This window comes from Roseovarius sp. MBR-79 (genome assembly GCF_053628555.1).
Genome location: NZ_JBRJGP010000009.1, coordinates 1 through 54,958, shown reverse-complemented (window position 1 = coordinate 54,958; position 54,958 = coordinate 1). Strand labels below are relative to the sequence as shown.

Here is a 54,958-nt window from a genome sequence, read left to right as displayed (position 1 = left end):
GGTGAGGGCATCGGGCATGAAGCGACGGGTTTTTCTTGGGCTTGCGGCGGCGGGCGTGCTGGCGGGATGCGGCGCAGGCCGGGAGCGTCCGCGCCGTCGCGGCCTCTTTTCTGGCCGGCGCGCGCGCCGCACCGCCGAGGCAGAGGCCGAGAATACCAACCCCCTGATTCCCGAGCGCGACGAAGAAGAAGGCATCTTCGCCTCGATGCAGCGCCGCCGACGTGACCCGCCCTATGAGGGCACCCCCGTCGCGGCGATCACCAATGCCGAACTCAAGCCCGCCTCGGGCGGTGTGCTGCTGCGGGTCGAGGGGCTGACATTGCGCCAGGGCGCGTTCGACGTGCGCCTCATCCCCGACCATCCCGAGGGCGAGGCCATCGACGGCGTGATCGGCTACGAGCTTCGCGCCGAACAGCCCGAGGATACCCCACAGGGACCCGAGCGCGCGCGCAGGATTCTGGCAGCGGTGTTCATCTCGCGCAAGAAACTCGAGGGCGCGCGCGAAATCCGCGTGCGCGGCGGGCAGAACGAGCAGGTGATCCGCCTCTGACGCGCCCATGCATGTTGCTCAAAAGTGGGAACCGGTTTTGAGCTTCTCGAACATGCGAAATCAATAAGTTAGAGCGGCACGGCCTCGACCGTGTCGCCGCGCACCACCAGCCCCACCTCGCCCGCGCAAAGCCGGAGCGCGTCGGCACCGAACACATCGCGCCGCCAACCCGAAAGTGCCGCCACATCGCGCCCGCCTGCGGCCAGATGGTCCAGATCGGCGGCGCTGGCAATCAGCTTGGACGCCACGCCGGACGCCTCGCTGCGCGCCTTCAGAAGCACGCGCAGCATGTCGGCAATCGCCGGATTGGCCGGGGCCCGCGCCTCGTCCTCGACGCGCGGCAGGGCCTCGGGCGGGCAGGCCAGCGCCGCCTTCACGGCGGCAAGGATCCCCTCGGCGATCTCGCCCTTGCGCGCCTCGCGCAGCAGAAGCCGCGAGCGGCCCAGATCGTCGAGCGTCTGCGGCTTGGTCGCGGCCAGTTCCAGAAGCGCGTCATCCTTGCAGACGCGGCTCCTCGGCACGTCGCGCGCCTGCGCATAGGTTTCGCGGAACCGCGCCAACTCGCGCAGGATGGCAAGGAATTTCGGCGCAGTGTTGCGGGTCTTGACGCGGCGCCACGCCTCATCGGGATCGGTGCGATAGGTCTCGGGGTTGGTCAGCACGGCCATTTCCTCGGCCACCCATTTCGTGCGCCCCGTGCTCTCGATCTTGCGGGCAAGGAATTCGTAGATCTGGCGCAGATGCGTCACATCGGCCAGGGCATAGACCATCTGCGCCTCGGTGAGCGGGCGGCGCGACCAGTCCGTGAACCGGGAGCTTTTGTCCACCGTGCCCTTGGCGATGCGCTTGACCAGCGTCTCGTAGCCTGCCTGCTCGCCGAAGCCGCAGACCATCGCGGCCACCTGCGTATCAAAAAGCGGCGCCGGGATCACGCCCGCATCCACCTGGAATATCTCAAGATCCTGCCGCGCGGCATGGAACACCTTGACCACGTTCGGATCGCGGAAAAGCTCGTAGAGCGGCTCAAGCGACAGCGCCGCACCGCCCGCAATCGGATCGACCAGCACCGCACCCTCATCGCCCTTGCCGGGCATGGCCAGTTGCACGAGGCACAGCTTGGAATAATAGGTCCGCTCGCGCAGGAACTCGGTATCGACGGTGACATAATCGTGCCCGCGCGCCGCCGCGCAGAACGCGGCAAGTGCCTCGGTGGTGGTGATGGTCTGCATACCTGCCCTTTGCTTTCAATTTCCCGCCCGACGCCGGTATAGACGAGTCCCCGCGCGATGCAAATGGCCACACTTTCGGCTTGAAGCCTGCGGGCCCGTGGTGGTATCTGCAAGGAGAATGCGGGTGTAGCTCAATGGTAGAGCAGCAGCTTCCCAAGCTGAATACGAGGGTTCGATTCCCTTCACCCGCTCCAGCCGCCCGACAGGATGGGTGGCCCTGCCCTCATCCGCCCTGCAATCGCTTCAAAAGCACCACCTCGCTCTCGGGGGTGATCGGCGTGAACCAGCTATCGTTGTAGATGCGCCCGTCGATGGAGACCGAGATGCCGCGCGACAACTCAGACCGCAATCCGGGGTGATCGCGCGCCAGACCGTCGAGCAGCGCGCGCAGGGTGTCGGCCTCCACCTCCACCTCGCGCGCGCCGCCTGCCAGATCGGCAAGCGACCCCCAGAGCAGCACCTTGACCATCAGCCCCCCGCTTGGATCGCCGCCAGCACGCGTGGCGGTGACATCGGCAATTGCGCCATCCGCACCCCTGCCGCCGCCGACACCGCATTGGCCACCGCCGCCAAGGGCGGCACGATGGAGGTTTCGCCCACGCCGCGCACGCCGTAGGGGTGGCCGGGATTGGGGATTTCCAGAATCACCGTGTCGATCATCGGCAGGTCAGAGGCCACGGGAATCCGGTAATCGAGGAAGCCCGCGTTTTGCAGGATGCCATCCTCGCCGTAGATGTATTCCTCGTTGAGCGCCCAGCCGATTCCCTGCACCGCACCGCCCTGAAACTGCCCTTCGACATAGGACGGATGCACCGCCTTGCCTGCGTCCTGAAACACCGTGTAGCGCAGGATTTTCGTGGCCCCCGTCTCGCGGTCCACCTCGACATCGACCATATGGGTGGCGAAACTCACGCCCGCGCCTTCGGCGGTCACCTCGTGGTGGCCCGCAATCGGCCCGCCGGTATTGCTGGCCACGGCGGCGATGTCCTTGATGGTCATGGGCGGGAACTTGCCGGCATTGGGACCGGCAGGGCGCGCCGCGCCGTCCTCCCATTCCACGGCCTCCGCGTCGATGCCCCAGACCATTGCGGCGCGGCGGCACATCTCTTTTTTCGCGGCCTCGGCGGCCTTGATCGTAGCCAGCCCCACGGCAAAGGTCACGCGAGAGCCGTCCGTCACCTCGTTCTGCCCGAGCGACCCGGTATCGGCGATGATCGTGCGCACCTGATCATAGGGGATGCCCAGCTCCTCGGCGGCCATCATCGTCATCGACGCACGCGATCCGCCGATATCGGGGTTGCCTTCCGAGACCGTCACCGTGCCATCGGGCGTCACGTTGAGCGAGACACAGGTATCGCCGCCGAAATTGAACCAGAAGCCGCAGGCAACCCCCCGACCCTGATTTTTCCCCAAAGGTGCTGTCCAATGCGGATGCTTATGCGCCGCCTCCAGCGTCGCCTTGAGGCCGATGGCGGGATAGGTCGGCCCGTAAGAGGATTTCGTGCCCTCATCCGCGCCGTTCATCAGCCGCACCGCCAGCGGGTCGAGGCCAAAACCCTTGGCCAATTCGTCAATCGCGCTTTCAATCGCAAAGGCCGCCATCGGCGCGCCGGGGGCGCGGTAGGCCGCGGCCTTGGGGCGGTTGGTGACCACGTCCCAGCCCACGGTCTTGACGTTTTCCAGATCATAGGGCGCAAAGCCCGACATTGCCCCCATATTGACCGGCGAGCCGGGCCAGGCCCCGCCCTGATAGCGCAATTCGGCATAGGCGGCGGTGATCTTGCCGTCTTTCCTCATGCCGATTTTCACGTCGATGGAGGTGGACGAGGTCGGCCCCGTCGCGCGCAGCACCTCGGATCGGCTCATCACCATCTTGACCGGACGCCCGGATTTCTTCGCCAGCATCAGCGCCACCGGCTCGAGGAAAACGGTGGTCTTGCCACCAAAGCCTCCGCCGATTTCGCTGGCCGTCACGCGCAACTGTCCCTGTTCCAGCCCCAGAATGGCAGCGCAGGTGTTGCGCACCATGTAATGCCCTTGCGTGCAGACCCAGAGATCGCCCTGCCCATCCGCGCTCATCGTCGCCAGACAGGCATGCGGCTCGATATAGCCCTGATGGGTGGCCGCCGTGCGATAGGTCCGCTCCAGCACGCGGTCGGCCTGTTTCAGCCCTGCCTCGATATCGCCATGGCCGAATTCAGAACGCGCGATCACGTTCTGGGACATGCCCGGCGGCACGGTTTCTTGCTGCCGCCCCTCGTGGAGCACCGGTGCGTCGGGCTTCATGGCTTCGTCCACGTCGGTCACATGCGGCAGAACATCATACTCCACCTCGATCAGCCGCAGCGCCTGCCGCGCCACGGCGGGCGAAATGGCGGCCACGGCGGCAATGGCGTGACCATCGTAAAGCGCCTTCTCGCCCGCCATGCAGTTCTCCATGATATCGGCGACATGATCCGGCACGTCGCCGAAATCCGCGCGCGTCACCACCGCCTTGACGCCGGGCAGCGCCTCGGCCTTCGACGCATCAATCCGCAGGATCCGCGCATGGGCATGAGGCGAGCGCAGGATGCGCCCCGTCAGCATCCCCGGCGCCACCATGTCCGCGCCGAACCGCGCGCGCCCCGTCACCTTGTCGATGCCGTCGGGCCGGTCGGGGCGCGTGCCCACCACCTTGAAAACGCGGGTTTTATTGCTGTCATCAAGCGCCATCACGATGCCCTCCGCATGTCCGCCGCCGTTTCCATCACGGCGCGGATGATCTTGTCATACCCGGTGCAGCGGCAGAGGTTCCCCGCCAGCCAATAGCGCACCTCTTCCTCGCTTGGGTCGGGGTTGCGCTCCAAGAGCGACTTTGCCGCCACGAGGATACCCGGCGTGCAGATGCCGCATTGCAGCGCCGCCATCTCGATGAATTTCTTCTGGAGCGGATGCAGCCGCTCGCCCGTGGCCATGCCCTCGATGGTGGTGATCTCGCGGCCCTCGGCCTCGGCCCCCAGCATCAGGCAGGAACACACAAGCCGCCCGTCGACGGTGACCGAGCACGCCCCGCAATCGCCGGTGCCGCAGCCCTCCTTGGTGCCCGTCAGGCCCAGTTCGTCGCGCAGCACATCGAGCAGCGTCGCCTCGGCCTCGCACAAAAATTCCGTCGCGTCGCCGTTGATCGTGGTTGTCACATGTATCCGGCTCATGCCTTGTCTCCTTTCGCGCGCGCCGCGGCGATCACCGCCGCGCGGCGGGCCAGAACGCCCGCCACGTGGCGGCGGAAATCGACCGTGCCGCGCTTGTCATCTATCGGTGTCGCGGCCTTCGAGCAGGCCGCCGCCAGATCCGCCAGCGCCGCCTCGTCCAGAACCCGGCGCTTGATGGCCTCGGCTGCCGCCTCGACCAGAATGACCTTGGGCCCGACCGCGCCAAGCGCCACCCGCGCCGCCGTCACCCGGTCCGCCTCGTCAAGGCTCAGCGAAATGCCGCAGCCCACCACCGCGATATCCATCTCGGTGCGCGGGATGAAGCGCAGATAGGCATCGCCCGAGCGCGGCGCCTTCGCGGGCAGGAAGATCGAGACGATGAACTCGCCCCGCGCCAGCGCGGTCTTGCCCGGCCCTTTTGGGACGTCGATCACCGCCAGATCGCGCGTGCCCTCGGGCCCCACGATCCGCGCCACGGCACCGGCGGCGACCATCGCGGGCACCGAATCGGCGGCAGGCGAAGCGTTGCAGAGGTTCCCCGCCAGAGTGGCGCGCCCCTGCACCTGCGTCGAGCCGATAAGCCCCGCCGCCTCGACCACGCCGGGCCAATCCGCGACAAGCCCCGCGTGCTCGCCCATCTCGGCACCCGACACCGCGGCCCCGATGCGCCAGCCGCCCTTTTCAGCCGCAATCTCGCGCACTCCCTTGATGCGCTTGATATCCACGATCAGTTCCGGCTCGATCATCTCCGACCGCAGCTTGACCAACAGATCGGTGCCGCCCGCCAGAACATGCGCCCCCGTCTGACCGGCCAGGGCCGTCACCGCCTCTTCCACGCTGCGTGGCGCTTCAAATCGCATGGCTTGCTCCTTGGTTCAGTTGCGCGCTGGCCTGAGGGACTCAGCGCCCTTGGCCCGACTATCCCGCAAGTCTGGCCAAGACGCAAACAGGCTGACGCAAGGGGGGCGTTTCCGGACCGATGCGGACGTTCGACATAGAGTGCTCAGCCGCGCGGGGGAATACGTCACGGGCAGCACCAGGCCAGTCCCGACGCGCAAACCGCTTTGGCCTTTCATAAAATCGCCCGCTACCCCCGCCGATACCGCTCCGCCAGCCGCACAGGGTCCGCGCCGCACAGATAGCGCAAGAGCAGCCAGAGGTTCCGTGCCCCGCGCCGCAGCCAGCCCTCGCGCTCGAACCGCGCCGCCGAGGTGCGCACCGCCAGCGGCAAAAGCGTGATGCGACCCCCGAGTGCGCGCGCCAGCGCCACATCCTCCATCAGCGGAATATCGGCATGGCCGCCCGCGCGGTCATAGTCGGCGCGCGCGATGAGCAACCCCTGATCGCCATAGGGCAGGCCGAAGAGACCCGAGCGCAGGTTGGCCCACCCCGCCACAAGACGCGGGGCGAGCCCGCCCGCGTCGAACGTCAGACTAAAGGCCGCAGCCCCGCCCCGCGCCATATGCGCGCGCGCGCCCTCGGCCCACCCCTCGGGCAGCACCGTGTCGGCGTGCAGGAAAAGCAGCCACTCACCCCGCGCCACCCCGGCCCCGCGCCGCAATTGCCCCCCGCGCGACGGCGCGCCGGTCACGATCACCGCCCCCGCCGCCTCGGCCATGAGACGGGTCTCGTCGGTCGAGCCGCCATCGCTGACCACCACCTCTCGGATCAGCCCGTCCCGCACCCCCTCGAACAGCGCCGCGAAACATTCGGGCAGGCCCCGCCCCGCGTTGAGCGTCGGAATCACCACCGAAAGCGCGGCGCGCATCGCCTGTCCCCCCTGTTGCCCGCGTCCGCTTTGCCTATATTGGACGCGACGGCACAAGGGAACGGGCATGGCGCGGACAATCCTCGAAATCACCGGCAGCGATGCCGAAACCTTTCTGCAAGGACTGATCACCAACGATGTCAGACGGCTTGATCACGGTCTTGTCTATGCCGCGCTGCTCACGCCTCAGGGCAAGTATCTGGCCGATTTCTTCCTTCTGCGCCGGGGCGGGGCGATCTGGCTCGACGTGGCCGAGGGTCTTGCACCGTCGCTGATGCAGCGCCTCTCGCTCTATAAACTGCGCGCGGACGTGGGCATTGCCGAGACGGACCGCAAGGTCCGGCGTGGCACCGGCCCCGCGCCCGAGGGCGCCCTGCCCGATCCGCGCCACGCCGATCTGGGCTGGCGGCTTTATGGCGATGCGGATGGCACCGACGGCACCGATTTCGACCGCATCCGCGTGGCCCACCTCATCCCGGAAACGGGCGTGGAACTGACGCCCGAGACCTATATCCTCGAAGCCGGGTTCGAGCGGTTGGGCGGCGTCGATTTCCGCAAGGGCTGTTATGTCGGTCAGGAGGTCACGGCGCGCATGAAGCACAAGACCGAGCTCAAAAAGGGTCTGGCGCTGGTGGCTGTCCATGGCGCGGCCCCCGTGGGCAGCGAGATCACCACCGCGGATGGCAAGAGCGCGGGCGTTCTCTATACCCAGGCGGGCGGGCGCGGCATCGCGTATCTGCGCCATGACCGCGCCACCCCCGGCATGAGCGCGGGCGCGGCGCGGGTCGATCCGCTGGGGTGCTGAGCGCGCTCAGGCGCGCTCGGAATATTCCATGGTCTCGGTGTTGACGACGATCGCCTCGTCGGGCCCCACGAAGGGCGGCACCATGACCTTCACGCCATTATCAAGGATCGCAGGCTTGAAGCTGTTGGCCGCGGTCTGGCCCTTGACCACCGGCTCGGTCTCGACAATGCGGCACACCACCTTTTGCGGCAGGCTGGCATGGAGCGCCTCGCTCTCGTGGAATTCCACGGTGATGGTCATGCCGTCCTGAAGAAAGGGGCGCCGCTCGCCCAGCAGATCGGCGGGCAGTTCGATCTGCTCATAGGTCTCGGTATCCATGAACACCAGCTTGCCGTTCTCCTCGTAGAGAAACTGCTGGTCCTTCTGCTCGAGGCGCACGCGCTCCACCTTGTCGGCGCTGCGGAACCGCTCGTTGAGCTTGGTGCCGTTGCGCAGGTTCTTCATCTCGACCTGGGCAAAGGCACCGCCCTTGCCGGGCTTGACGTGATCGACCTTTACCGCGGCCCAGAGATGGCCGTTATGCTCCAGCACGTTACCGGGGCGAATCTCGTTTCCGTTGATCTTGGGCATTGGGCCAAACCGTGACAAAAGGTTGATATGATGTTGCCCGTTCCTATATCTCGCGGGATGCAGGGTGGCAAGACAACCATATTTCGTTTTCGGATCGCCAGAGCCATGCGCATTTTGCATAGATGTTATGCATTTGCGGCCTATCCGAATCGAATAAAACCGGTCATAACCGCCCGGATGCCTGAAACGCAAGAGCAATAAGAACAGGACGAACAATGAAGGATTTCGTTGACGGCGCGGCGTTCAATGCCGAACAGGGCAACCGTGCGCGCAAACTTTTCGCGGCCGTGGTGCTGGCCGCACTGGATGATGCCATTTCCGACGACAAGAAATATGGCAACGGTCCGGAACAGATCGCCCGTTGGGCGCGCTCGCGTGACGGGCGCGAAGTGCTGAGCTGTGCCGGGATCGACCCGAACGAGCGCGTCGTCAAGGGGCTGATGGAATTCGTCGCCAAGGGCGTGCGCACCTCCGTCGCGCTCTCGCGCGAGGAAAGCGAGCGTCGCCACGCCGCAGCACAGGCCGAGGCCGAGGCCGCCTGAGCGCGAGACCGCTGACCGAGATGTCCGGCCCCGTCGCCTGCGGCGGGGCCTTCGCTTTGGCGGGGGGGCGATGACGCGCGCGATCATGATCCAGGGCACCGGCTCCAACGTGGGAAAGTCGTTGCTGGTTGCGGGGCTGGCGCGCGCTTTCTCGCTCCGGGGTCTTTCGGTCGCTCCGTTCAAGCCGCAGAACATGTCCAACAATGCCGCCGTCACGATGGATGGCGGCGAGATCGGGCGCGCGCAGGCGCTTCAGGCACGCGCCGCAGGCCGCGCCCCGCACACCGACATGAATCCCGTCCTGCTCAAGCCCGAGGGCGCGCGCGGCGCGCAGGTCATCGTGCAGGGGCATCCCGTGGGCAGCCTTGGCGCCCGGGATTACACGCATGAAAAGCCCCGCCTTCTGGGCGCGGTGCTGGACAGCTTCCATCGCCTCAGCCGCACCGCCGATCTGGTGCTTGTCGAGGGCGCGGGCAGTCCCGCCGAGATCAACCTGCGGGCGGGCGACATCGCCAATATGGGATTTGCGCGCGCGGCAGGCGTGCCGGTTGTGCTCGTGGGCGATATCGACCGGGGCGGCGTGATCGCGCAGATCGTGGGCACGAAAACCGTGATCGCCCCCGAGGACGCCGCGATGATCCGGGGCTTTGCGGTCAACAAGTTCCGTGGCGAGATCGCGCTTTTCCGCGATGGCGAGCGGGCGATTGCCGATCTGACCGGCTGGCCCTCGCTTGGGGTGGTGCCGTGGTTCGATCACGCCTGGCGCCTGCCGCCCGAGGATGTGCAGGACCTGACCAGCATCACGCGCCACGGGGCGCGGCATATCGCGGTGCCGCATCTGGGCATGATCTCCAATTTCGACGATCTTACGCCACTGGGGAACGAGCCCAATCTGACGGTGGAGATCGTGCCCGCAGGCAGGCCACTGCCCGCCACGGCCGATCTGATCCTGCTCTTGGGCAGCAAGTCCACCATCGCCGATCTGGCGACGTTTCGCGCCAATGGCTGGGATATCGACCTGGCCGCCCATATCCGGCGCAAGGGCCGGGTGTTGGGGGTCTGTGGCGGCTATCAGATGCTGGGCCGGTCCATCTCTGACCCGAACGGGATCGAGGGGCCACCCGGGACAGTCACGGGGCTTGGTCATCTCGACGTGACTACGGTCTTGCGCCCGCGCAAGCGGCTTGGGTTTACCGAGGCGCGGCACATGGCCTCGGGCACTGCGGTGCGTGGCTATGAGATCCATCTGGGCGAGACGACCGGCCCCGATTGCGCGCGCGGCTGGCTCAACGTCAGCGACCGGAGCGAGGGCGCGCAATCCCCCGACGGGCGCATTCAGGGCACCTATCTGCACGGGCTCTTTGCCGAGGACGCCTTTCGCGCGGCCTATCTCGCCGATCTCGATGCGGTCTCGGATCTGCTCTACGAGACGACCGTGGAGAGCACGCTCGACGCGCTCGCCCGCCATCTGGAGCACTGGATGGACCTCGACCGGCTGCTATCGCTGGCCGCGCCGCCGGTTCAGTCGAAATCCTGAGAGGTCAGCGCGCGGTGAATCTCGCGGCGCACCAGCTTGCGCACGTTGCGGGTGATGCGTTCGCCAAGCGTGCCCATCAGCTCCTGCCGGACGATCTCGGCCACCAGATCGCGCAGCGCCTCCTCGTCGATCACCGCCTCGTCAAGCTCGAACGGTGCGGCGACGGCCTCGTCTTCGGCATCCCAACTGCGGGCGAAGCTTTCAGAGGCCAGATCATCCGCCGCCATCTCGTCAGGATCAAAGGAGACCGCCTCGGGCGCAAACTCCGGATCGGCATCGCGCCATTCAAGCCTCGGGGCCTCGGACGCATCGGAAAACGCGTCCTCGTCATCGCCGTCCGGTTCCCACATGTCTGCAGACTGGGCCGTCCGGTCCGGGGACGCCGCAGCTTCAGTCGTGGCCGCCTCGTCGCTTGCCGTCTCTGCCTCTGCCTCGGCCGCGCTCCCGGCTTCCGTCTCGAACCCGGTCCCGGCCTCGCTCTCTGTCTCTGTCTCTGTCTCGGGCAGATCGTCGGGCAGATCGTCGGGCTTGTGCAGGTCGTCATTCGTCACGACCGGGTCCGCCGCGAAAACGTCCTTCTGCGGCGCGTCCCCTTCGTCGATGCGCAGCGCGGGGGTCAGCACCAGCCGCTCGGCAGCCTCGTTGCGCGAGGGTGCAGCGCGCTCCTGCTCTGATCCGCCGGACACAAGCCGCCGGATGGATGCCAGAACATCCTCGATATCGACATTCGTCACGGGGTCCGACATGCCTGCCCTCTTGTCTGCTCACGGAAAAGTTTACCCGCGAGACGCGGCCCGCACAACCGTTTCAGAAAGTTTTCACTGTTTTCCGAGCGCGCGCAGCACCCGGTCGAGTTGCTGGCCCTGAGGGCTGATCGGCACCGGCGCGGTCTTGACCAGATCGTAATAGGCCGCCGGATCATAGGTCTGCACGCCAAGGTTCAGATCCGTCACCGTCAACTCTCCGATCGCCGCCAGCACCGAATAGGCCGCAATCACCACATCGGCATTGGCCGAAATGAGATTGGCCTGCGCATCAAGCAGGTTCTGCTCTGAATCAAGCACGTCCAGCGTCGTGCGCGCGCCCAGCATCGCCTCCTCCCGCGTGCCCTCGAAGGCGACCCGTGCGGCCCGTACCGCCTCGATATTGGCCGTGCGCGAGGCGCGTGCGGCGCGCAGGTTGGCAAAGCCGTTGCCCACATCCTGCTTCACCTGAAGCCCGGCCAGGTGAAGCCGCGCAAGCTGTGCATCGCGCTGCGCGCGCGCCTGCCGCTCCAGCGAACTGATCCGTCCGCCCTGATAGATCGGCCCTCGCAATTCCACCCCGACACTGCCCGAGCGCGAAAAGCCCGAGCCGGTCAATTCGTTCGTTGCCCCAAGCCGCCCGATCAGGTTGACCTGCGGCAACCTGGCCGCCGCCGCCGCGTTGATATTGAGTTCGGCCACAGTCACGTTGCGCTGCGCCCCGAGAACATCGGGGTGGCGACGCACCGCAGCGGCCTTGGCCCCGTCCACATCGCTTCCCAGTGACGGCAGATCGCCCGGCGCGCGCAAGTCGCCCGGCGCGCGCCCCACCGCCTCGCGGAATTCCTCGATCGCACGGGTAAGATCGCCCTCCGCCACGGCCAGACCGCTCTGCGCCAGAGCCACCGCCGCCTCGGCCTGCGAGACATCGGTGCGCGTCACCTCGCCCACTTCGAACCGGTCGTTGGCCGCGCGCAATTCCTCCTGCAAAAGCCGCAGGTTGTTGCGGCGCAGATCGACGAATTCGCGGTTGCGGATCACGTTCATATAGGCCTGCACGGCGATCAGCAGCACCTGCTGTTCGACACTGCGCAGCGTCTCGCGGGTGGCAAGAACCGTCTCCTTTGTCGCCTCGGTCAGGAAATCGCTGCGCCCGAAATCATAGAGCAGGAGCGAGCCGGTGAGGCCGATATTGGCGGTGGTCTCGGCGGTGCCGTTCGCCCCCGGGTTGAAGGTGTTGGACGAGCCCGAGCGCACGCGGCTGAAATTGCGCGTGATATCGGTGCTCCAGTCGATGATCGGGCGCAGCGCCGCAACGGCCTGCGCCACATCCTCGTCGGCGGCGCGCAACAGGGCGCGGTTCTGATCCAGAAGACCGCTGTTGAGATAGGCATCCTTGAGCGCATCGGCCAGTGTCTCGGCGCGAAGCACCGTTGCCGGGGCCAGCAGAACCAACCCTGCCAGCGCAAGCGCACCCATCCGCCTCGTCATCCCGGTCAGCCCCGCCATCACCGCGCCTCCTGCACCCCTGCCGCTCACAGCGTGAACGCTGCCCGTTTCTCGAAACCCGGCAAAACCGGCGCACCGGCATTGAACCCGTGCCGCCATGTCATCTGACCGTCGATCTTGTAACCGATCCGCACCACGCCAAGCACACCCTCCGAGAAGAGACAGGCTATGCGTCCGCCCTCCTTGAGCTGATCGGTGATTGCCTCGGGCAGATGTTCCACAGCACCTTCCAACACGATAACGTCATAGGGTCCGTGATCCGGCGCGCCCTCGGCCAGCGTTCCCGCGACCATCACCACATTGTCGGCACCTGTCTCGACCAGCAGGCGCTGTGCCTCCTCGACGAGGGCGGCGTCCTCTTCCAACCCGACGACCGCCTCGGCCATGCGCGCGATCACCGCCGCCGAATAGCCCTGCATCGGGCCGATATCGAGCACCAGATCGTCGCCCTCGACCGCGAGCGCGTCAAGCATCTTGGCCAGAGTGCGCGGCTCCAGCATCACGCGGCCCTCGCCCAGATCGAGGTTTTCGCCCAGATAGGCCGCCTCGCGCAGGCGCGCGGGCACGAACGCCTCGCGCGGGACGCGCAGCATGGCGTCGATGATCGGGAACTTTGTCACATCAGAAGGGCGGATCTGTGTATCCACCATCATGGTGCGCCGCGCGGCATAATCGGTCATCGGCCGACCTCATGTCTTGTTGTCACCTTGAGGACGCTTCTGACACATCGGCGCGGCCTCGGCAATCGCCGGAACGCGCGCGCGGCAGGGCTATCGGTCGCGCCGCGCCTGACCAAGCTCGAGGCGCATCACAACCGTATCGTCCTCTGCCACGAAGTGCCGCCGCCCGAAAAGGGCACGCGCCCGCGCATCCTCGCGCGCCACCGCCACATCAAGCGATTTCAGCCCCGCCCCCGCCAGCGCGCGCGGCAGGCTGACCAGCACCTCGGCACCGATGCCGCGCCCGCGCACGGCGCGGCGCACATGCAGCGTCTCGATCCGGCCCACCAGTCCGCCTGCGGCCACCGACCAGCCAAAGGACAGGAGCACATAGCCGATGGGCGCGCGCGGCGGCCCGATGAGATAGGCCGCGCCATGCGGGCTGCCCTCCAGCAGCGGCATGAGCGCTGCGGAGAGCGCGCCCTCTCCGGTCGTCCCTCCCCGCTCGCCCTCGCGCGCCAGCACCATCGGCAAGAGCCGGTCGAGATCGTCGGGCCGTGCCAGCGTCAGGGCCGTCATAGCCGCGCCAGACCTGCGGTCAGGAGATCAAAGAATCCGTTCGCGTCGATGTCATGCAGCACGCGCGCATTGGCCGGCCGGCCCGTCACCCCCCACCAGTCCATCACCGTCATGCCCATGGTCAGCTCCGATCCGGTCTCGACCATGACATTGACCTCGCGTGCGGCAAAGAGGTCCGGTGCCAGCAACCAGCCGATCGTGCAGGGATCATGCAGCGGCGCGCCCTGCCCGCCATGGCGCGCGCTCTCGCGTCCCGTGGGCCTGCTCAGCGCCGCCGCCACCTGCCCCACCCGCGTGCGGAGCGCGGCAAAGGCGGCGTTGCGCGCGGGCGTGACCAGCGCCTTGTGGGTCACGTCGAGCGGCACGATGGTAACGGGCGCACCCGCGCAGAGCACGATATCGGCGGCCTGCGGGTCCACATGGATGTTGAATTCCGCCACCGGGGTGACATTGCCAAGCGCGCGATGCGCGCCCCCCATGAGCACGATGTCGGCCACCCGCGCCACGATGTCGGGCGCGCGCCGAAACGCCGTGGCGAGATTGGTGAGCGGGGCAAGTGCCACCAGCGTCACCGTGCCCGGTGCGGCCTCCCGCAGGGTCTCGATCAGGAAATCGACCGCGTGGCGCGAATCAAGCGGCATGGTCGGCGCGGGCAGGTCCACGCCCCGCAACCCGTCCTCTCCATGCACATGCTCTGCGGTGACCAGATCGCGCCCCATGGGCCGGTCGCAGCCCGCCATCACCGGCACATCCCGCCGCCCGGCCAGTTCGCAGATCCGCCGCGCGTTGCGGGTGGTCAGGCCGAGCGGCACGTTGCCCGCCACACAGGTCAGGCCCAGCACCTCGAGCGCCTCGCCCGAGGCCAGCGCCAGAAGGATCGCCAGGGCATCATCCTGCCCCGGATCGGTGTCGATGATGATCTTTCGCGCCACGCGCCGCCCCTCTGCCCGACCGGATACAGCATGATGCGCCATCGCCCGAATGTCCATCGGCGCGCAGCGAATCGGCCCGCTCGGCCCCCGGTTGCATCCCACGCCGCCGGTCGCGGATGCGCCTTGATCGCGTTTGCCGCCGCGCTTGCCGGAAATTTTCCGCCTTTCCCGCGCTTTGCCCCCAGCTTTCCATTTGGGTTTCGCGCCATTCTGGCTATAGTCGCGCAGAATAAAGCTGTCTGCCAAGCCACGCCGAGGGGGAGCCGCCGAATGATCCGGTCGGAACTTATACAGAAAATCGCCGATGATAACCCGCATCTCTATCAGCGCGATGTCGAGAAGATCGTGAACACCATCTTCACCGAGATCACCGACGCGCTCGCCCGGGGAGACCGGGTCGAACTGCGCGGCTTCGGGGCCTTTTCGGTCAAGAAGCGCGATGCGCGCACCGGCCGCAATCCCCGCACCGGCGAGAGCGTCGAGGTCGAGGAAAAGCACGTCCCCTTCTTCAAGACCGGCAAGCTTCTGCGCGACCGGCTCAACGGGCACTGATCCATGCGCTATATCCGCTACGCCTCGATCGCCATCTTCGGCCTTGCCCTCGTGCTGATCGCGCTGGCCAATCGCAACATGGTCACGCTGCGGGTGCTGCCCGACGAGCTTGCGGGCTTTGCCGCGCTCAACCCGACCTATGACCTGCCGCTTTTCGTGGTGATCTTCGGCGGCATCGCCTTCGGTCTCATCGTGGGCTTCATCTGGGAATGGATCCGCGAGGCAGGCGAACGCGCCGCTGCCGCCCGTCAGGCCCGCGAACTGGCCAGCCTGCGCGCCGAGGTCACGCGCCTGCGCGGCGAACGCGAGCGGGACAGCGACGAGGTGCTCGCCCTGCTCGACAAGGCAAGCTGACGCGCCCATGCCCGCAATCCGTGTCAAGGTCTGCGGCCTCACCGAGGCCGCGCATGTCGCGACCGCCGTGGCGGGGGGCGCGGCCTATGTCGGTTTCGTGTTCTTTCCGCCCTCACCCCGCAGCCTGTCGCTGCCCGCCGCGCGCGCGCTTGCGCTCGACGTGCCGCCCGGCGTGGCCAAGGTGGCGCTGACGGTGGATGCGGACGATGCGGCACTCGATGCGCTCTGCGCCGAGGTGCCGGTGGATTTCCTGCAACTTCACGGCAGCGAGTCCCCAGACCGCGTGCGCGAGGTGCGCGCGCGCCATGGCCTGCCGGTGATCAAGGCCATCGGCATCGCGGGGGCCGGGGATCTGGCGCTGATCGAAACCTACGGCGCGGTGGCCGATCAGCTTCTGGTCGACGCCAAGCCCCCCAAGGGCGCGACCCGCCCCGGCGGCAACGCCGCCGCCTTCGACTGGTCGCTCATCTCGGATGTGGACTGGCCCTGCCCCTGGCTGCTTGCGGGCGGCCTTACCCCCGAAAACGTGGCCCATGCCATCGCCCGCACCGGCGCACGGCAGGTCGATGTGTCCTCGGGCGTCGAATCCGCACCGGGCGTCAAGGATACCGCACGGATCACGGCATTTCTCGCGGCGGCGCAGCGGGACGAATGACGCCAGAGGGCCGTTTCGCGCAACAAATGAAAAGAATTTGGCAATCGCGCGACATTTTATCCACAAACCCTGCTTGACGCCCCCTGCCCCCCCTCCTAATGTCGCCGCCACGCAGCAAGGGAGTCGGCGGTCCATGTCGGGGATTGTCCTTATCGTAGGCAAATGGCGCGTGGGCCGGTAACGGAAACACCATATCGGCACCCCATGCGCCCCCGCCACAGGACCGGGGGCTTTTTAATGCGTATCACGATTACGCCATATACGGAGCAAGAACGATGACACGTCAGATGAGCGGCGCGAAAATGGTGGTTCAGGCCCTCAGGGATCAGGGCGTGGAGGTCGTGTTCGGCTATCCCGGCGGTGCCGTGCTTCCTATCTATGACGAGATTTTCCAGCAAAACGACATCCGCCACATCCTCGTGCGCCACGAACAGGCCGCCGTGCACGCCGCCGAAGGCTATGCCCGCTCCACCGGCAAGCCCGGCGTCGTGTTGGTGACCTCGGGCCCCGGTGCCACCAATGCCGTCACCGGCCTCACGGATGCGTTGATGGACAGCATCCCGCTTGTCGTTCTCACGGGACAGGTGCCCACCTTCATGATCGGCACAGACGCCTTTCAGGAGGCAGACACCGTCGGCATCACGCGGCCCTGCACCAAGCATAACTGGCTGGTCTCGGATACGAAAAACCTGTCGGACACGCTGCATCAGGCGTTTCACGTCGCCACCTCGGGCCGCCCGGGTCCGGTGCTGATCGACATCCCCAAGGATGTGCAATTCGCCAGTGCCGACTACACGCCGCCTCAGAAGGCCCGCACGCATCACTATCAGCCGCAGGTCAAGGGCGATATCGAGGGCATCACCGATCTTGTCGCGGCCATCGAGAAGGCCAAGCGCCCGATCTTCTATACCGGCGGCGGCGTGATCAACTCGGGCCCCGCCGCAAGCCGGCTTCTGCGCGAACTGGTCGAGGCGACGGGGATTCCGATCACCTCCACGCTGATGGGCCTCGGGGCCTATCCGGCGAGCGGAAGGCACTGGCTCGGGATGCTGGGGATGCACGGCCTTTACGAGGCCAACATGGCGATGCATGGCTGTGATCTCATGATCAATATCGGCGCGCGTTTCGACGACCGGATCACCGGGCGTCTGGATGCGTTCAGCCCCGACAGCATCAAGGCCCATATCGACATCGACCCCTCCTCGATCAACAAGGTGATCAAGACCGACATTCCCATCGTCGGCGACATCGCGCATGTGCTTGAGGACCTGCTCGCGGTCTGGAAGGCGCGCGGACGCAAGGTGAATGCCGAGGGCATCGCCAAATGGTGGGAGCGGATCAACGAGTGGCGCAAGGTGGATTGCCTCGAGTTCAAGCAATCCGGCCCGGTGATCCGCCCACAATATGCGCTGGCACGGCTGGAGGCGCTGACCAAGGGGCATGACCGCTATATCTGCACCGAGGTCGGCCAGCACCAGATGTGGGCAGCGCAATATCTGGGCTTCGAGGACCCCAATCGCTGGATGACCTCCGGCGGCCTCGGCACCATGGGTTACGGCTTTCCGGCCTCCATCGGCGTGCAGATCGCGCACCCGGAGGCGCTTGTGATCAATGTCGCGGGTGAGGCGTCGTGGCTGATGAACATGCAGGAAATGGGCACGGCGATCCAATACCGCCTGCCGGTCAAGCAGTTCATCCTCAACAACGAGCGGCTTGGCATGGTGCGGCAATGGCAGGAACTCCTGCATGGCGAGCGCTATTCGTCGTCGTGGTCCGAGGCACTGCCCGATTTCGTGAAACTGGCCGAGGCGTTCGGGGCGAAGGGCATCCTCTGCAAGGACCCCGCCGATCTCGATGACGCGATCATGGAGATGCTGGCCCATGACGGGCCGGTGATCTTCGATTGTCTGGTGGAAAAGCACGAGAACTGCTTTCCGATGATCCCCTCGGGCGAGCCGCATAACAAGATGCTGCTTGGCGAAGCCTCGACCAAGGACGCCATCAAGGCAGGCGGGGCGGTGCTGGTGTGACCCCGTTTTCTTGAAAAGAAAACGTTCCGGAATTTTTTGAAAATTCCGGAACAACACTGCCTCCAACAAGGATTGAAAGAATGTCCCCGCTGAAAATCAAAAAAGGCTCGTCCAAGCATTCCGCCTATAACCTGCGGCCCAATTTCTCGGATGTGCAGGAGACCCATACCCTTGCCGTGATCGTCGATAACGAGCCGGGCGTGCTCGCCCGCGTGATCGGCCTCTTCTCGGGGCGGGGCTACAATATCGACAGCCTGACCGTGGCCGAGGTGAACCATACCGGCCACACGTCCCGCATCACCATCGTCACCACCGGCACCCCGCAGGTGATCGAGCAGATCAAGGCGCAGCTAGGCCGAATCGTGCCGGTCCACGAGGTCCATGACCTGACCGTCGAAGGGGCGAGCGTCGAGCGCGAACTGGCGCTGCTGAAGGTGGCCAGCGAGGGTGACAAGCGCGTCGAGGCGCTGCGGCTGGCGGATATCTTCCGTGCCAAGGTGGTGGACAGCACGCTCACCAGCTTTGTCTTCGAGATTACCGGCGGGCCGGAAAAGATCGACGCTTTCGCCGATCTCATGCGCCCGCTCGGCCTTCACGAGATGGCGCGCACCGGGGTCGCGGCCATGTCGCGCGGGATCTGACCGGCGCAAAATCCGCGCGCATGTCGCGGGAGGGCCACGCCCGTGTCGCTTGCGGGCGCGCGGCGCGGGGCCTGCGGGGCAAACCTCACGGCAGAGCCCGAAGCCGAGAGGTGCGACATGACCCCGCCAACCGATCTGAGCCGCGTGCGCGCCCCCGTGGCCGAGGCCAGGGCGCTTCACGCGCGGCTCAAGGCGGCGGGTCGCGAGGCGTGACGCGCGGCTTGCACCCCGGCCACGAAGGTCTACCTTCAGGACATATCTACAGGAGGTCCCGCGTGCCACTCGCCATCCCGTTCGACAACAGCTATGCCCGCCTGCCCGCAGCGTTCCATACGCGGCAAGCGGCCGCAGCGGTGCACGCGCCCCGCCTCATCCGTTTCAACGCGCCGCTTGCCGAAGAGTTGGGCATCACCATCGGCGACGCGGACACGCTGGCGCGGGTCTTTTCCGGCAACGAGGCCCCCGAGGGCGCGGCCCCGCTGGCGCAGGTCTATGCCGGGCACCAGTTCGGCGGCTTCTCGCCGCAGCTTGGCGACGGGCGCGCGCTGCTTCTGGGCGAGGTGGTGGACAGCAAAGGCCAGCGCCGCGACATCCATCTCAAGGGCTCGGGCCCCACGCCCTATAGCCGGATGGGGGACGGGCGCGCATGGCTGGGTCCCGTGCTGCGCGAATACGTGGTGTCCGAGGCGATGCACGCGCTTGGCATCCCGACCACCCGCGCGCTCGCGGCCGTCGCCACCGGCGAGCCGGTCTGGCGCGAGGCGGGCGCGCTGCCGGGAGCTGTGCTCACGCGGGTCGCGGCCAGCCATATCCGCGTCGGCACCTTCCAGTATTTCGCCGCGCGGCGCGATCTGGCCAGCCTGCGCGCGCTCTATGACTACACCGTCGCGCGGCATTATCCCCACGTCGAGGATCCCGCGCATCTTCTGTCCGAGGTGATCGGGCGGCAGGCGCGGCTGGTGGCGCGCTGGCTCTCGGTGGGGTTCATCCACGGGGTGATGAATACCGACAATACCGCCATTTCGGGCGAGACGATCGACTACGGCCCCTGCGCCTTCATGGACAGCTACCACCCGCAGACGGTCTATAGCTCGATCGACGCGCATGGCCGCTATGCCTATGACAATCAGGCCCATGTGATCGTGTGGAACATGGCGCAATTCGCCACAGCGCTTGTGCCGCTCATGCCCGACGCGGATGCGGCGGTGGAGGAGTTCACCGCCCTTGTCCACGCCATGCCCGACCGGATCGAGGCCGAATGGCAACGCGCCTTCGGGCGAAAGATCGGCATTGCCGAGCCGGGGCCGGAGGCGGCCGCGCTTGTGGGCGATCTTCTGGCGCGCATGGCCGAGGGGCGGGCGGATTTCACCAACACCTTCCGCGCGCTGGCGACGGGCGGCGCGCGCGATCAGTTCCTCGACCCGATGGCCTTTGACACATGGGAAACCGGCTGGCGCGCGCGGCTGGCGCGCGAGGCGGACCCGACGGCGGTGATGCGCGCCGCAAACCCCGCTTTCATTCCGCGAAACCACCGCATCGAAGAAATGATCGAAGCCGGTATGTCTGGCGATTTCAAACCCTTGGAGCGTCTTATTCATGTTCTCTCAAAGCCGTTCGAGGATCAGCCCGACGCGGCGGAGCTAAGACGCCCACCGATGCCGTCGGAAGTGGTTCAGCACACCTTTTGCGGCACGTGAGGACGCAGTTTCAAACGCTGAAATGACGGGCAAACGACTCTGGCAAATCGAACTCGGCCAGCGCGCGGGCGCGCGCATCCGCCGACATCTTGCGCGCGGTCTTTTCGACGATGCGGTCGAGCTTGGCCGCGTCCTGCGTCGGCGCGAAGGGCGCGAAATACCAACGCAGGAAGGTGAAGCAGATCACATCCTCCAGCATCTGCACCTCGGCGTCGCGCTTGATCCCCTCCTTGCGCAGCATGGCCGCGGCGCGCGCGCAGTCCGCGCGTCCATAGCCCGCATCCGCCATGATCTGCGCCACACGCGCGGCGTGATGCCGGGCGAGATCGGTGCGCCATGCCAGATAGCCCGCGCGCCCCTCAGGATAGCCCGCGCGCGGCGAGGTCCAGCGTTCGATATGCTGCCCGCGCGCGGCGATCTGCAACGGCTCTGACGCATCAGGACAGAGCCGCGCCAGTTCCTCGCTCATGCGTTGACCATAAAGCAGGGCTGCGGGCGCGCCCTCGGCGCGGTCCGGGTCCTGCGCATTGGCGGCGTCGATGGCGCTCAGCGCCTGTGTCAGCCGGTCGTTCACGGGATGATGCGGGTGTATTTCATACCCTCGAGCGAGACGCCCGCCATCAGCCCCGCCTGCCCGAAGATCACCGCCACGACCGGCGCGGTCGATGTCGTCGTCTCGGCACGCAGGTTCTCGCCCCGGTCGTTGAAGGCATATTGGATATCGGCCCCCGCCGCCCATCCCGAAGACCGGCGGAACCCCTGAAGCGCCTGTTCGGTCATGAAGAACAGAACGTGGGCGAATTGCTGAGCCCCGATCTGAAGACCGACACTGCCCTTGGTGGCCGAGTAGTAATCCACCGTCACGTTGTTGATCCGCAGCGCCCCGCGCCCGAACCCGCCGCCGACCATGAACCCGGCCTGCGTCACCACCGGCATGACCAGCATCCCGGTGGATTTGTCGGCCAGCGCGCGTGTGCCGGGATAGGTTGCAAACATGTGGTCCAGCGTGGCGTTCACGCGCGCGTCGATGCGCGCGGCCCCCGGACTGCCGACACCGTTGTTGCAGGCCGCCAGAACCGGCGCGCTCGCCAGTATCCCAAGGGTGAATCCGCGTCGTGTGAGAGTGCTCATATCGGTGCCCGTTCCTTGCCTCTGATGCGCCAGCCTGTTCCTGCCGGTCCTCTACTCAGTATAGGCGCGAAGTCACTGTCTGTCACTACGGATTGAGATTGTGCGCGGGTTCCCGCGCGCACTCAGCGCGCGCTCAGAAGGCGCGCGGCGGCGGGCGCGAAATAGCTCAGCACCCCGTCGCAGCCCGCCCGCTTGAAGCACATGAGGCTTTCCATCATCGCGCGCTCGCCGTCGATCCAGCCGTTCTGCGCGGCCGCCATGATCATCGCATATTCGCCGGAGACCTGGTAGGCGAAGGTCGGCGCGCCGAATTTCTCCTTTGCCCGCCGACAGATATCGAGATATGGCATCCCAGGCTTGACCATCACCATATCCGCGCCCTCGCTCAGGTCGCGCGCGATGAGGCGCAGCGCCTCGTCCGAGTTGGCGGCATCCATCTGATAGGTCTTCTTGTCGCCCTTGAGCGCATCGCCCGCCCCCACGGCCTCTCGGAACGGTCCGTAAAAGGCCGAGGCGTATTTGGCCGAATAGGCCATGATCGCCACATTGTGATGACCCGCCCCCTCGAGTGCGGCGCGAATGGCCCCCACGCGCCCGTCCATCATGTCCGACGGCCCGATGATATCCACGCCCGCCTCGGCCTGGCTGAGCGCCTGTTTCACCAGCGCCTCGACGGTGGCATCGTTGACGATCTCGCCCGCCACCACATAGCCGTCATGGCCGGTATCCGAATAGGGATCAAGCGCCACATCGGTCATCACCGCCAGCCCCGGCACGGCCGCCTTGATGGCGCGGGTGGCGCGATTGCTCAGGTTCTCGGGGTTCCACGCCTCGGCGCAATCGGCGGTGCGGTTGGCGACCGAGGTGAAGGGAAAAAGACAGACCGCGGGAATGCCCAGATCCGCGGCCTCGCGCGCGGCCTCCACCACCTTGTCGATGGAGCGGCGATAGACGCCCGGCATGGACGGCACCGGCTCCTCTACCCCGTCGCCGTCGCGCACGAAGAGGGGCCAAATGAAATCGGCGGGCGAGAGCGCATTTTCCGCCACCATGGCGCGCAAGGCCCCGCTCATGCGGGTGCGGCGGGTGCGGGTGGCGGGAAAGGCGGCCTGAAATGGGGTCATGGGCTGGCTCGTCGCGGGCTGTGGCGTCATCACTTCCTCACTGTCATGGAAATTCGCCCATCTCAAGGGTAGGAATTGCCGCGCGCGGGCGCTAAGAGGGCGGGCGATACACTCCATTGAGGCGCGGCCTTGACCTTTCTCGACAATGTTTTCGAACTCATCGACCTGCGTTCGTTCAGCAACCTGTGGTTCTGGATCGCGCTTGCGGTGACCTGGTCGAGCGCAAGCCACTGGGTGCTTGGCGTGCCCTGGGACATGGCCATGCGCGCCCGCCGCAGCGCGGGCAGCGAGGCAATGGCCGATTTCGAGGACATGGTGCGGATCAACACCAACCGGCTTTTGTTCGTGGCCCATGAATCGGGGCTGATCCTTGCCGGGGTCGTGGCCTTCGTGCTGACGTCTCTGGCGCTTCTGGGCTTTGTCTATGACAACGAATTCTCGCAGGCGCTGGTCATGCTGGGCTTTCCGCTGACGCTGGTCGGGCTCGTCTCGGTGCGGACGGCGCGCGCGATCCGCGATCAGGGGCTTGCGGGCGAAGCGCTCATCACGCGGCTCGGGCAACACCGGCTTGTGGTGCAGATCATCGGCATGATCTCGATTTTCGTCACCGCCATGTGGGGCATGTATCAGAACATGAACATCGGCGTTCTGGGCTGAGCGGGGACAGGGCATGACAGACAAGCGCCATATCGTCATGGGCGGCGCGCCCGAAGGCTTTGACGCGCGGCTCGTGCTGGCCGAAACCCAAAAGGCCGACGGCCCGGTCATTCATATCGCGCGCGACGACAAGCGGATGGCCGCGATGGCCGAGGCGCTGCGCTTTTTCGCGCCCGACATGCCGGTGATCCGCTTTCCCGGCTGGGATTGCCTGCCCTATGACCGCATCTCGCCCAATGCCGAGATTTCGTCCACCCGCATGGCGACGCTGGCGGGGCTGGCCCACGCGATGCCGGCGCAATTCGTGCTGCTGACCACGCTCAACGCGGCCACGCAACGCCTGCCCGCCCGAGAGGTGCTGCGCGGCGCGGCCTTCGCCGCCACCGTGGGCGAGCGGATCGACGAAAAAGCCTTGCGCGATTTCCTTGTCCGCATGGGATTTGCGCAGGCCCCCACGGTGACCGAGCCGGGCGATTACGCGCTGCGCGGCGGGATCATCGACATCTATCCGCCGGGCGAGGAAGGGCCGCTGCGGCTCGATCTTTTCGGCGATGTGCTCGACGGGGTGCGCCGGTTCGATGCGGCCACGCAGCGCACCACGCAAAAGCTTGACCGGGTCGAGCTTGCGCCCGTTTCCGAAGTGATCCTCGACGAGGCCGCGATCCGCCGCTTTCGTCAGAATTACCGCATCGAGTTCGGCGCGGGCGGGGCCGAGGACCCGCTATACGAGGCCGTGAGCGCGGGGCGCAAGCAGGCAGGCGTCGAGCACTGGCTGCCCTTCTTTCACGAGCGGCTCGAGACGCTGTTCGACTACCTTCCCGAGGTGCCCGTCACGCTTGACGATCAGGCCGAGGCCGCCCGCGCCGCGCGGTGGGAGCAGGTCAGCGACCAATACGGGGCGCGCCGCCATGCGCTCGGGCAGAAAGCGCGCGGCGACACGGTCTATCAGCCGATCGCGCCTGATCTGCTCTATCTCGACGAGGGCGGGTGGCGCACAGCACTCGGCGCGCGCCGGGTGGTGCAGTTCGCGGCGCTGCCGCGCCCCATCGGGCCGGGGGTGGTGGATGCAGGCGGGCGTATCGGGCGTAATTTCGCGCCTGAGCGCCAACAGGAAAACACAAACCTTTTCAGTGTTCTGAAAGACCATGTTGAGGCAAAATTGGCCAAGGGGCCGGTTTTGATCGCGTCCTATTCCCAGGGCGCGCGCGAACGTATCGAGGGGCTTTTGTCCGATGAGGGCCTTGTCGGGCCGGTCTCGGTCTCGAGCATAAGGGGTGTGGGCAAGCACGGGCTGCATCTGGCGATCTGGCCGCTGGAACAGGGGTTCGAATCCCCCGCCCTCACGGTCATCAGTGAACAGGACGTGCTGGGCGACCGGCTCATTCGCGGGGCCAAGCGCAAGCGGCGGGCCGAGAATTTCCTGACCGAGGCGCAGGCGCTCGGTCAGGGCGATCTGGTGGTGCATGTCGATCACGGGATCGGGCGCTATCTGGGCCTCGAAGTGGTCACGGCGGCGGGGGCCGCGCATGAATGTCTCGTGCTGGAATATGCCGAAAGCTCCAAGCTTTACCTGCCGGTCGAGAATATCGAACTGCTCTCGCGCTACGGCCATGAGGAGGGGCTGCTGGACCGCTTGGGCGGCGGCGCCTGGCAGGCCAAGAAGGCGAAGCTCAAGGCGCGCATCCGCGAGATGGCCGACCGCCTGATCCGCGTCGCCGCCGAGCGCGAATTGCGCCGCGCGCCCGTCATCGCCCCCGAACATCACGCGTGGGAGGCGTTCGCCGCCCGCTTCCCCTATACCGAGACCGACGATCAGCTGCGCGCCATCGAGGACGTGCTCTCGGATCTGGAACGCGGCCGCCCGATGGATCGGCTCATCTGTGGCGATGTCGGTTTCGGCAAGACCGAGGTGGCGATGCGCGCGGCCTTTGCGGCGGCCATGGCCGGGCACCAGGTGGCGGTGATCGCGCCCACCACGCTGCTTGCGCGCCAGCATTACAGGGAATTTTCCGAGCGATTCCGCGGCTTTCCCCTCTCGGTCCACGCGCTGTCGCGCTTCGTGTCGACGCGTGATGCCAACCTCACCCGCGAGGCGATGTCAAAGGGCAGCGCCGATATCGTGGTGGGCACACATGCGCTTCTGGCCAAGGGGGTGCGCTTCAACAATCTCGGCCTGCTCATCATCGACGAGGAACAGCGCTTCGGCGTCGCCCACAAGGAGCGGCTGAAGGAAATGCGCAGCGACATCCATGTCCTGACGCTGACGGCCACGCCCATCCCGCGCACGCTGCAACTCTCGCTCTCGGGCGTGCGGGATCTCTCGATCATCGGCACGCCGCCCGTCGATCGCCTGTCGATCCGCACCTATGTGTCGGAGTTCGACACCGTCACCGTGCGCGAGGCGCTTCTGCGCGAGCATTACCGGGGCGGGCAGTCCTTTTTCGTGGTGCCGCGTATCAAGGACCTGCCCGAGATCGAGGATTTCCTGAAAAATCAGGTGCCCGAGGTGAGCTACGTGGTCGCCCATGGCCAGATGGCGGCGGGCGAGCTTGACCAGCGGATGAACAATTTCTACGACGGCAAATATGACGTGCTTCTCGCCACGACCATCGTCGAATCGGGCCTCGACATCCCCACCGCCAACACCATGATCATCCACCGCGCCGACATGTTCGGGCTGGCGCAGCTTTACCAGATCCGGGGCCGCGTGGGCCGCTCCAAGGCGCGCGCCTATGCGTATCTCACGACCAAGCCGCGCGTGCCGCTGACGCCGGGGGCAGAAAAGCGCCTGCGCGTGCTGGGCAGTCTCGACACGCTCGGCGCGGGCTTCACGCTGGCGTCTCAGGATCTCGACATTCGCGGCGCGGGCAATCTTCTGGGCGAGGAGCAATCCGGCCAGATGCGCGATGTGGGGTTCGAACTTTACCAATCCATGCTGGAGGAGACCATCGCGCGCATCCGTTCGGGCGAGATTGCCACCGTAACCGAGATGGACGAGCAATGGGCGCCGCAGATCAACCTTGGCGTGCCGGTGCTCATCCCCGAGGCCTATGTGCCCGATCTCGACGTGCGGCTTGGCCTCTATCGCCGCCTCAGCGGGCTGGAAAGCAAGGTCGAGCTTGAGGGGCTTGCCGCCGAGATGATCGACCGCTTCGGCCCCCTGCCCCGCGAGGTCAACATGCTGATGCTGGTCATGCGCATCAAGGCGATGTGCAAGCGCGCAGGGATTGCCAAGCTCGACGGCGGTCCCAAGGGTGCCACGATCCAGTTTCACAATGACAAGTTCGCCTCGCCGCAGGGGCTGGCCGAGTTCCTTCAGGATCAGCGCGGGCTGGCCAAGGTCCGCGACAACAAGATCGTCGTGCGCCGCGACTGGAAGGGCGAGGCCGACCGCGTCAAGGGCGCCTTCGCCATCGCCCGCGATCTGGCGGAAAAGGTCCGGGACGAGAAGAAAAAGGCCACCGGCACACGCGGTTGAGGTGGGCGGCAGGCCCCAAGCCCGTGTCCGCAATCCAAAGATTGGCAAGGGAACGTCCCATGATTGCCATAAACGCCTGACATGAGTGATCGGATCAACACTTGTCAGGAATTTGCGTATGGGATTGATCGGTTTCTTCACCCTTATCGTGGCGCTGGTTTTTCTCGCACGCAGCGTGCGCAGTTCCATTCAATCCCTGCGCGACAGCGTGGATCATCTTGTTGGCGATGGAACGCTCACCTCCCGGCTTTTACCCAACCTGTCGTTCACGCTGCTGTTCTTCCTGCTGTTATTCCAGAGCATGCAAACCAAGATGCCGGCACCGCTCTCCGATTTCCTCGGCATGAATGTGGTCCATGACCTCCACGACGTTCGGAGCAGTGGTAGCCTTCGCTCTCTGACAGTCGGGAAGGAGACTGAGTAATGTTTTTTCAACGTTATTTGCAAGCGGCCCCTGCCCGGCAACGTCCTCCCATGAACCCGCGCACACAATCGGCCGTGTCCTCGATGTTTCTCGCGGTTTGCCCGCTTGCCTTTGCGTTTTTTGGCACGGAAATGCGTGATATCCTGGTCAACGCGGCGCTTCTGGCCGGGTTTGGCGGGGCGCTTGCGATGATATCGCTCGGCCTCCACCTCAAGAAGGCCTATACGGAAAAGACCGTTGCCAGGCGTCCGAAGGTGCCTTTTTTGCTGGGCGGATCGGTCTTGCTGGGTGTGACCTTCACCGCGATGCTCCTCAATAACGAGGCTCATGTGATCACCGCGCTCGTGCAGGGCTGTGTGGCATCGGGCCTTGCCATGCTTGCCTTCGGCATCGACCCCTTGCGCAACAAGGGGCTGGAGACCGCCGCCGACATCCGACAGCACGAGGCGCATAAACTGATCCGCGTCGCGTCGGATCATCTCGATCAGCTTGGGCAGAGCATCGGCGAGCTGAACGATCCGCAACTCGCAGAGCAGATCGACGGGTTCCGCAAGACCGTCGCCCTGATGATCCGCGCGCTGGAAGATGACCCCGACCGTCACCGCGAACTGCGCAAGCACCTGAGCCATATTCTGGGCGAGATCGTCGCCTTGACCCGCCGATATGCCACGCAGTTCCGCACCACGCAGGATCGCGCGCTGCGAGACGCCTACCTGACCTCCATGGCAGAGTTCGAGGACAGTTTCTCGTTTGAGGCGCGCAAATTTGTCAACGGTGGCCGGGACTCGGTCGAGGTGCAACTGAGCGCGCTCAAGTCGCGTATGCAACGCAAGCCGCTCTGACCGACGCACGTCGCCCGAAATATGCAGCACCTTCCGAGCTCCGCTGCGACAACAGCCGTCATGTTCCCCCTAGCGCCGCCCGCGCCCTTCCCCTAAGTTTCAGACAGGATTTGGCCGGGGCGGCAGGGACATGAGCGACACGGGGCTACAGAAACTGGCGTTTTTCCTCCTGGTGGCGCTCATCGCCTTCGTGGCGGCAACGGGGGGCGTGTGATGGCCGAGCGTTTCGGCGGCAAGTTCAGCCCCGGTGGTCCGAATGGTAGCCCCACGGGCGGCCCCAAGGGCCAAGAGCCGCCGCGCGGCGGCTATCGCGGCGCGCGGCGCACGCGGGCGGGTGGCCGGGTCAACATGCTCTTCATCGCGCCGCTGCCGCTGGCGGTGCGTGCTTTTGGGGGCGGTGCCACGGGCCTCGCGCTCAACCTCTCGGCGCTCGGATTGCTGCTGCTCGCGGCCTGGCTCACGCGCGAGGGGATTCTGGCGCAAGAGGCCTATGAGGCGCGCCGCATCGCCAAGCGCCCCGCCATCCCGCGCAAGATCTTCGCCTCCGCGCTCACCGGCGCGGGGCTTTTCGTCGCGGCCTTCGCCGCGCAGGGCAGGATCGTCGAACCCGCAATCTATGCCATCGCGGGCGCGGTGCTGCACAGTTTCGCCTTCGGCCTCGACCCCTTGCGCGACAAGGGGGCCGAGGGCATCGACAGCTTTCAGAGCGACCGCGTGGCGCGGGTGGTCGATCAGGCCGAGGACTATCTGAAATCCATGTCGGGCGCGCTGCGGCGTGCGGGCGACCGGCAGCTTGAACGCCGCCTTGACGGGTTTCAGGTGACGGTGCGCGACATGTTGCGCACGGTCGAGGAGGACCCGCGCGACCTGACCGCCGCGCGCAAGTTCCTTGGCGTCTACCTCATGGGGGCGCGCGACGCGACGGTGAAATATGCCGACCTTGCCGCCCGCGCCCCGAATCCGCAAGCGCGCGAGAAATACCTTGCCCTGCTCGACGACCTGGAACGGAATTTCACCGCCAAGACCCGCGCGCTCATGGCCGACAGCAGCACCGATCTCGATATCGAGATCGAGGTGCTGCGCGACCGGCTGGAGCGTGAGGGCGTTCACCTTGAAGCCCGCGATTTAGCGTAAGAGGATAAAGCCATGTCAGAGACCACCCGCCAAAAGGCCGAAGCCGTTCTCAAGGATGTCGAGGCCGTGAGCCGCGCCATCCTGCCCGTGCCCTCGGAGGCCAATGCCATCGTGCCGCTTGAAAAGGCCGATGCGCCGCAAAGCGCCGAGATCACCCGTCGCATGGCGGAGATCGACATGGGCGACACGCAATCCATCGTCTCTTTCGGCTCGGCGGCACAGGCCGAATTGCAGGTCATTTCGCAATCCATGCTGCAAGGCGTGCGCAACAAGGATGTCGGCCCGGCGGGTGACAGCCTTCGCGGGATCGTCACCACGATCCGCGGCTTTTCGGTCAGCGAGTTGGACGTGCGCCGCGAGCGGTCCTGGTGGGAAAAACTCTTGGGCCGCGCCGCCCCCTTCGCCAAGTTCACCGCCAAGTTCGAGCAGGTGCAGGGCCAGATCGACAAGATCACCGATGACCTTCTCAGCCATGAGCACACGCTTCTGAAGGATATAAAGTCGCTGGACCTGCTCTATGAAAAGACGCTGGCCTTCTATGACGAGTTGGCGCTCTACATCGCGGCGGGCGAGGCCAAGCTGAAGGATCTCGACGACAAGGACATTCCCGCCAAGGAGGCCGCCGTTCAGGCCGCGCCCGAGAATGATCAGGTGATGAAGGCGCAGGAATTGCGCGATCTGAGGGCGGCGCGCGACGATCTGGAGCGCCGGGTGCATGATCTGAAACTCACCCGTCAGGTGACCATGCAATCGCTGCCCTCGATCCGGCTGGTGCAGGAGAACGACAAATCGCTGGTGACGAAAATCAATTCCACCCTCGTCAACACCGTCCCGCTCTGGGAAACCCAACTGGCGCAGGCGGTGACGATCCAGCGCTCGGCAGAGGCGGCGGCGGCGGTGCGCGACGCCAATGACCTCACCAACGAGCTGTTGACCGCCAACGCCAAGAACCTGCGCGAAAGCAACAAGATGATCCGTCAGGAGATGGAGCGCGGCGTGTTCGACATCGAGGCGGTGAAAAAGGCCAATGCCGACCTGATCGGCACCATCGAGGAAAGCCTTGCCATTGCCGACGAAGGCAAGGCCAAGCGCGCCCGCGCCGAGGAGGAGTTGAAGAAGATGGAGGCCGAGTTGCGCGACACGCTCGCCTCGGCCAAGGCGCGCAAGACCGGTGTCGGCGAAAATGCCGGCAGCGCCGTGCCAAAGGGCTGAATGCGGATGCGGGCACGGCACGGGCTGGCGCTCTGGGGCGCGGCGGTTCTGGCGCTGGCGGGCTGCGAGATGGCGGCCCCGCCAGCGGCACCCGCCCCCGCGCCGCCCCCCGCCACGCGCCCGGCGGCCCCTGCCCCCTCCGAGACAAGCGCGGCGCTTGCCGCGCATTATGCACGCATCGAGCGCGACCTTCTCGGCCGCGGCCTTTTGCGCAGCGATGGCGGCGGGCCGGACACGCCCTGGACCGACACCGATCTCATGCGCAATTTCGAAACCATCGTGTTCTTTGACGAATACCGTGCCGGGGCCGGGTTCCGCCCCTCGGGTGGCCAGTCCGGGGCCTTGCGCAAATGGACCGCGCCGGTGCGCCTGGGGGTCGAGTTCGGCCCCTCCGTGCCGCCCGATCAGCGCGCCGCCGACCGCGCCGCCGTGAGCGGGTATGCCGCCCGCATTGCGCGCGTGACGCGCCACCCGATCACGTCAGAGGCGCGCGGCGCGAATTTTCACGTCCTCTTCATGAGCGAGGATGACCGCGCCTACGGGCTGGCCCGCGTGCGCGCGTTGGCCCCCCAGATCGACGCCGCCACGCTTGGCGTTTTTCGGGATATGCCCCGCTCCATTCACTGTCTGGTCGTGGCGTTTTCGCAAAAGGGCAATCCCCATTCCTATGACCTCGCCATCGCCTGGGTGCGCGCGGAACATCCGCCGCTCTCACGCGCCTCGTGCATCCACGAGGAACTGGCACAGGGTCTGGGGCTGGCGAATGACAGCCCCCGCGCGCGGCCCTCGATCTTCAACGATGACGAGGAATTCGCCCTGCTCACCCGCCACGACGAGGAGTTGTTATGGCTTCTCTATCACCCCGACCTCAAACCCGGCATGACCCCCGACGAGGCCCGCCCCATCCTGCGCCGTCTGCTCGACGAACGCGCGGGCGGGCCGGTCTGACGCCCAACCAAGGAGTTTCCCATGCCCATCTTCGATTTCCTCTCCGGCCAGTTCATCGACGTGATCCACTGGACCGACGACAGCCGCGACACGATGGTGTGGCGATTCGAGCGCGAGGGCCACGAGATCAAGTATGGTGCCAAGCTCACCGTGCGCGAGGGGCAGGCGGCGGTGTTCGTCCACGAGGGGCAACTGGCCGATGTCTTTACCCCCGGTCTCTACATGCTCGAAACCAACAACATGCCGATCATGACCAGCCTGCAACACTGGGATCACGGCTTTCGCTCGCCCTTCAAGTCGGAGATCTATTTCGTTTCCACCACGCGGTTTACCAATCTGAAATGGGGCACGAAAAACCCGATCATGCTGCGCGATCCGGAATTCGGCCCCACCCGCATCCGCGCCTTCGGCACCTACACCGCGCGCGTTTCGGACCCCGCCCGGTTCATGGCCGAGATCGTCGGCACCGACGGTGAATTCACCATGGACGAGATCAGCTTTCAGATCCGCAACATCATCGTGCAGGCGTTTTCGCGCATCATCGCAGGCTCGGGCATCCCGGTGCTCGACATGGCCGCCAACACCGCCGATCTGGGCAAGCTTGTGGCGGGCGAAATCACCGCCGTGGTCGCGGAATACGGGCTTGAGATCCCGGAATTCTACATCGAGAACATATCCCTGCCCCCCGCCGTCGAGGAGGCGCTCGACAAGCGCACCTCGATGGGCATCGCGGGCGACCTGAACCGGTTCACGCAATATTCCACCGCCGAGGCGATGACGGCTGCGGCCAAGAACCCGTCGGGCGGCGGCGGCATCGGCGCAGGCCTTGGCATGGGGATGGGCATGGCCATGGCGCAGCAGATGGCCGAACAGAACCGGGCGCAGGGGCCATGGGGCGCGCGTCCCGAGGCCGCCCCCCCGCCCCCGCCCCCGCCGGTCGAGCATGTCTGGCACATCGCCGAAGCCGGCCAGACCCATGGACCCTATTCCAAGGCGGGTCTCGGGCGCATGGTGACCGAGGGCACGCTCACCCGCCAGACCCATGTCTGGACCGCCGGTCAGGACGGCTGGAAGCGCGCCGAGGACGTGGCCGAACTGGCGCAGCTTTTCACCGTCCTGCCGCCGCCGCCGCCGGGGGCGTGATCCCATGCGCCGCCGCGCGACCATCACGCTGCACTGGCTGACCGCGACGCTTTTGCTCTTCGTGCTGGGCGACGCGGGGGCGACGGCGTGGCTGGCGTGGCTCTATGCGCTCTCGGGGCTGGCGATGTGCGCGCTGGCGCTCGGGTTCGGGCTGATGAACGGGCCGGGGCCCAGACTTGCGGGGGCGTTTCGCATGGGCCACCCGTGGCTCCATCGCGGGCTTTACGGGCTCATCGGCTGGGGGGCGGTGGCGCTTGTGGCCGAGGGCATGGCGCGCCCCCTGCCCGGCCCGCCCGCGCGGGTGCTGCTGTTGACACTTCTGGCCGCGGCGCTCATTCACGGCATCTTCAACCTGTGGCGGCACACCGCGCTTGGCGATGGGGCCCTGCGGCGGATGACCCCGCGTTTCCTGCACCACATCCTGTGAAGGCGGCCCGATGACAGACACACCGCCCCCCGCCCCCATCGAGCACCGCTTTCCCTGTCAAAGCTGCGGGTCGGATTACCGCTATGATCCGGGGCAGAACCGGCTGATTTGCGATCATTGCGGCGACGTGGCCGAGATCGGCACCGGCGGGCCGTGGCAGGGCGGCATCCGCGAGCTTGATTTTACCGCAGCCCTCCGCGACCAGCTTCCCGCGCAGGAGATCGAGGAAACCCGCACCACCACCTGCACTAGCTGCGGCGCGCAGGTCGAACTGGGCGCGGACACCCACGCCACCGAATGCCCGTTCTGCGCCTCTCCCGTGGTCACGGATACCGGCGCGCACCGCCATATAAAGCCGCGCGCCCTTCTGCCCTTCGCGCTGGATGAGGCCACGGCCCGCCGCGCCATGACCGACTGGCTAGGGCGGCTCTGGTTCGCGCCGGGCGGATTGCAGGAGTATGCGCGCAAGGGGCGGAAAATGCAGGGCATCTATGTGCCTTACTGGACCTTCGACGCCCAGACCGACAGCCGCTATCGCGGCGAGCGCGGCACGGTCTACTATGAGACGCAGACCGTCACCCAGAACGGCAAGCGCCGACAGGTGCAGGTGGCCAAGGTCCGCTGGAGCCCCGCCTCGGGCCGGGTTTCGCGGTTCTTCGACGATGTGCTGGTGCTGGCCTCGACCTCCCTGCCCAAACGCTTTACCGACGCGCTGGAGCCGTGGGATCTTTCGGCGCTGGAACCTTACACGCCGGAATACCTCGCGGGGTTTCGCGCCGAGGGCTACAGTGTCGAACTGGAAACGGGCTTTGGCGAGGCGCGCGCCCATATGGATGCGGTGATCGCCCGCGACGTGCGGTTCGACATCGGCGGAGACCGGCAGCGCATCCATGCCATCGACACGGAGGTAAGCGGCGTCACCTTCAAGCATGTCCTGCTGCCCGTCTGGCTTGCCGCCTACAAATACCGGGGCGAGACCTATCGCTTCGTGGTCAATGCCCGCACCGGCCGGGTGCAGGGCGAACGGCCGTGGTCGGCCTGGAAAATCGCCGTGGCGGTGGTCCTCGGCGCGCTGGTGGCGGGGGCCATCGGCTATGTCGTGGCGATGGAAGGAGGGTTCTGATGACAGCCGAAATCGAGGGATTGGAGCACCTGCTTGCCGCCCGCCATTCCTGCCGCGCCTTTCGCCCCGACCCGGTGCCGCAAGCGACCATCGCGCGCATCGTGACGGCGGCGGGGCGCGCGCCGTCGTGGTGCAACGCGCAGCCCTGGCAGGTTCTGGTGACGCAAGGCGATGAGACCGCCCGCTTCCGCAAGGCGCTTTTGCACGAGGTGGCCCATGGCACGCCCCGTCCCGACCTGCCCTGGCCCGAAAGCTATCCGGGCGTGCATGGCGCGCGCCGCCGCGAATGCGGCCTGCAACTCTACGAGGCCGTGGGCATCGCCCGCGAGGATCGCACCGCCCGCGCCGAGCAAAGCATGGAAAACTACCGCCTGTTCGGCGCGCCGCATGTGGCCATTGTCCATACCGAGGCGGCCCTTGGGCCCTACGGCGCGATGGACACGGGCGGCTTTGTCACGGCCTTCATGCTGGCGGCCACGGCGCTTGGCGTGGGCAGTATCGCGCAAGCCTCGGTCGCGGCCTATGCGCCCTTCATCCGCGCGCATTTCGAGTTGCCGGAGCGGCGGCTCATCCTGTGCGCGATCTCCTTTGGCTGGCCCGATGCCGCGCATCCCGTCAACCGCTTCCGCACCACGCGCGCGGGGCTTGACGACATTCTGGACCTGCGCGGCTGATCCGGCGTCAGGCACCCTGCTTGCCCATCACCTTGCTGGCGATGACCGTGGCAAGGGCGCGGGGCGTCACGCGCGGGCTGAAGGCGAAGACCTTGTTGAGCAGCCCCGGCACGACCACCCGGCGGCCTTCCGCCATTGCCGCCCAGCCTGCGCGCGCCACGGCATCCGCCCGCGCGGGCCGTGTGAGGCGCAAGAGGCCGATACCGTGCATGTCCGCCGCGTCGAAGAACGCCGTTGCCGTCGGTCCGGGGCAAAGCACCGTCAGGCTCACCGGGCCGCCGCGCAATTCCTCGGCCACCGCCTCGGACAGCGAGAGCACATAGGCCTTTGTGGCGTGATAGACCGAGAGCGTCGGCCCCGGCATGAACCCCGCCACCGACGCCACGTTGAGGATGCGCCCGCCGCCATGCGCCTGCATGTGCGGGATCGCCGCCTTCATCAGGCAGGTGAGCGCGGTCACGTTGACATTGATCGTGCTCAGATCGCGCGCCCATCCCTCGCCGGTGCCGAAATGCCCGTGACGGCCAAGGCCTGCATTGTTCACCAGCCGGTCGATCTGCCGCCCCTCGCTCGCCGCCTGCCAGATGCGTTCGACCTGCGCCAGATCGCCGAGGTCGGCGGGCAGGACGATGACCGCGCCCGCGCGCCCCCGCAGTTCCTCAGCCAGCGCATTGAGCTTGTCCTCCGAGCGCGCGGTCAGGATGAGGTTGCGCCCCTCGGCGGCGGCAAGGCGGGCAAATTCCGCACCAAGCCCTTCAGAGGCGCCAGTGATCAGGGTGAATGTTTCCATGCCCCACGCTGCGCCGGTTTCGGCCTCTGCGTCAAGCGCCGTGAAGCGCCGCGACACCGGGCAATTCCTTGCCCTCCATCCATTCGAGGAACGCGCCACCGGCGGTCGAGATGTAGGTGAACCCCTCCGCCGCTCCGGCGCGGTTGAGCGCGGCCACCGTATCGCCGCCGCCCGCGACCGACGTAAGCCGCCCCTCGCCCGTGAGCCTTGCCGCGTGGCGGGCGGCGGCGTTGGTGGCGGCGTCGAAGGGTGCGATCTCGAAGGCCCCCAGCGGCCCGTTCCAGATCAGCGTTTTCGCGCCATCGAGCGCGGCGGTGATCCGCGCCACCGCCTGCGGTCCGGCATCGAGGATCATCGCATCGGGTGGGCAGGCATGGGCCCCCACCACCTCATGCGCGGCCCCTGCGGCAAACTCGCGCGCCACAACCACGTCAGCAGGCAACAAAATCGCACACCCCGCAGCGCCCGCCCGCCCCATGATCTCACGCGCGGTTCCGGCCATCTCGTGTTCGCAGAGCGATTTGCCCGTATCGAGGCCGAGCGCGGCCAGAAACGTATTGGCCATGCCGCCTCCGATCACCAGCGTATCCACCTTCTCCACCAGATTGCCCAAAAGGTCGAGCTTGGTCGAGACCTTGGCCCCGCCCACCACCGCGACGACGGGGCGTTTCGGCGCGCCAAGGGCGGCCTCCAGCGCCTGCAACTCCGCCTGCATCAGCCGCCCCGCACAAGCGGGCAAGAGATGCGCCAGCGCCGTGGTCGAGGCATGCGCCCGGTGCGCCGCCGAAAAGGCATCGTTGCAATAGATATCGCCCAGCGCGGCAAGACGGGCGGCGAAATCGGGATCGTTGGCCTCTTCGCCGGGGTGAAAGCGGATGTTCTCCAGAAGCAGCACATCGGCGGCGCGCGCTTCTTCGGTCAGGTTCTCGGCCCCCTCCAGCGTTTCGATCAGGCGCACCTTGCGCCCCAGCGCCGCCTCGAGCGCGGGCACCACGACGCGCAGCGACATGGACGGCACCACCTTGCCCTTGGGCCGGTCGAAATGGGCGATGAGCATGGGCTTGGCCCCGCGCGCAAGGATGTCGTGGACGGTGGGCACGATGCGCTCGATCCGGGTGGTGTCGGTCACGGTGCCGTTTTCGACCGGCACGTTGATATCCACGCGCACCAGCACGCGTTTGGCCCCAAGGTCCATATCGTCCAGCGTTTTCCAGCCCATCGTGGCGGTCTCCTCATGAGGTTTCGCGCCTCTATTGGCGCGGGCATGGCGCGGCGTCAACCGCCTGCCCTTGGCAAGCACGCCCCAAGGCCCTAGACCTGTGGCAAAGCCGACAAAGGAGCATGACATGGCCGAGATCAAGGACCCCGAGAACACCATTCTGATCGAATTGAAGGATGGCACCGTCACCATCGAGCTTCTGCCCGACATCGCGCCGGGGCATTGCGAACGCATGAAGGCGCTTGCCCGCGCCGGGGCCTATGACAACGTGGCCTTTCACCGTGTGATAGACGGTTTCATGGCACAAACCGGCGATGTGCAGCACGCCAACATGGAAAAGGATTACAACCCCCGCATGGCCGGGACCGGCGCCAGCGACTTGCCCGATCTCAAGGCCGAGTTCAGCGGCATCCCCCATGATCGCGGCACGATCGGCGCGGCGCGCAGCCAGAACCCGAATTCCGCCAACAGCCAGTTCTTCATCAATTTCAAGGACAACCATTTCCTCAACCGGCAATATACCGTCTATGGACGGGTGATTTCGGGGATGGAGCATGTCGATGCCATCACCCGCGGCGAGCCGCCCGCAAACCCCGACCGGATGATCAGCGTGAAGGTGGCCGCCGATGCGTAACCTCGTTCTTGCCATGGGCCTTCTGGCCTCTGGCCCCGCCCTTGCCACGGGTCTCGAAATCGACGTGAAGGGCGTGGCCAATGGCACCATCACCATCGACCTGCTCGAAGAGGTGGCCCCCGGCCATGTCGCGCAGATCAGCGCGCTCGCGTCCGAGGGGGCCTATGACGGGGTGGTGTTCCACCGCGTGATCGACGGCTTCATGGCGCAGACCGGCGATGTGGAATTCGGGCGCGCGGGCGGCGACATGCGCCGCGCGGGCACCGGCGGCAGCAAGCGCCCCGACCTCAAGGCCGAGTTCTCGGACGTGCCGTTCGAGCGCGGCGTGGTCGGCATGGCCCGCAGCCAGAGCCCCGACAGCGCCAATTCGCAATTCTTCATCATGTTCGCGCCCGCAACCCATCTCAACGGGCAATATACCGTGGTCGGGCGTGTGACCTCCGGCATGGAGATCGTGAACAAGATCAAGCGCGGGCGCGGCCCCAATGGCGCGGTCATCGGTGAGCCGGACGTGATGACGCGCGTGCGCGTCACCAACTAGGGCCGTGACCGCCCTTGCCCCGGTGCCCCTTGCCGAGGGGCTATGGACCATCGAGGGCGCGACCGTGCCCTGGCGGCTCAAGGTGCCGATGCCGCTGCGCACGGTGGTGGCGCGGATTGGCGGCGGCGCGCTCTGGGTCCATGCGCCGGGGCCGCTCACGCCCGATCTGCGGGCATGGCTCGCGGATCAGGGCCGGGTGGCGCATCTGGTGCTGCCCCGCGCCCCTGACTTGCCGTGGCTGGGCGACTGGCGCGCCGCCTTTCCCGAGGCGCGGCTCTGGCAGGGCGAGGGGCTCTCTGATGCGCCGTGGCGGCGCGACATCCGCGCCCTGACCCTGCGCCATGGCGCGAATTACGAACATGTTTTCTGCCATCTGGCCAGCCGCTCGGCGATCCTGTCGCGGCTGATCATCGCCGTCGATACCGCGCCCTTGCCGCCCTGGGCACGACCGCTGGTCTGGCTGGCGGGGATCGACGACAGTGACGGCAAGCCGCCCCCGCGCCTGGCCGCGCGTCTTGGCGGGCGCACGGCCATGGGCGATCTGGTCGAACAGGTGCTCGACTGGGGACCGGAGCGCCTGATCCTGACCCACGGTCGCATCTATGCGCGCGACGGTGTGGGCGAGCTCTCGCGCGCCATGCGGCGGATCATGCGCGACCGGCTGTGGGATCGCGCGCTCTCGGAGGCGAAACGCGGCTGACACGCGCTCACATTCGCGTGGGATGGGCTGGCCCGAATCCCGCGCGGCCTGCATCATCGGCGCGACCCTTCGTTGCAGGAGCACCCATGTCCCGCCTCATCGCCTTTCTCGCGGCCCTCGTCCTTGCCGTGCCGCTCGCGCATGCCAACCCGTCGCAATGGCGCAGCGAATGGCCGCAGACCGATTTTTCGCGCACCACCATCAAGGACTGGTCCGAGATCCGATCTGGCGGGCCGCCCAAGGACGGCATCCCGGCCATCGACGCGCCGAAATTCCTGCGCGCCAAGTCCGAGACCCGGATCAAGGGCAACGAACCGGTGATGACGCTGGAACTCGACGGCCAGACCCCCCGCGCCTATCCGATCCGCTATCTCATGTGGCACGAGATCGTGAATGACCAGATCGGCGGCATCCCGGTGGCCGTCACCTACTGCCCCTTGTGCAATTCGGCGATGACCTTTGACCGGCGGGTAAAGGGCCGCGTCCTCAGCTTCGGCGTCTCGGGCAAGCTGCGTATGTCCGACATGGTGATGTATGACCGCGAAACCGAAAGCTGGTGGCAACAGGCCATCGGCGAAGGCATCGTCGGGCAGATGACCGGCGTGGAACTGCGGATGCTGCCAAGCTGGATGGAAAGCTGGGACCAGTTTCGCAGCAGAAATCCCGACGGCCTCGTGATGGCGGAGCCGCATTTCAACCGCTCCTACGGGCGCAATCCCTATCAGGGCTATGACAGCTCGCGCCGCCCGTTCCTTTATGACGGCGAGGACCCGCCCCACGGCATTCCGCCGCTCGAGCGTGTGGTCCGCGTGGGTGACCGCGCCTGGCCGCTCACCCGCATCCGGAGCGAAGGCGGCGTCAGTGAAGCGGGCGTCAGGATTTCATGGGACGCGGGACAGGCCTCGGCGCTCGATGCGGGCACGATCGCGGGCGGGCGCGACGTGGGCACGGTGCGGGTGCGGGACGCCGAGGGCCGCAACGTGCCCCATGACGTGATGTTCGCCTTTGCCTTTCACGCCTTCTGGCCGAACGGGAAATGGATGATCCGCTGAACCGCGCACCCTGATGGACAAGCGGGCCGCCGCGCGCTAGAGCAACCGCATCGTTTCCATCAGAGGGCCACCGCCATGCACGCCGCCATCCTCGTCTTTCCCGGCTCCAACTGTGACCGTGATCTCAAGGTCGCGTTCGAGCGGGCGGGCGCGCGCGTCACGATGGTCTGGCACAAGGAGACGGCCTTGCCCGAGGGTGTCGATATCGTCGGCGTGCCGGGGGGGTTTTCCTATGGCGATTACCTGCGCTGCGGGGCGATTGCCGCCAATTCGCCGATTTGCCGCGCCGTGGTGGGCCACGCCGAGCGCGGGGGCTATGTGCTGGGTGTCTGCAACGGGTTCCAGATCCTGACCGAGACGGGGCTTCTGCCCGGCGCGCTGCTGCGCAATGCGGGGCTGAAATACGTTTGCAAGCCCGTGGGTCTGCGCGTGACCACGGCCGATAGCGCCTTTACCCGCGGCTACAAGCCGGGCCAGACCATCACCGTGCCGATCGCCCATCACGACGGAAATTATTTCGCCGACGACGTGACACTCGACCGGCTGGAGGGCGAGGACCGCGTGGCCTTCACCTATGCCGAGAACCCCAACGGCTCTGCCCGTGATATCGCAGGGGTGCTGTCCGAGAACCGCCGCGTTCTGGGCATGATGCCCCATCCCGAGCGCATGGCCGAGCCCGCCCATGGCGGCAGCGACGGCGCGGCGATGTTCACATCGCTCGTGCGCGATCTTGCCCATGCTTGAGCGTGGGGGCCGCGCGGCCTAGACTTGGCACCATGAAGAACCTGCCGGCCCGCGCCCAATCGCCCTCTCGCCTGCGCACCGTTCCCTGGCGCGCGCGGCTCGTGCTTGCGCTGCTCTTCGTGACGGCGGTGGTCGTGGTCGTGACAACGCACCGGATGCTGACCGAACGCTTTACCGAAACCACCCGCAACCGCGCCGAATTGCGGCTTCTGCTCTATAGCGGCAACCTCTTGAGCGAACTGCGGCAGAACGCCATCGTGCCGCAACTTCTGGCGCGGGACCCGGCGCTCATTGCCGCGCTCAACACGCAGGATTACGCGCAATCGACACAACGGCTGATTTCCTTCGTCGACGAGATCGGCGCGGCCTCGCTCACGCTCTTGGACCGCGACGGGCGCGCGGTGGCCGTGACCGAGCGCACGCGGCTTGGCGAAAATCACCGTCAGGCCCCTTATTTCGTTGAGGCGCTGCGCTCGCGCGATACGGTCTTTTCGGTGCTGCGGCAGGAAGCCGGGCAGTTTCATTTCACCTATTCGCGCCGGCTCGAAACGCCGGCGGGCGTGCTTGGCGTGATCGTGGTCGAGGTGGACCTGCGCAAGTTCGAGCGCGCCTGGTCCGGCATTTCCGACGCCGTCATGGTGACCGACACCGAAGGCACGATCATCCTGGCGACCGAGCCACGCTGGCGCGGCCTGACCGAGGCCGAGGCGCTTGTGCGCGAACCCGCGCGCAGCGCGATCGAGCGCGCGCTGCGCGCCACCTCGGACTGGACCGCGCTGCCGGGGGATGCTTTTCTGCGCGGTCAGGCGGTGATGCGGGTCGAGGGGCGGGTGGCGTTCCGCGGCTGGCGCATCGCCAGTTTCACCACCTATGCCGCCGTGCGCGACAAGGTGAACGGCTATATCGCGCTCGAGATCATGGGGTTTGCGATTCTCATGGCGCTGGCGTTTTATTTTCTCAACCGCCGCGCCACCTCGCGGATGGTGCTGTTCCAGCGCGAGTCGGCGGAGCTTCGCGCACTGAACGTCCGGCTACAGCGGGAAATCGCCGAACGCAGGCGCGTGCAGGAAAACCTCGCGCAGGCCGAACAGACGCTTCAGCAAAGCTCCAAACTGGCGGTTCTGGGCGAGATGTCGGCCGCCGTCAGTCACGAATTGAACCAGCCGCTTGCCGCGATGAAGACCTATCTCGCGGGCGCGCGGATGCTGCTCAACCGCAACCGCCCCGACGAGGCGCTGACCTCGTTCCAGCGCATCGACGACCTGATCGAGCGGATGGGCGCGATCACCAGGCAGCTCAAATCCTACGCGCGCCAGTCCGGTGACCGTTTCACCCCTGTAAATCTTGGCGATGCGCTCTCGTCCGCGCTTGCGCTGATGGAGCCGCAATTGCGCAACCGCAAGGTCGAGATCATCCGCACCCTGCCATCAGAGCCGGTCTTTGTGATGGGCGACCGGCTGCGCATCGAACAGGTGATCGTGAACCTATTGCGCAACGCCCTGGACGCCACCGAACAGACCCGCGGGGCCGTCATCGACATCCTGCTTGCGGCCGGAGAGACGGCGGTGCTGACCGTGCGCGACAACGGTCAGGGCATCACCGATCTGGAAAAGCTGTTCGAGCCGTTCTTCACCACCAAGCAGCCCGGCGACGGCGTCGGGCTGGGGCTTGCCATTTCCTCGGGGATCGTCAACGACCTTGGCGGGCGCCTCACGGCGCACAACGCCGAGGGCGGGGGGGCTGTATTCGAGGTCCAGCTTCCCATATTGCCCGAAGAGACCCAAGCTGCGGAGTGATACGCCATGCCGTCTGCCATGAAAATCGCCATCGTCGACGATGAGCGCGACATGCGCCAGTCGATCAGCCAGTGGCTGGCGCTCTCGGGCTACGACACCGAGACCTTTGCCAGCGCCGAAGAGGCGCTCAAGAGCCTCGGGCCCGATTATCCCGGTATCGTCGTCACCGACATCCGGATGCCCGGCATGGACGGGATGCAGTTCCTGCGCAAACTGATGGGCAGCGATTCCACCCTGCCCGTCATCATGATCACCGGGCACGGCGACGTGCCCATGGCGGTCGAGGCGATGCGCCTTGGGGCGTTTGATTTTCTGGAAAAGCCGTTCAACCCCGACCGCATGACGCAACTGGCCAAGAAAGCCACACAGCGCCGCCGCGTGGTGCTCGATGCGCGCGCGCTGCGGCGCGACCTTTCGGATGGCGGCTCCTTGATGAAGAAACTCATCGGCACCAGCGCCGCGATGGAGCGGCTGCGCGAGGATATTCTCGATCTGGGCCAAGCTGACGGCCATGTGCTGATCGAGGGCGAGACCGGCACCGGCAAGACGCTTGTGGCGCACGCGCTGCACGCGGTTGGCGCGCGCGCGGGCAAGCGGTTCGTGGTGATTTCCTGCGCCGCGCTCGAGGAAAGCGCGCTCTCCCGCCGCCTGTTCGGCCCGGTCCTGCCCGAGGACCCGCACCTTCCGGCGGTCGAGGAGGCGCGCGGCGGCACCCTGGTGCTGGAGGATATCGAGGCCCTGCCCGAGAGTGTGCAGGCCCGCCTTCTGACCTTTGTCAACGAAGAGGGCAGCCCGCCCGAGACCCGGATCGTCGCCATCTCCAACATGCAGGATGAGGGCCATACCTGCGAGGATGCGCTCCGCCCGGACCTCTTTTATCGCCTTGCCAGCCTGCGCATCACCGTGCCGCCCCTGCGCGCGCGCGGTGAGGATATCCTGACGCTTTTCACCCGCTTCGCCGAACAATTCGCCGAGGATTACGGCTGCGAGGCACCGCAGGTCAGCGCGCAGGAGGCAACCCAGCTTTTGCAGGCCCCCTGGCCCGGCAATGTCCGCCAGCTCTTCAACATCGCCGAGCGTGCGGTGTTGCAGGCACGGCGCGAGACCGGCACGCTCACCTCGCTGCTGATGTCCGACCATGCCGAGATGCAGCCGGTGATGACCACCGAGGGCAAGCCGCTCAAGGAATATGTCGAGGCGTTCGAGCGGATGCTGATCGACAACACCATGCGCCGCCACAAGGGCAGCATCGCCGCCGTCATGGACGAATTGTGCCTGCCGCGCCGGACGCTGAACGAAAAAATGGCGAAATACAGCCTTACGCGCTCGGATTACATCGGCTGAGCGCGGGGATGATTTCTCCATTGTGTTTTGCCTGCCCGTGGCTTTAGGGTGGCAGAACGGTGGTGACGCAGGGACATGCGCAACCGCCGCGAGAGATTCGCTGTTTCTGATCCCTTCTGGACGACAATCCCCAGGGCCGAAGCAGACCGATTGGCCCCCGCTTCGGGGACCGCACGCTTGCCCGTTGCCGCGCCATGGCGCGCGCCGGGCGCTGAATTGGCCCCACGGGGCCGGAGTAGTAGAACCGCGATGACGCGCGCGACAGGATCGAGAGTGACAGCAGGGGCGCAAAGCGCCCCTTGCGCGCGCGCCGCGATCATCGCCCCTGACAGACACTTGCCGTATCGTTTCCCGCGCCCCGAGGGGCGCGCGCGGTGCCGCGGTGCAATTGGAACACATGCCCAAGAAAATGCTCATAGACGCCACCCATGCGGAAGAGACCCGCGTCGTGGTGGTGGACGGAAACAAGGTCGAGGAATTTGACTTTGAATCGGAAAACAGGCGCCAGCTAGCCGGCAACATCTACCTTGCCAAGGTCACCCGAGTGGAGCCGTCGCTCCAGGCGGCCTTTGTCGAATATGGCGGCAATCGTCACGGCTTTCTCGCCTTTTCGGAAATTCACCCGGATTACTACCAGATCCCCGTGGCCGACCGCGAGGCGCTGATGGCCGAGGAAGAGGCGCTTGCCCGCGCGCAGGAGGACGAGGACGAGCGGCCCAGAGCCCGCCAGTCTGTCTCGCGGTCGCGCTCGCGCTCCCGGTCCAGCGCCGAAAAGACCAAGGCACAGGATGCGGTGGTGAAAGCGGATGTTCCGGGCCCCGAAATCTCGGGCATGGAGACCATCGACATCGCCGTCGAGGACGACACCGAAACCGTGGCGGAGATCATCCCCGAAGCCACCTCGCCGATGGAGCGCGTGGCCGAGACCCCTGTCGAGGAACCGCTCGACGACGCCACCGAGACAAGCCGGGACGCGCCCGCCGCGACCGTGCCGCAAGAGGACACCCGCGATCACGCCGCCCTCGATGACAGCATCGAATCCGTGGCCGAAGAGGATGACAGCGAGGATCTTCGCCCCGCCCGCAAGCCCCGCGCGCGCCGCTACAAGATCCAGGAGGTCGTCAAGGTCCGCCAGATCATGCTGGTGCAGGTCGTCAAGGAGGAACGCGGCAACAAGGGCGCGGCCCTGACCACCTATCTCTCGCTCGCGGGCCGCTATTGCGTGCTCATGCCCAACACGGCGCGCGGTGGCGGCATCAGCCGCAAGATCACCGTCGCCGCCGACCGCAAGAAGCTCAAGGAAATCGCCGCCGAGATCGACGTGCCGCGCGGCGCGGGCCTCATCATCCGCACCGCGGGCGCACAGCGCACCAAGGCCGAGATCAAGCGCGATTACGAATATCTCCAGCGGCTGTGGGAACAGATCCGGGAGTTGACGCTGAAATCCATCGCGCCGGCAAAAATCTACGAAGAGGGCGACCTGATCAAGCGCTCGATCCGCGATCTCTACAACCGCGATATCGACGAGGTTCTGGTGGAGGGCGAGCGCGGCTACCGCATCGCCAAGGACTTCATGAAGATGATCATGCCGTCCCACGCCAAGAACGTGAAACACTACGTGGACCCGATGCCGCTTTTCGCGCGCCATCAGGTCGAGAGTTATCTCACCGGCATGTTCAATCCCACGGTGCAACTGCCCTCGGGCGGCTATATCGTGATCGGCGTGACCGAGGCGCTTGTCGCCATCGACGTCAACTCGGGCCGTGCGACCAAGGAAGGCTCGATCGAGGAAACCGCCCTCAAGACCAACCTTGAAGCCGCCGAAGAGGTGGCGCGCCAGTTGCGGCTGCGCGACCTTGCCGGGCTGATCGTGATCGACTTCATCGACATGGACGAGCGGCGCAACAACGCGTCGGTGGAAAAGCGCCTCAAGGACAAGCTCAAGACCGACCGCGCGCGCATCCAGGTGGGCCGCATCTCGGGCTTTGGCCTCATGGAAATGAGCCGCCAGCGCCTGCGTCCGGGGATGCTCGAGGCCAGCACCCAGCCTTGCCCGCATTGCCACGGCACCGGCCTCATCCGCTCGGATGACAGCATGGCGCTCTCGATCCTGCGCCAGATCGAGGAAGAAGGCACACGCGGTCGCTCGCGCGAGGTTCTGGTGCGCGCCCCCGTGGCCATCGCCAATTTCCTCATCAACCAGAAGCGCGAGCATATCGCCCAGATCGAACAGCGCTATGGCCTGTCGGTGCGCATCGAGGGCGATCCGGCATTGGTCAGCCCCGATTTCACCCTCGAGAAGTTCAAGACCGCAACCCGCATCGTGCCCGATCCGGTGACGCAATTCGTCTCCGGTGGGTCCGCGCTGATGGACGAGATCGACAGCGCAAGCGACGAGGTCGAGGTTGAGGACGACGAGGATGACGTGGCCGAAGCCACGCCCGAGGCCTCTGATGACGGCGAACGCCCGAAGAAAAAGCGCCGCCGCTCGCGCAGCCGCAAGCGCAAGCCCAGATCGAATGGCGACCAAGAGCCGCAGGAGTCGCAAGACGACGACGCTCAGGCCGATGAGGGTCTGGCCGCCACGCCGACCGGGGAGATCCCCGAGGCCGCAGCACCGTCCCAAGCCATCGCCAACGTCGAAGCCATAGCCGAGGCCGCCCCCGAGACCGCCAAGCCCAAATCGAGGTCACGGTCCGGGTCGCGCAGCCGCAAGACGGCGCCCCCGGCGAGCGCGGAAGCAGAGACCGAGGCAGCACCGGCCACCAAGCCCAGAAGCCGCACCGTGTCGCGCAGCAAAAAGCCCAAGGAGGCCGCAACGGACACCGTCGAGGCACCGGCCGTCGCCGCCGTGGAGGTCGTCCCGACTGCCGAGACAGTGGCGGAGCAAACCCCTCCCGCACCTGAGCCGGTGGCCGAGCAGGCAGCGCCCGCGCCCGAACCCGTGGTGGTCGTCGAGCAGCCTGAACCCGTAGCCCCAGAGCAGACCCCGGACGTTCCCGATGAGGTTCCGGCAGAGGGCACGGCAAACGCTCCGGAACCGGTGGTCGAGGAGACGGCCGACACGCCGACACCCGAGGACGACACCAAGCCCAAACGTCGCGGCTGGTGGTCCTTCGGCTGATCCGACAGCGCCCCGGCCCCATGCGGGCCGGGGCACGCCGCCTCAGCCGGTCTTGCGGATCACATAGGTCTGGACCCCGTCCGCCTCTGTCGCCGAGACAAGGACATGCCCGCTTTCGACGCAGAAATGCGGCACGTCGATCACCGCCGCCGGATCATCCGCCTGCATGGCAATCGCCTCGCCCGGCGCAAGCGATTTCAGCCGCTTGCGCAGTTTCAGCACTGGCAGCGGACATAGCAGCCCGCGCGCATCAAGGATCTCTTTCGGGGTCATGAATGCTCAGATAGCGGCCTTGTTACAACCTGTCCACAGGGTTGTGACACAGTGACCCGTGACGCCGCCCGCTACAGCGTCTATGTCTGGCCCATGTTCGGAATCGAAATCATCGACGCGGCGCTTTTGCCCGCCATGTTCGTGGCGCTTCTGGCCGGGGTGATCTCGTTTCTCAGCCCCTGCGTCCTGCCCATCGTGCCGCCCTATATCGCCTATATGAGCGGTATCAGCCTCAACGAGTTGTCACAGGACGGCGCGCAACGCGCGCGCGCGGTGGTGCCCGCGCTGTTCTTCGTTCTGGGCCTCTCGACCGTGTTCATCTTTCTGGGGTTCACCGCCTCGGCCCTCGGGCGCGCCTTCCTGCAATATCAGGACTGGTTCAACACCGTGGCGGGCGTTCTGGTGATGGCGTTCGGTGCGCATTTCGTGGGCGTCTACCGGATCGGCTTTCTTGACCGCGAGGCGCGCCTCGATGCCGGTGATCGCGGCGGCTCGGCCTTCGGGGCCTATGTTCTCGGGCTGGCCTTCGCCTTTGGCTGGACGCCCTGCATCGGCCCGCAACTGGGCGCGATCCTGTCGCTTGCCGCCTCCGAGGCCAATATCGCGCGCGGCACGACGCTTCTGGCGGTCTATGCCATCGGCCTCGGGGTGCCCTTCCTGCTGGTCGCCGCCTTCCTGCCGCGCCTGACCGGGCTCATGGGCTGGATGAAACGGCATATGGAACGGATCGAGCGGGTGATGGGGCTTTTGCTCTGGACCATCGGTCTTCTGATGCTCACGGGCGGATTCTCGGCCTTTTCCTTCTGGCTGCTGGAGACGTTTCCGGCGCTTGCGCTGATCGGCTGAGGTCTCAGCTTTCCATCCAGATCGTGACAGGGCCGTCATTGACGAGGCGCACCCGCATGTCCCCGCCGAACTGCCCCGTCTCGACCGGCACGCCAAGACCGGCAAGCGCGCCCGCGAACCGCTCGTAAAGACGGCGGCCCTCCTCGGGGGCGGCGGCGGCAGAGAAACCGGGGCGATTCCCGCGCGAGGTGTCGGCGGCAAGGGTGAACTGGCTCACCACAAGCGCCCCGCCGCCCGTGTCCAGAAGCGAGCGGTTCATCCGCCCCTCGGCGTCGCGGAAGATGCGCAGCCGCGCCACCTTGCCCGCCAGCCGCGCCACGTCGGCCTCGGTATCGCCTTGCATGGCGCAAACAAGCACCAGAAGCCCCGCACCACAGCGCCCGATCCGCATGTCCCCGACCGTGACCTCGGCCTCGCTCACCCGTTGCAACAATGCCCGCATGTCCCCTCCTGCGCCGTCAGCCTTCGCGCAGGATAGCCCCGCAAATGCGCGAAATCCAAGAGGTCCGAAGGCCCCGCCTGCTGTTAGCGCCACCAAGATTGCGCGCCGCCCGCGCCTCGCCTAAGAGGGCGCAAAGAAGATGTGTTCAAAGGGATTTCCACCATGTCGAAGGCCGCGCAACGCGACAAGATCACCCAAGGCCAGGGTTTTATCGCCGCCCTCGACCAATCGGGCGGCTCCACCCCCAAGGCGCTGCGGCTTTACGGGATCGAGGAGAGCGCATACGCCTCCGAGGCCGAGATGTTCGACCTCATTCACGCCATGCGCGCGCGCATCGCACAGGCCCCGGCCTTTACCGGCGACAAGGTGCTGGGTGCGATTCTCTTCGAGATGACCATGGATCGCAGCATCGCGGGCCAGCCCTCGGCGCGGTTCCTGTGGGAAGAGCGCGGCGTCGTGCCCTTCCTCAAGGTGGACAAGGGGCTCGCCGAGGCAACCGACGGCGTGAAGCTGATGAAGCCGATGCCCGATCTTGACGCGCTGCTGGCCCGCGCCAATGCGGCCGGCATCTTCGGCACCAAGATGCGCTCGGTCATCGACGCGGCCAACCGTGCCGGTATCAAGGCGGTGGTGGCGCAGCAATTCGAGGTAGGGCACCAGATCCTCGGGGCCGGTCTTGTGCCGATCATCGAGCCCGAGGTGACCATCTCCATCGCCGACAAGGCCGAGGCCGAGGATCTGCTCCTGTCCCGCCTCACCGCCCATCTCGACACGCTCCCCGAGGGCCAGGAGGTCATGCTCAAGCTCACCCTGCCCGAGACCGCGAACCATTATCAAAGCCTTGTCGATCATCCGCGCGTGTTGCGCGTGGTGGCGCTCTCGGGCGGCTACAGCCGGGACGAGGCCAATGCGCGGCTTGCCCGCAACCGGGGCGTGATCGCCAGCTTCAGCCGCGCACTGACCGAGGGGTTGTCGGCGCAGCAGCCGGATGCCGAGTTCAACGCCACCATCGCGGCCACCATCGACGCAATCCACGCGGCCTCGGTCGCGGGCTGAGGCCCGCCATCAGACCCGTTCGGCAGCGAAAGCAGGGTAGCGGACACTGGCAGTCAGGGCCGTTTGCTGTTCTTTAAATACCCCGCGCGAGGGCCCGACCGCGGGTGGGCGCTCTGACGGTCGTGGGTGGCACTTTATGGTTCAGGATACTTGAACGCTCGCTCGTGCCGCAGCGCTGCAACAGCGCCCGCCCGGGGGGCGGTCGGGCGCTCGCGCGGCGGTGTGCAAGCACACCTTGATTCCGCGCGGGGAACGAAGCTCACCCCGCAAGACCGCCCGCCGTGCCGTCCACCGGATCCCCGAGGATGTCTCCGGATACCGTCCGACACACCCTGCCCCGTGAGCATCCCGGATCGCGGCTCAGGCCCGCCTGCCCGCGATCTGGCCGAGCCCCATCACCTCGAGCACCTTGGCCTCGATCTGCGGCGCGTTCATCGCCGCCACGTCATACATCTGCGCGGGGCTGGCCTGATCTATGAAACTATCGGGCAGCACCATGGAGCGGAATTTCAGCCCGCGGTCAAAAACTCCCGCTTCGGCCAGCAAGTGGCTGACATGGCTTGCAAAGCCGCCAATGGCCCCTTCCTCGACCGTGATCAGCGCCTCGTGCCTTGCGGCCAGATCGAGGATCATCTCGCGGTCGAGCGGCTTGGCAAAGCGGGCATCGGCCACCGTTGGCGTGATCCCGCGCGCGGCCAATGCCTCGCAGGCCGCCAGCACCTCCGACAGCCGCGTGCCGAACGACAGGATGGCCACCCTCGCCCCCTCGCGCACGATCCGGCCACGCCCGATCTCGAGCGGCACGCCGCGCGCGGGCATCTCGACGCCCACCCCCTCGCCGCGCGGATAACGAAAGGCGATCGGCCCTGCGTCATGCGCCGCCGCCGTGGCGACCATATGCACAAGCTCGGCCTCGTCGGCGGCGGCCATCACCACGAAGCCCGGCAGGTTGGCCAGAAACGCCACGTCGAACGCCCCCGCATGGGTCGCGCCGTCGGCCCCCACAAGCCCCGCGCGATCAATGGCAAAGCGCACCGGCAGGCGTTGAATGGCCACGTCATGCACCACCTGATCATAGCCGCGTTGCAGAAACGTCGAATAAAGCGCGCAAAAGGGCCGCATCCCGCCCGCCGCAAGCCCCGCCGAGAACGTCACCGCGTGTTGCTCGGCAATGCCCACATCGAAGAGGCGCGACGGATACCGCTCGGCAAAGAGGTTGAGGCCGGTGCCATCGGGCATCGCCGCCGTCACCGCGCAGATACGCGGATCGTCCGCCGCCTCGGCCAGCAGCGCATCGGCAAAGACGCGGGTATAGCTTGGCGCGTTCGACGGCGCCTTTTTCTGCTTGCCGGTCAGCACGTCGAATGTCGCCGTCGCGTGGCCGCCGTCGCGCGCCTCCTCGGCGGGGGCATAGCCCTTGCCCTTCTTGGTCAGCACGTGAATGAGCATCGGCCCCGTCGCCCGCGCCTTGACGGTCCGCAAGACCGGCAGAAGCTGCCCCAGATCGTGCCCGTCGATCGGGCCGACATAGGAAAAGCCCAGCTCCTCGAAGAGCGTGCCACCCACGGCCAGCCCCTTGAGCATGTCCTTGGCCCGCCGCGCGCCTTCCTGAAAGGGCGGCGGCAGAAGCGAGATCGCGCCCTTGGCGGCGGCCTTGAACTCCTGGAACGGCTCGCCCGCATAGAGCCGCGAGAGATAGGCCGAGAGCGCCCCCACCGGGGGCGCAATGGACATCTCGTTGTCGTTCAGGATCACGAAGAGCCGCTTTTTCAGATGCCCGGCATTGTTCATCGCCTCGAAGGCCATGCCGGCACTCATCGCGCCATCGCCAATGACCGCGATGGCATCGCCATGGCCGGTCTCGCACGGCCCCCCCAGATCGCGCGCCACGGCAAAGCCCAAGGCCGCGCTGATCGAGGTGGAGCTGTGCGCCGCGCCGAACGGGTCATAGGGCGATTCCGACCGCTTGGTGAAGCCCGACAGCCCGTCCTTCTGGCGCAGCGTGCGGATGCGGTCGCGCCGCCCGGTCAGGATCTTGTGCGGATAGCACTGATGCGACACGTCCCAGATGATCTTGTCGCGCGGTGCGTCAAAGACATGGTGCAGCGCCACGGTCAATTCCACCACCCCCAGCCCCGCGCCCAGATGGCCGCCGGTCTCCGAGACCGCCGAAATCGTCTCGGCGCGCAATTCCTGCGCAAGCTGCACAAGCTGCGCCTCGCTCAGACCCTTGAGATCGGCGGGCACATGGACCTTGTCGAGCAGCGGCGTTTTCGGACGGTCGGTCATGACACCCCTCCCCGGGGCAAACTCAGCTTTCGCGCGAGATAACGAAGCGGGCCAGATCGCGCAACCCGTCGCCCCGCGCCCCGTAAGAGGATAGCGCGTCGCAGGCGCTGTCAACCAGTGCCCGCGCCCGCGCACGCGCGCCCTCGAGCCCCAGCAACGACACGAAGGTGGCCTTGCCCGCGGCGGCATCCTTGCCCACAGCCTTGCCCGCGGCACCTGCATCGCCTGTCACGTCGATCACGTCATCCTGGATCTGAAAGGCCAGGCCAAGTGCCCGCGCATAGGCCGCGAGCGGGGCCGTGTCGGCGCGCGCCATCACCGCCCCCGCCACCGCCGCCCATTCAATGAGCGCGCCGGTCTTGCCCGCCTGCAACGCGGTGATCTCGTCAAGGTCGAGCGGCGCGGGCGCACTTTCGGCGGCGATGTCGCGCGCCTGTCCCAGCACCATGCCGCGCCCGCCCGCCGCGCGCGCCAGCCCCAGTGCCAGATCGGCCCGCACATCGCCCGCGCCACAGCGCGGATCGGCCACCATCTCGAACGCGAGCGCCTGAAGCGCGTCACCGGTCAGGATCGCCGTCGCCTCGTCCCATTTGACATGCACGGTGGGCTGCCCCCGGCGCAGCGCATCGTCATCCATCGAGGGCAGATCGTCATGCACGAGGGAATAGGCGTGCAGCGCCTCGATGGCGCCTGCGGGCCAGAGCGCGGACGCCTCCGCCACGCCATGCAGACGCGCGCCCTCCAGCACCAGATGCGCACGGATGCGCTTGCCGCCCCGCGTGGCGTAGCGCATCGCCGCGGTCACCGGTCCCGCCGGGTAACCCGCCAGAACGGTGTCCAGATGAGCCGCCACCCGTTCGGCATCCCGGCCAAGGCGCGCGTGCATCACCCCTCCGCCAACGGGCGGCTGCCCGTGGGGTTGCCCTCGGCGTCGAGCGTGATGGCGTGAACCTTCTCTTCGGCCTCCTTGAGCTTTTCCTCGCAGCGCTTCTTGAGCAGCGCGCCCCGCTCGTAAAGGGCGATCGACTCGTCAAGCGCCACATCGCCGCGTTCCAGACGGCTCACCACCTGTTCCAGCTCCTGCATCGCCTGCTCGAAACTCAGTTCCGTGACGGGGGTCGCGCTCATGCTCATATCCTGCTGCCTGACTTCCGGGCATGACCTTAACCGCGCAGGGCACGGGGCGCAATTCGGTTGACGGCGGGCAAGGCTTGGGAAAATCTCCGGCCCATGTCCGATGACGATCCACGCCCCGACATCGACCTGCCCGAGGGGGCAGAGATCACCGAGGTCCTGCGCCTCGTGCCGGGCAAACGCGCGGTCTTTGCCGGGCATTGGCAGGGGCGCGCGGCGATCTTCCGACTGGCCGAGCCCGCCACAGCCGAGTTGCAGGCCCGCGAATGGCACGAAGCGCGGCGCATCTGGCCCTATATGCAGGGCGCGCGCTTTCGCGTGGCCGAGCCGCTGGCCTATTTGCCGGACCTGCGTCTCATGGTGATGGAGCGCGCGCCCGGCACGCCGCTTCTGCAATGGCTCTGGCAGGCCGCGCCGGAGACGCGCGGCGCGGCCCTTGCCCCGGCCGCGCACTGGCTGCGCCGCTACACGGATGTCTCCGAAAGCTGGGCGCGCGCCACGCCCGCAGGCTGGCTTGCCCGCGCCGCCCGCTGCGCCGCAGCACAGCCTTTCGCGCGCCTGCGCAGCCTCGAGGCCGATATCCTCGCAGCCCTCGCGCAACTTGGTCGGCGGATCGAGACCGAGGATTGGCGCATGGCGATCTGCCATGGCGATTTTCACCCCAACAACCTGCTGCACGACGGGGCGCGCCTGACGGGCATCGACACCGGTGCCTCGGCGCAAATGCCGGTCTGCCGCGATATCGCGCGGTTTCTGATGCATCTCGCGCGGCGCGGCATGGCCCCCTCGGGCCAGACATGGTGCGGTGCCGATGCGGCCCTCGCGGCGGCCTTTACCGATGCCTTTGCCCTGACCACGTTCGAGCAGCGCGTGGTTCTGCCCTTCTTTCTGGGCATAGACGCGCTTTTGCGGGTCGAGACCGAGGGCCTCAAGCGCCGCCGCCTGCGCCTTGCCGAAGCGGCCTATGCGGCCCTGCGCGATGATCTCGCGCGGCTCTCGCCCGCGTGACCGTCATCGCCCCCGGAACAGCCCGCCGAGGATACCGCGCACCAGCCGCCGTCCCGTCGTGCCCTGCAACTCCTTGAGCACCGCCGAGGTGATGGCACCGCCAAGGCTGTCGGTGGCGCGCCCGCGCGTCGTGCGGCCGGGGCTTGCGCCCCCCGAATAGCGCCGCGCCGTCTTGAACTCGCGCGCCGCTTCTTCTTCGGCAGCCGCCTGCGCCTCGGCCGCTTCGGCCTCCTTCGCCGCCGCCTCGGCCCGCGCAGCCAGCACCTCGAAGGCCGAGCGCCGGTCGATCACCGCCTCATACTTGCCCGCCACCGGCGAGCCGGCGATGACCGCGCGCCGCGTGGCCGCGTCACAGGGGCCAAGCTGCGTCGCGGGCGGGCGGATGAGCGTGCGCTCGACCACCCCCGGCACGCCCTTGCCCTCCAGAAGCGAGGTCACCGCCTCGCCGGTGCCGACATCGCGGATCGCCTCCGCCGTGTCGAAGCGCGGATTGGGCCGGTAGGTCTCGGCGGCGCGCTTGAGCGCCTTCTGGTCGCGCGCGGTAAAGGCGCGCAGCGCGTGCTGGAACCGGTTGCCAAGCTGGCCCAGGATCGCGTCGGGCACGTCATCGGGGTTCTGGGTGATGAAGTAGACCCCTACCCCCTTGGACCGGATGAGGCGCGCCACCTGCTCCACCTTGTCGATGAGAGCCTTGGGCGCGGTCGTGTCTCGAATCTGGTGGAAATTCTCCGGCGGCGTTCTCCGGGCGGGTTGATTTGGGCCTGATCAGGCGGCGAGGTCAAGGGTCATGGGCTCGATCGGCTTGTCGAGGGTTTGCCAGCCGTCGATCTTGCGCATGGTGATCTGGCCGGAGGCCAGGAGCGCCCAGAGCAGCATCGGCACGGTCTCGGCGCAAGGAAGCACGGTCTGGGTCTTGATGCGGCGGCGGAATTCCTCGTTCAGCCGTTCGATGGCGTTGGTGGTTCGTGCCGCTTTCCATTGCGCGGGGTCGAGCCGGGTAAAGGTGAAGAGGCGGTCTCCGGCTTCCTCGAGGCTATCGGCGACCGCGCGGCATTTCAGCCGCCATTTGCGCAGAAATACCTTGCGGCGCTTTTCCACATCGGCCG

At 66.7% G+C, this 54,958-nt stretch carries 55 protein-coding genes, 1 tRNA gene and 1 pseudogene; 33 read left to right on the top strand and 24 right to left on the bottom strand.

The genetic code is table 11. From position 1 onward, the window contains the following. The first annotated feature begins 16 nt into the window (after nt 1-16). A complete protein-coding gene (locus tag ACSSV8_RS10865; RefSeq protein ID WP_454282436.1) occupies nt 17-550 on the top strand; it encodes a hypothetical protein in 534 nt (177 codons plus the stop codon). A gap of 68 nt (nt 551-618) precedes the next feature. On the opposite strand, the gene rnd is transcribed toward ACSSV8_RS10865, so the two are convergent. Then, nucleotides 619-1,779 (bottom strand): ribonuclease D, encoded by a 1,161-nt coding sequence (rnd, locus tag ACSSV8_RS10860; RefSeq protein ID WP_354540434.1) that lies wholly within the window; start codon nt 1,777-1,779, stop codon nt 619-621. A 120-nt stretch (nt 1,780-1,899) separates the two neighbouring features. Between rnd and ACSSV8_RS10855 the strand changes: the two genes are divergently transcribed. Beyond that, a tRNA-Gly gene (locus ACSSV8_RS10855) sits at nt 1,900-1,973 on the top strand. Between the two features lie 29 nt (nt 1,974-2,002). Here the strand turns inward: ACSSV8_RS10855 and ACSSV8_RS10850 are convergent. The 5 genes from ACSSV8_RS10850 to ACSSV8_RS10830 form a co-directional block, all read right to left on the bottom strand. Beyond that, nucleotides 2,003-2,248 (bottom strand): MoaD/ThiS family protein, encoded by a 246-nt coding sequence (locus ACSSV8_RS10850; RefSeq protein ID WP_354540433.1) that lies wholly within the window; start codon nt 2,246-2,248, stop codon nt 2,003-2,005. Continuing rightward, the gene (locus ACSSV8_RS10845) at nt 2,248-4,491 is read right to left on the bottom strand and encodes a xanthine dehydrogenase family protein molybdopterin-binding subunit (protein ID WP_454282525.1); all 2,244 of its coding nucleotides are present in this window, start codon (nt 4,489-4,491) and stop codon (nt 2,248-2,250) included. Before ACSSV8_RS10845 ends, ACSSV8_RS10850 begins: the two co-directional genes overlap by 1 nt. Then, nucleotides 4,491-4,970, bottom strand: a complete 480-nt coding sequence (locus tag ACSSV8_RS10840) for a (2Fe-2S)-binding protein (protein ID WP_354540432.1) — start codon at nt 4,968-4,970, stop codon at nt 4,491-4,493. The genes ACSSV8_RS10845 and ACSSV8_RS10840 overlap by 1 nt, the downstream gene beginning before the upstream one ends. Continuing rightward, the gene (locus ACSSV8_RS10835) at nt 4,967-5,830 is read right to left on the bottom strand and encodes an FAD binding domain-containing protein (protein WP_354540431.1); all 864 of its coding nucleotides are present in this window, start codon (nt 5,828-5,830) and stop codon (nt 4,967-4,969) included. Before ACSSV8_RS10835 ends, ACSSV8_RS10840 begins: the two co-directional genes overlap by 4 nt. Nucleotides 5,831-6,057: 227 nt before the next feature. Beyond that, nucleotides 6,058-6,738, bottom strand: coding sequence for a TIGR04283 family arsenosugar biosynthesis glycosyltransferase (locus ACSSV8_RS10830; protein ID WP_354540430.1), 681 nt, complete (start codon nt 6,736-6,738; stop codon nt 6,058-6,060). A 67-nt stretch (nt 6,739-6,805) separates the two neighbouring features. Here ACSSV8_RS10830 and ygfZ point away from each other — a divergent pair, with 67 nt between their 5' ends. Next, complete coding sequence (ygfZ, locus tag ACSSV8_RS10825) at nt 6,806-7,543, top strand: CAF17-like 4Fe-4S cluster assembly/insertion protein YgfZ (protein WP_454282435.1); 738 nt, start codon at nt 6,806-6,808, stop codon at nt 7,541-7,543. 6 nt (nt 7,544-7,549) lie between these two features. On the opposite strand, the gene efp is transcribed toward ygfZ, so the two are convergent. Beyond that, the gene (gene efp, locus ACSSV8_RS10820) at nt 7,550-8,113 is read right to left on the bottom strand and encodes an elongation factor P (protein WP_354540428.1); all 564 of its coding nucleotides are present in this window, start codon (nt 8,111-8,113) and stop codon (nt 7,550-7,552) included. Nucleotides 8,114-8,328: 215 nt separating this feature from the next. Here efp and ACSSV8_RS10815 point away from each other — a divergent pair, with 215 nt between their 5' ends. Further along, nucleotides 8,329-8,655 (top strand): DUF6280 family protein, encoded by a 327-nt coding sequence (locus ACSSV8_RS10815; protein WP_354540427.1) that lies wholly within the window; start codon nt 8,329-8,331, stop codon nt 8,653-8,655. Nucleotides 8,656-8,725: 70 nt separating this feature from the next. Next, complete coding sequence (locus ACSSV8_RS10810; RefSeq protein WP_454282434.1) at nt 8,726-10,192, top strand: cobyric acid synthase; 1,467 nt, start codon at nt 8,726-8,728, stop codon at nt 10,190-10,192. Here ACSSV8_RS10810 and ACSSV8_RS10805 read toward each other — a convergent pair. The 5 genes from ACSSV8_RS10805 to ACSSV8_RS10785 all read right to left on the bottom strand — a co-directional run bounded on the left by ACSSV8_RS10805 (nt 10,177) and on the right by ACSSV8_RS10785 (nt 14,656). Beyond that, nucleotides 10,177-10,938 carry a hypothetical protein gene (locus ACSSV8_RS10805; protein ID WP_454282433.1) on the bottom strand — a complete coding sequence of 254 codons (762 nt, stop codon included), beginning with the start codon at nt 10,936-10,938 and terminating at the stop codon, nt 10,177-10,179. The genes ACSSV8_RS10810 and ACSSV8_RS10805 overlap by 16 nt on opposite strands. Before the next feature lie 72 nt (nt 10,939-11,010). Further along, entirely contained in the window at nt 11,011-12,444 is a 1,434-nt protein-coding gene (locus ACSSV8_RS10800) for a TolC family outer membrane protein (RefSeq protein WP_454282432.1), read from the bottom strand. A gap of 26 nt (nt 12,445-12,470) precedes the next feature. Further along, on the bottom strand, nt 12,471-13,124 hold the full coding sequence (locus ACSSV8_RS10795; RefSeq protein WP_354540423.1) for a protein-L-isoaspartate O-methyltransferase family protein: 654 nt from the start codon (nt 13,122-13,124) through the stop codon (nt 12,471-12,473). Nucleotides 13,125-13,214: 90 nt separating this feature from the next. Next, on the bottom strand, nt 13,215-13,682 hold the full coding sequence (locus ACSSV8_RS10790) for a GNAT family N-acetyltransferase (RefSeq protein WP_454282431.1): 468 nt from the start codon (nt 13,680-13,682) through the stop codon (nt 13,215-13,217). Continuing rightward, a complete protein-coding gene (locus ACSSV8_RS10785) occupies nt 13,679-14,656 on the bottom strand; it encodes a nucleoside hydrolase (RefSeq protein WP_454282430.1) in 978 nt (325 codons plus the stop codon). The genes ACSSV8_RS10790 and ACSSV8_RS10785 overlap by 4 nt, the downstream gene beginning before the upstream one ends. Nucleotides 14,657-14,884: 228 nt before the next feature. Between ACSSV8_RS10785 and ihfB the strand changes: the two genes are divergently transcribed. From ihfB to ACSSV8_RS10755, 6 genes are all read left to right on the top strand, one after another. Beyond that, nucleotides 14,885-15,166, top strand: coding sequence for an integration host factor subunit beta (ihfB, locus tag ACSSV8_RS10780; RefSeq protein WP_354540456.1), 282 nt, complete (start codon nt 14,885-14,887; stop codon nt 15,164-15,166). A 3-nt stretch (nt 15,167-15,169) separates the two neighbouring features. Next, nucleotides 15,170-15,520 carry a DUF1049 domain-containing protein gene (locus tag ACSSV8_RS10775; protein ID WP_354540420.1) on the top strand — a complete coding sequence of 117 codons (351 nt, stop codon included), beginning with the start codon at nt 15,170-15,172 and terminating at the stop codon, nt 15,518-15,520. Between the two features lie 7 nt (nt 15,521-15,527). Then, on the top strand, nt 15,528-16,175 hold the full coding sequence (locus tag ACSSV8_RS10770; protein WP_454282429.1) for a phosphoribosylanthranilate isomerase: 648 nt from the start codon (nt 15,528-15,530) through the stop codon (nt 16,173-16,175). Between the two features lie 275 nt (nt 16,176-16,450). Beyond that, complete coding sequence (locus ACSSV8_RS10765; RefSeq protein WP_454282428.1) at nt 16,451-18,205, top strand: acetolactate synthase 3 large subunit; 1,755 nt, start codon at nt 16,451-16,453, stop codon at nt 18,203-18,205. Nucleotides 18,206-18,285: 80 nt separating this feature from the next. Continuing rightward, on the top strand, nt 18,286-18,846 hold the full coding sequence (gene ilvN / locus ACSSV8_RS10760) for an acetolactate synthase small subunit (RefSeq protein WP_354540417.1): 561 nt from the start codon (nt 18,286-18,288) through the stop codon (nt 18,844-18,846). A 275-nt stretch (nt 18,847-19,121) separates the two neighbouring features. Then, nucleotides 19,122-20,543 (top strand): protein adenylyltransferase SelO, encoded by a 1,422-nt coding sequence (locus ACSSV8_RS10755; RefSeq protein ID WP_454282427.1) that lies wholly within the window; start codon nt 19,122-19,124, stop codon nt 20,541-20,543. Between the two features lie 10 nt (nt 20,544-20,553). Here ACSSV8_RS10755 and ACSSV8_RS10750 read toward each other — a convergent pair whose 3' ends face one another. From ACSSV8_RS10750 to hemB, 3 genes are all read right to left on the bottom strand, one after another. Next, nucleotides 20,554-21,117, bottom strand: coding sequence for a DUF4202 domain-containing protein (locus tag ACSSV8_RS10750; RefSeq protein WP_454282426.1), 564 nt, complete (start codon nt 21,115-21,117; stop codon nt 20,554-20,556). After that, nucleotides 21,114-21,674, bottom strand: a complete 561-nt coding sequence (locus ACSSV8_RS10745; protein ID WP_454282425.1) for a lipid-binding SYLF domain-containing protein — start codon at nt 21,672-21,674, stop codon at nt 21,114-21,116. Before ACSSV8_RS10745 ends, ACSSV8_RS10750 begins: the two co-directional genes overlap by 4 nt. A gap of 122 nt (nt 21,675-21,796) precedes the next feature. Continuing rightward, nucleotides 21,797-22,798, bottom strand: a complete 1,002-nt coding sequence (hemB, locus tag ACSSV8_RS10740; protein WP_454282424.1) for a porphobilinogen synthase — start codon at nt 22,796-22,798, stop codon at nt 21,797-21,799. A 129-nt stretch (nt 22,799-22,927) separates the two neighbouring features. Here hemB and ACSSV8_RS10735 point away from each other — a divergent pair, with 129 nt between their 5' ends. From ACSSV8_RS10735 to ACSSV8_RS10685, 11 genes are all read left to right on the top strand, one after another. Further along, a complete protein-coding gene (locus tag ACSSV8_RS10735) occupies nt 22,928-23,455 on the top strand; it encodes a component of SufBCD complex (RefSeq protein ID WP_454282423.1) in 528 nt (175 codons plus the stop codon). Between the two features lie 13 nt (nt 23,456-23,468). Beyond that, nucleotides 23,469-26,933: a transcription-repair coupling factor gene (mfd, locus tag ACSSV8_RS10730; RefSeq protein WP_454282422.1), complete on the top strand. Its 3,465-nt coding sequence runs from the start codon at nt 23,469-23,471 to the stop codon at nt 26,931-26,933. A gap of 118 nt (nt 26,934-27,051) precedes the next feature. Continuing rightward, nucleotides 27,052-27,357 (top strand): hypothetical protein, encoded by a 306-nt coding sequence (locus tag ACSSV8_RS10725; RefSeq protein ID WP_354539553.1) that lies wholly within the window; start codon nt 27,052-27,054, stop codon nt 27,355-27,357. Nucleotides 27,358-27,407: 50 nt separating this feature from the next. Continuing rightward, a complete protein-coding gene (locus tag ACSSV8_RS10720; RefSeq protein ID WP_354539552.1) occupies nt 27,408-28,199 on the top strand; it encodes a 5-bromo-4-chloroindolyl phosphate hydrolysis family protein in 792 nt (263 codons plus the stop codon). A gap of 213 nt (nt 28,200-28,412) precedes the next feature. Continuing rightward, complete coding sequence (locus ACSSV8_RS10715) at nt 28,413-29,333, top strand: 5-bromo-4-chloroindolyl phosphate hydrolysis family protein (protein ID WP_454282421.1); 921 nt, start codon at nt 28,413-28,415, stop codon at nt 29,331-29,333. A gap of 12 nt (nt 29,334-29,345) precedes the next feature. Continuing rightward, nucleotides 29,346-30,545 carry a toxic anion resistance protein gene (locus ACSSV8_RS10710; protein WP_454282420.1) on the top strand — a complete coding sequence of 400 codons (1,200 nt, stop codon included), beginning with the start codon at nt 29,346-29,348 and terminating at the stop codon, nt 30,543-30,545. Next, the gene (locus ACSSV8_RS10705) at nt 30,546-31,493 is read left to right on the top strand and encodes a DUF2927 domain-containing protein (RefSeq protein WP_454282419.1); all 948 of its coding nucleotides are present in this window, start codon (nt 30,546-30,548) and stop codon (nt 31,491-31,493) included. It abuts the gene before it with no gap. Nucleotides 31,494-31,514: 21 nt separating this feature from the next. Then, on the top strand, nt 31,515-32,636 hold the full coding sequence (locus ACSSV8_RS10700; RefSeq protein ID WP_454282418.1) for an SPFH domain-containing protein: 1,122 nt from the start codon (nt 31,515-31,517) through the stop codon (nt 32,634-32,636). A 4-nt stretch (nt 32,637-32,640) separates the two neighbouring features. Then, entirely contained in the window at nt 32,641-33,063 is a 423-nt protein-coding gene (locus ACSSV8_RS10695) for a hypothetical protein (protein ID WP_354539547.1), read from the top strand. Between the two features lie 10 nt (nt 33,064-33,073). Further along, nucleotides 33,074-34,186, top strand: a complete 1,113-nt coding sequence (locus tag ACSSV8_RS10690) for a primosomal protein N' (replication factor Y) - superfamily II helicase (RefSeq protein ID WP_454282417.1) — start codon at nt 33,074-33,076, stop codon at nt 34,184-34,186. Next, a complete protein-coding gene (locus tag ACSSV8_RS10685) occupies nt 34,186-34,860 on the top strand; it encodes a nitroreductase (protein ID WP_454282416.1) in 675 nt (224 codons plus the stop codon). Before ACSSV8_RS10690 ends, ACSSV8_RS10685 begins: the two co-directional genes overlap by 1 nt. 7 nt (nt 34,861-34,867) lie before the next feature. Here the strand turns inward: ACSSV8_RS10685 and ACSSV8_RS10680 are convergent, their stop codons facing one another. After that, the gene (locus ACSSV8_RS10680) at nt 34,868-35,707 is read right to left on the bottom strand and encodes an SDR family NAD(P)-dependent oxidoreductase (protein WP_454282415.1); all 840 of its coding nucleotides are present in this window, start codon (nt 35,705-35,707) and stop codon (nt 34,868-34,870) included. Beyond that, nucleotides 35,682-36,869, bottom strand: a complete 1,188-nt coding sequence (locus ACSSV8_RS10675) for a phosphoglycerate kinase (RefSeq protein ID WP_454282414.1) — start codon at nt 36,867-36,869, stop codon at nt 35,682-35,684. The genes ACSSV8_RS10680 and ACSSV8_RS10675 overlap by 26 nt, the downstream gene beginning before the upstream one ends. 127 nt (nt 36,870-36,996) lie before the next feature. On the opposite strand from ACSSV8_RS10675, the gene ACSSV8_RS10670 reads away from it, so the two are divergent. From ACSSV8_RS10670 to ACSSV8_RS10635, 8 genes are all read left to right on the top strand, one after another. Further along, nucleotides 36,997-37,503: a peptidylprolyl isomerase gene (locus tag ACSSV8_RS10670; RefSeq protein ID WP_454282413.1), complete on the top strand. Its 507-nt coding sequence runs from the start codon at nt 36,997-36,999 to the stop codon at nt 37,501-37,503. Next, a complete protein-coding gene (locus ACSSV8_RS10665) occupies nt 37,496-38,044 on the top strand; it encodes a peptidylprolyl isomerase (protein ID WP_354539541.1) in 549 nt (182 codons plus the stop codon). Before ACSSV8_RS10670 ends, ACSSV8_RS10665 begins: the two co-directional genes overlap by 8 nt. A gap of 4 nt (nt 38,045-38,048) precedes the next feature. After that, on the top strand, nt 38,049-38,744 hold the full coding sequence (locus ACSSV8_RS10660; protein WP_454282412.1) for a hypothetical protein: 696 nt from the start codon (nt 38,049-38,051) through the stop codon (nt 38,742-38,744). An 86-nt stretch (nt 38,745-38,830) separates the two neighbouring features. After that, nucleotides 38,831-39,796, top strand: coding sequence for a DUF3179 domain-containing protein (locus tag ACSSV8_RS10655; protein ID WP_454282411.1), 966 nt, complete (start codon nt 38,831-38,833; stop codon nt 39,794-39,796). 75 nt (nt 39,797-39,871) lie between these two features. Continuing rightward, nucleotides 39,872-40,540, top strand: coding sequence for a phosphoribosylformylglycinamidine synthase subunit PurQ (gene purQ / locus ACSSV8_RS10650; protein ID WP_354539538.1), 669 nt, complete (start codon nt 39,872-39,874; stop codon nt 40,538-40,540). A 32-nt stretch (nt 40,541-40,572) separates the two neighbouring features. After that, entirely contained in the window at nt 40,573-42,336 is a 1,764-nt protein-coding gene (locus ACSSV8_RS10645; protein WP_454282410.1) for a sensor histidine kinase, read from the top strand. A gap of 6 nt (nt 42,337-42,342) precedes the next feature. Further along, on the top strand, nt 42,343-43,680 hold the full coding sequence (locus ACSSV8_RS10640) for a sigma-54-dependent transcriptional regulator (protein WP_454282409.1): 1,338 nt from the start codon (nt 42,343-42,345) through the stop codon (nt 43,678-43,680). Nucleotides 43,681-44,077: 397 nt separating this feature from the next. Next, nucleotides 44,078-46,804 (top strand): Rne/Rng family ribonuclease, encoded by a 2,727-nt coding sequence (locus tag ACSSV8_RS10635; RefSeq protein WP_454282408.1) that lies wholly within the window; start codon nt 44,078-44,080, stop codon nt 46,802-46,804. A gap of 42 nt (nt 46,805-46,846) precedes the next feature. Here ACSSV8_RS10635 and ACSSV8_RS10630 read toward each other — a convergent pair whose 3' ends face one another. Further along, nucleotides 46,847-47,077, bottom strand: a complete 231-nt coding sequence (locus ACSSV8_RS10630) for a sulfurtransferase TusA family protein (RefSeq protein WP_354539535.1) — start codon at nt 47,075-47,077, stop codon at nt 46,847-46,849. 93 nt (nt 47,078-47,170) lie between these two features. Here ACSSV8_RS10630 and ACSSV8_RS10625 point away from each other — a divergent pair, with 93 nt between their 5' ends. Further along, nucleotides 47,171-47,923, top strand: coding sequence for a cytochrome c biogenesis CcdA family protein (locus ACSSV8_RS10625; protein WP_354539559.1), 753 nt, complete (start codon nt 47,171-47,173; stop codon nt 47,921-47,923). Nucleotides 47,924-47,927: 4 nt separating this feature from the next. On the opposite strand, the gene dtd is transcribed toward ACSSV8_RS10625, so the two are convergent. Further along, nucleotides 47,928-48,365 (bottom strand): D-aminoacyl-tRNA deacylase, encoded by a 438-nt coding sequence (dtd, locus tag ACSSV8_RS10620; RefSeq protein WP_454282407.1) that lies wholly within the window; start codon nt 48,363-48,365, stop codon nt 47,928-47,930. Between the two features lie 162 nt (nt 48,366-48,527). Here dtd and ACSSV8_RS10615 point away from each other — a divergent pair, with 162 nt between their 5' ends. Next, nucleotides 48,528-49,421, top strand: coding sequence for a fructose bisphosphate aldolase (locus ACSSV8_RS10615; protein WP_454282406.1), 894 nt, complete (start codon nt 48,528-48,530; stop codon nt 49,419-49,421). A gap of 360 nt (nt 49,422-49,781) precedes the next feature. Here ACSSV8_RS10615 and dxs read toward each other — a convergent pair whose 3' ends face one another. Genes dxs through ACSSV8_RS10600 form a run of 3 tightly spaced genes read right to left on the bottom strand, consistent with a single transcriptional unit; the run spans nt 49,782 to nt 52,838 of the window. After that, nucleotides 49,782-51,710 carry a 1-deoxy-D-xylulose-5-phosphate synthase gene (gene dxs, locus ACSSV8_RS10610; protein WP_354539532.1) on the bottom strand — a complete coding sequence of 643 codons (1,929 nt, stop codon included), beginning with the start codon at nt 51,708-51,710 and terminating at the stop codon, nt 49,782-49,784. Nucleotides 51,711-51,732: 22 nt separating this feature from the next. Next, the gene (locus ACSSV8_RS10605; RefSeq protein ID WP_354539531.1) at nt 51,733-52,596 is read right to left on the bottom strand and encodes a polyprenyl synthetase family protein; all 864 of its coding nucleotides are present in this window, start codon (nt 52,594-52,596) and stop codon (nt 51,733-51,735) included. Beyond that, nucleotides 52,596-52,838: an exodeoxyribonuclease VII small subunit gene (locus ACSSV8_RS10600; RefSeq protein WP_354539530.1), complete on the bottom strand. Its 243-nt coding sequence runs from the start codon at nt 52,836-52,838 to the stop codon at nt 52,596-52,598. The genes ACSSV8_RS10605 and ACSSV8_RS10600 overlap by 1 nt, the downstream gene beginning before the upstream one ends. Before the next feature lie 102 nt (nt 52,839-52,940). Between ACSSV8_RS10600 and ACSSV8_RS10595 the strand changes: the two genes are divergently transcribed. Next, nucleotides 52,941-53,852, top strand: coding sequence for a phosphotransferase (locus tag ACSSV8_RS10595; RefSeq protein WP_354539529.1), 912 nt, complete (start codon nt 52,941-52,943; stop codon nt 53,850-53,852). Nucleotides 53,853-53,855: 3 nt separating this feature from the next. Here ACSSV8_RS10595 and ACSSV8_RS10590 read toward each other — a convergent pair. Beyond that, a pseudogene (locus ACSSV8_RS10590) lies at nt 53,856-54,551 on the bottom strand (helicase HerA-like domain-containing protein); the annotation flags it as partial. A gap of 66 nt (nt 54,552-54,617) precedes the next feature. After that, nucleotides 54,618-54,958 (bottom strand): transposase (locus tag ACSSV8_RS10585; RefSeq protein WP_454282405.1); only part of this gene is annotated, 341 nt, incomplete at its 5' end.

Bases quoted from the DNA above. Each gene is read 5' to 3' on its own strand.
- ACSSV8_RS10865 (WP_454282436.1), top strand. From the start codon at position 17: ATGAAGCGACGGGTTTTTCTTGGGCTTGCGGCGGCGGGCGTGCTGGCG.
- rnd (WP_354540434.1), bottom strand. From the start codon at position 1,779: ATGCAGACCATCACCACCACCGAGGCACTTGCCGCGTTCTGCGCGGCG.
- ACSSV8_RS10850 (WP_354540433.1), bottom strand. From the start codon at position 2,248: ATGGTCAAGGTGCTGCTCTGGGGGTCGCTTGCCGATCTGGCAGGCGGC.
- ACSSV8_RS10845 (WP_454282525.1), bottom strand. From the start codon at position 4,491: ATGGCGCTTGATGACAGCAATAAAACCCGCGTTTTCAAGGTGGTGGGC.
- ACSSV8_RS10840 (WP_354540432.1), bottom strand. From the start codon at position 4,970: ATGAGCCGGATACATGTGACAACCACGATCAACGGCGACGCGACGGAA.
- ACSSV8_RS10835 (WP_354540431.1), bottom strand. From the start codon at position 5,830: ATGCGATTTGAAGCGCCACGCAGCGTGGAAGAGGCGGTGACGGCCCTG.
- ACSSV8_RS10830 (WP_354540430.1), bottom strand. From the start codon at position 6,738: ATGCGCGCCGCGCTTTCGGTGGTGATTCCGACGCTCAACGCGGGGCGG.
- ygfZ (WP_454282435.1), top strand. From the start codon at position 6,806: ATGGCGCGGACAATCCTCGAAATCACCGGCAGCGATGCCGAAACCTTT.
- efp (WP_354540428.1), bottom strand. From the start codon at position 8,113: ATGCCCAAGATCAACGGAAACGAGATTCGCCCCGGTAACGTGCTGGAG.
- ACSSV8_RS10815 (WP_354540427.1), top strand. From the start codon at position 8,329: ATGAAGGATTTCGTTGACGGCGCGGCGTTCAATGCCGAACAGGGCAAC.
- ACSSV8_RS10810 (WP_454282434.1), top strand. From the start codon at position 8,726: ATGACGCGCGCGATCATGATCCAGGGCACCGGCTCCAACGTGGGAAAG.
- ACSSV8_RS10805 (WP_454282433.1), bottom strand. From the start codon at position 10,938: ATGTCGGACCCCGTGACGAATGTCGATATCGAGGATGTTCTGGCATCC.
- ACSSV8_RS10800 (WP_454282432.1), bottom strand. From the start codon at position 12,444: ATGGCGGGGCTGACCGGGATGACGAGGCGGATGGGTGCGCTTGCGCTG.
- ACSSV8_RS10795 (WP_354540423.1), bottom strand. From the start codon at position 13,124: ATGACCGATTATGCCGCGCGGCGCACCATGATGGTGGATACACAGATC.
- ACSSV8_RS10790 (WP_454282431.1), bottom strand. From the start codon at position 13,682: ATGACGGCCCTGACGCTGGCACGGCCCGACGATCTCGACCGGCTCTTG.
- ACSSV8_RS10785 (WP_454282430.1), bottom strand. From the start codon at position 14,656: ATGGCGCATCATGCTGTATCCGGTCGGGCAGAGGGGCGGCGCGTGGCG.
- ihfB (WP_354540456.1), top strand. From the start codon at position 14,885: ATGATCCGGTCGGAACTTATACAGAAAATCGCCGATGATAACCCGCAT.
- ACSSV8_RS10775 (WP_354540420.1), top strand. From the start codon at position 15,170: ATGCGCTATATCCGCTACGCCTCGATCGCCATCTTCGGCCTTGCCCTC.
- ACSSV8_RS10770 (WP_454282429.1), top strand. From the start codon at position 15,528: ATGCCCGCAATCCGTGTCAAGGTCTGCGGCCTCACCGAGGCCGCGCAT.
- ACSSV8_RS10765 (WP_454282428.1), top strand. From the start codon at position 16,451: ATGACACGTCAGATGAGCGGCGCGAAAATGGTGGTTCAGGCCCTCAGG.
- ilvN (WP_354540417.1), top strand. From the start codon at position 18,286: ATGTCCCCGCTGAAAATCAAAAAAGGCTCGTCCAAGCATTCCGCCTAT.
- ACSSV8_RS10745 (WP_454282425.1), bottom strand. From the start codon at position 21,674: ATGAGCACTCTCACACGACGCGGATTCACCCTTGGGATACTGGCGAGC.
- hemB (WP_454282424.1), bottom strand. From the start codon at position 22,798: ATGACCCCATTTCAGGCCGCCTTTCCCGCCACCCGCACCCGCCGCACC.
- mfd (WP_454282422.1), top strand. From the start codon at position 23,469: ATGACAGACAAGCGCCATATCGTCATGGGCGGCGCGCCCGAAGGCTTT.
- ACSSV8_RS10725 (WP_354539553.1), top strand. From the start codon at position 27,052: ATGGGATTGATCGGTTTCTTCACCCTTATCGTGGCGCTGGTTTTTCTC.
- ACSSV8_RS10720 (WP_354539552.1), top strand. From the start codon at position 27,408: ATGAACCCGCGCACACAATCGGCCGTGTCCTCGATGTTTCTCGCGGTT.
- ACSSV8_RS10715 (WP_454282421.1), top strand. From the start codon at position 28,413: ATGGCCGAGCGTTTCGGCGGCAAGTTCAGCCCCGGTGGTCCGAATGGT.
- ACSSV8_RS10710 (WP_454282420.1), top strand. From the start codon at position 29,346: ATGTCAGAGACCACCCGCCAAAAGGCCGAAGCCGTTCTCAAGGATGTC.
- ACSSV8_RS10705 (WP_454282419.1), top strand. From the start codon at position 30,546: ATGCGGATGCGGGCACGGCACGGGCTGGCGCTCTGGGGCGCGGCGGTT.
- ACSSV8_RS10700 (WP_454282418.1), top strand. From the start codon at position 31,515: ATGCCCATCTTCGATTTCCTCTCCGGCCAGTTCATCGACGTGATCCAC.
- ACSSV8_RS10695 (WP_354539547.1), top strand. From the start codon at position 32,641: ATGCGCCGCCGCGCGACCATCACGCTGCACTGGCTGACCGCGACGCTT.
- ACSSV8_RS10690 (WP_454282417.1), top strand. From the start codon at position 33,074: ATGACAGACACACCGCCCCCCGCCCCCATCGAGCACCGCTTTCCCTGT.
- ACSSV8_RS10685 (WP_454282416.1), top strand. From the start codon at position 34,186: ATGACAGCCGAAATCGAGGGATTGGAGCACCTGCTTGCCGCCCGCCAT.
- ACSSV8_RS10675 (WP_454282414.1), bottom strand. From the start codon at position 36,869: ATGGGCTGGAAAACGCTGGACGATATGGACCTTGGGGCCAAACGCGTG.
- ACSSV8_RS10670 (WP_454282413.1), top strand. From the start codon at position 36,997: ATGGCCGAGATCAAGGACCCCGAGAACACCATTCTGATCGAATTGAAG.
- ACSSV8_RS10665 (WP_354539541.1), top strand. From the start codon at position 37,496: ATGCGTAACCTCGTTCTTGCCATGGGCCTTCTGGCCTCTGGCCCCGCC.
- ACSSV8_RS10655 (WP_454282411.1), top strand. From the start codon at position 38,831: ATGTCCCGCCTCATCGCCTTTCTCGCGGCCCTCGTCCTTGCCGTGCCG.
- purQ (WP_354539538.1), top strand. From the start codon at position 39,872: ATGCACGCCGCCATCCTCGTCTTTCCCGGCTCCAACTGTGACCGTGAT.
- ACSSV8_RS10645 (WP_454282410.1), top strand. From the start codon at position 40,573: ATGAAGAACCTGCCGGCCCGCGCCCAATCGCCCTCTCGCCTGCGCACC.
- ACSSV8_RS10640 (WP_454282409.1), top strand. From the start codon at position 42,343: ATGCCGTCTGCCATGAAAATCGCCATCGTCGACGATGAGCGCGACATG.
- ACSSV8_RS10635 (WP_454282408.1), top strand. From the start codon at position 44,078: ATGCCCAAGAAAATGCTCATAGACGCCACCCATGCGGAAGAGACCCGC.
- ACSSV8_RS10630 (WP_354539535.1), bottom strand. From the start codon at position 47,077: ATGACCCCGAAAGAGATCCTTGATGCGCGCGGGCTGCTATGTCCGCTG.
- ACSSV8_RS10625 (WP_354539559.1), top strand. From the start codon at position 47,171: ATGTTCGGAATCGAAATCATCGACGCGGCGCTTTTGCCCGCCATGTTC.
- dtd (WP_454282407.1), bottom strand. From the start codon at position 48,365: ATGCGGGCATTGTTGCAACGGGTGAGCGAGGCCGAGGTCACGGTCGGG.
- ACSSV8_RS10615 (WP_454282406.1), top strand. From the start codon at position 48,528: ATGTCGAAGGCCGCGCAACGCGACAAGATCACCCAAGGCCAGGGTTTT.
- dxs (WP_354539532.1), bottom strand. From the start codon at position 51,710: ATGACCGACCGTCCGAAAACGCCGCTGCTCGACAAGGTCCATGTGCCC.
- ACSSV8_RS10605 (WP_354539531.1), bottom strand. From the start codon at position 52,596: ATGCACGCGCGCCTTGGCCGGGATGCCGAACGGGTGGCGGCTCATCTG.
- ACSSV8_RS10600 (WP_354539530.1), bottom strand. From the start codon at position 52,838: ATGAGCGCGACCCCCGTCACGGAACTGAGTTTCGAGCAGGCGATGCAG.
- ACSSV8_RS10595 (WP_354539529.1), top strand. From the start codon at position 52,941: ATGTCCGATGACGATCCACGCCCCGACATCGACCTGCCCGAGGGGGCA.